Consider the following 57,671-nt stretch of genomic DNA (forward strand, 5'->3'; position numbering starts at 1 on the left):
GGGACTTCGTGCCGTCCGCGGAGGTACCGGGGCGGGACATGGCGCCCGGCGAGCCGCTGGACCACCTGCTGGACGTCTCGGCCGTGGTGGCCGACGGCCGGCTGGAGATCACCTGGCACTACAGCGACCAGGTGCACGAGGAGGACACCGTCCGCGGCCTGGCGGACGGCATGCTCGGGGCACTGGCCGCGATCGCCGGGCACTGCGCCCGACCGGACGCCGGCGGCCGCACCCCTTCGGACTTCCCCCTGGCCCGGCTGGACCAGGCCGGCGTGGACCGGTTGGCCGGCGACGGCCGGGACGTGGAGGACCTGCTGCCCCTCACCCCGCTGCAGGAGGGCATGCTCTTCCACCGCCTGGTCGGCGGGCCGGACGACGTGTACGTCGACCAGGCGGGACTGCTGCTGGAGGGCATCGCGGACCCGCACGCCTTCGCCCTGGCCTGGCAGCGGGTCGCCGACCGCACCCCCGCGCTGCGCACCTCGGTCGTCTGGGAGGACGTCCCCCTGCCCCTTCAGGTCGTGCACCGGGACGTCCGCGTCCCCGTGACGCATCTGGACTGGCGTGCCCTGGACCCCCGGGAGCGGGCCGACCGGCTGGCCGCCCTGCGGGCCGAGGACCTGGCGCGCGGCCTGGACCTCGGCACGGCGCCCCTGATGCGGCTCACCATGGTCCGGCTGCCCGAGGCCCGGCTCCACCTGCTGTGGACCTCCCACCACCTGATCCTGGACGGCTGGAGTCTGGCCCAGGTCCTCACCGAGGTGTTCGAGGAGTACGCCGCGCTCACCGCGGGAGCCGAGACCCGGCCGCCGGTGCGCCGCCCCTTCGGCGACTACGTGCGGTGGCTCGCCGACCAGGACGCCGACGCCGCGCGCATCCATTGGCGAGGCGTTCTCACCGGGTACGCCACGCCCACCCCGCTGCCCGTCGACCGCCCCCTGCGCGAGGCGCACCGGGCCCGCTCCGCCGGGGTGCACACCGCCGGGCTGTCCGACGAGACGTCCGAGCGGCTCGCGCGCACCGCCAGGGAAGCGGGCGTCACCCTCGGCACCGTGGTGCAGGGCGCCTGGGCGCTGCTGCTGTCCCGCTACAGCGGCGAGCAGGACGTCGTCTTCGGCACCACCGTCTCCGGACGTCCCGACGACCTGCCCGGCGTCGAGGACATGGTGGGCATGTTCATCAACACCCTGCCCACCCTGGTGCGCGTCGACGGACATCGGACGGCCACCGAGTGGCTGCGGGACCTTCAGACGGCCCAGGCGGAGTCGCGCCGCTTCTCCGCGGTGTCGCTGGCCGAACTCACCGGCATGAGCGACGTCCCCTCCGGCAGTGCCCTGTTCCACAGCATGGTCGCCTTCGAGAACTACCCCTTCGACGCGGCCCGTTCGGCCGGCTCCGGGATACGCCTGGTGGAAGTCACCTCCCGAGACGCCACCAACTACCCGCTGGTGCTGCGCGCCTACCGCGGCGAGCGCCTCGGCCTCGACCTCGCCTACGACCCGCGGCTGTTCGACGCCGCCACCGTGCGGACCCTCGCCGACCGGTTGTGCCTGCTGCTCGCGGAGATAGCCGCGGACCCCGGACGGCCGCTGCGCTCGCTCGCCTGGACCACCGCCGAGGAACGGCGGCGGGTCGTAGTGGACTGGAACGGCACCGCGCAGGGCCGGCCGGGCGACACCCTGGTGGACCTCTTCGAGGCCCAGGCCGCACGCACCCCCGGCGCCCTCGCCGTCACCTGCGGCGACGACCGCCTCGACTACGCCACGCTCGACGCGCGGGCCGGCCGGCTCGCTCACCTGCTGGCCGAACACGGCGCCGGGCCCGAGCGGTTCGTGGCCCTCGCCCTGCCCCGGTCCACCGACCTCGTGGTCGCGGTGCTGGCCGTCCTCAAGACGGGCGCGGCCTACCTGCCCGTCGACCCGGCACTGCCCGCCGAACGTCTCGTCCAGCTCCTGCGGGACGCCGCACCGGTGGTCCTGGTGACCACCGCGGGCGCCGCCGGGCGGGCGGAGGGCGCCGGCGTGCCCGTCCTGCCGCTCGACGACACGGCGGTGCGGGCCGGTCTCGAACGGCGTCCGGCCACCGGCCCGGAAGCGGCCCGCCGCCCGCTGCCCGACAGCCCTGCCTACGCCATCCACACCTCGGGCTCCACCGGCCGCCCCAAGGGTGTCGTGGTACCGCACGCCAACGTGGTGCGGCTGTTCACCCGCACCCGCCCGTGGTTCGGCTTCGACGAGCACGACGTGTGGACGCTGTTCCACTCCTGCGCCTTCGACTTCTCGGTGTGGGAGCTCTGGGGTCCGCTGCTGCACGGCGGCCGTCTCGTCGTCGTACCCGACGACACCGCGCGCTCCCCGGAGGACTTCCTGCGGCTGCTCGCCGACGAACAGGTCACGGTCCTCAACCAGACCCCGTCCGCCTTCTACCCGCTGGCCCGCGCGGACGCCGAACACCCCGAGCTGAGCGCACGGCTGGCACTGCGCACCGTGATCCTCGGCGGGGAGGCCCTGGACGTCGACCGGCTGGCCGGCTGGTACGCCCGCCACCCGGACACGGCCCCCCGCCTGGTGAACATGTACGGCATCACCGAGACCACCGTCCACGTCACCTACGCGCCCCTGGACCGCTCCACGGCCGGCGCCGGCACCGCCGGCCCCATCGGCACGGGCATCCCCGATCTGCGGGTGTACGTGCTGGACACCGCCCTGGCCCCCGTACCGCCCGGTGCCGTGGGCGAGATGTACGTGGCGGGGGAGGGCCTGGCCCGCGGCTACCTGAACCGGCCCGGCCTCACCGCGACCCGCTTCGTGGCCGACCCGTTCGGACGCCCCGGCAGCCGTATGTACCGCACCGGCGACCGGGCCCGGTGGCGGGCCGACGGCACGCTGGAGTACCTCGGACGCGCCGACCAGCAGGTGAAGATCCGCGGCTACCGCATCGAACCGGGCGAGATCGAGGCCGCTCTGCACACCCATCCGGGCGTGGCCGCCGCCGCGGTGGGCGTGTACGAGGACGCCTCCGGCACCCGGCGGCTGGTCGCCCACGTCGTCGGCGCGCGCTGCGCGGAGGCGACGGCAGCCCCACCGTCCGCCGCCGAACTGCGCGCCCACCTCGAACGGCTGCTGCCCGCCCACATGGTGCCGGCCGCCTATGTGCCGATGACGGCACTGCCGCTGACCGCCAACGGCAAGCTCGACCGGCGTTCGCTGCCCGCGCCCGGCCCGGACGGCTTCGCCACCGGCACGGACCGGACCGCGCCCCGCAGCCGCGCCGAACACCTCGTCGCCGCGGCCTGGGCCGATGTGCTGGACACCGATGTCGTCGGCGCCGACGACGACTTCTTCGCCCTCGGCGGTGACTCCATCCTCGCGGTACGCGTCACCTCCCGGTTGCGCACCGCCTTCGGCACCGACGTCTCCCCGCGGCTGCTGTTCACCCACCCCACGGTGTCGGCGCTCGCCGCAGCCCTGGGCGATCCGCCCGCGGGGGAGAGCACCGCCGCCGGCCTGATCCCGGCCGCCCCCGAGGACACCCCGCCGCCCCTGTCGTACGCCCAGCAACGGCTGTGGTTCCTCGACCGCTTCGAGCCGGGCAGCACCGAGTACACGACACTGTCCGTCCTGCGGATGCGCGGCCCGCTCGACGAGGCCGCCCTGCGCACCGCGCTGGACGGCCTCGTCGCACGGCACGAGGCACTGCGGACCACGTTCGCCGAGGACGACGGCGCCGCCCGGCAGGTGGTCCACCCGCCCTGCCCCGTGCACGTGCCGCTCGACGACCTCACCGGCGCCGGCGACCCGACGGCGGCGCTGGACGCGCTGCTGCAGCGCGAGGCCGCCACACCGTTCGACCTGTCGGCGGGACCGCTGCTGCGTGCGCGCCTGGCGCGTCCGGCGCCCGGCGAACACGTGCTGGTACTGGCCGTCCACCACATCGTCACCGACGGCTGGTCCGTGGCCGTCCTCGGCCACGACCTCGGCGAACTGTACGCGGCGGCCCTCGAGAACCGCCCACCGGAACTGCCCGGACTGCCCGTGCGGTACATCGACTACGCCGCCTGGCAGCGCAGCCGCACGGACCGGGCCGAGTCCGACCTCGGCCACTGGCGCCGGGTGCTCGACGGCCTGACTCCGCTGGAACTGCCCACCGACCGGCCGCGGCCGGCCGTGCGCGGCCGCGAGGGAGCGCTGGTGACGTTCACCCTGCCCGCGGCACTGACCGAACGGCTGCGCGAGATGGGCCACGAGACCGACGCCACCCTCTACATGACGCTGCTGACGGCCTGTCAAGTGCTGCTCGCCCGCTGGGCCGGCCAGGAGGACATCGCCGTCGGCACGGTGACCGCGGGCCGCGAGCGGCCCGAACTGCACGACGTGGTCGGCATGTTCGTCAACACGCTGGTGCTGCGCAGCCGGGTGCGGGCCACGATGCCGTTCCGCCGGCTGCTGGCGCAGGTGCGCACCACCGTCCTGGAGGCGCTCGGCCACCAGGAGGTGCCCTTCGAGCGGCTGGTGGACGCCCTCCAGCCGGAGCGGGACACCAGCCGGACGCCGCTGTTCCAGGTCATGGTCGCCCTGCACAACCTCGGTGCGCGGGTCCCGCGGCTGCCCGGCCTGGACGTCGAACCGGTCACCCCGCCGGTGCGCAACGCCGGCTTCGACCTCGCCTTCGACTTCGTGGAGCGCGACGGTGGCCTGACCGGCTACCTGGAGTACGACACCGGCCTGTTCGACCCGGACACGGCCCAGCGGCTCGCCACGCGGCTGCGCCTGCTGCTGGAGGCAGCCGTCACCGACCCGGACACGGCCGTCGGAGCCCTGCCCCTGCTGACCGCCGGCGAACGGCACCAGGTGCTCCGGCAAGGGCAGGGCATCCGCCTGCCCGCGGCGGACACCACCCTCACCGCCCTGTTCGAGACACAGGCCGCCCGCTCCCCGCACGCCACCGCACTGGTGGCCCGCGACACCACCTCGGACTTCGCCACGCTCAACGAGCGGGCCAACCGCCTCGCGCACCACCTGATCGCGCTCGGCGCCGGCCCGGAGCGCGTGGTGGCCGTACGGCTGCCGCGCACCTCCGAACTGCTCGTGGCGCTGTTCGCCGTGCTCAAGTCGGGCTCCGCCCTCCTCTGCCTCGACCCGGACCTGCCGGAGGAGCGCGCCGCCCTCCTCCTCGCCGACGCCGCCGCGCACACCGTCCTCACGGCCGACACGCTGCGCGAGGTGCCGTTCGGCCGGCTTCCCGCCCACGACCCCACCGACGCCGACCGGCTGCGGCCGCTGCATCCGCAGAACACCGCGTACGTCGTCTACACGTCCGGTTCCACCGGCCGGCCCAAGGGTGTCGCGGTGGAGCACCGCCACCTGGCCAACCTCTGCCACGACCACCGGGAGGCCCTCGTCGCCCCGCACACCGCGGACGGGCGAAGGCTGCGCGCCGCGCTGAGCGCCTCGTTCTCCTTCGACACCTCCTGGGAGGGACCGCTGTTGCTCGCCCTCGGCCAGGAGGTTCACCTGGTGGACGAGGACGTACGGCTGGACCCGGAGGCGTTCTGCGCCCAGGTCGCCGAGCGCCGCCTCGACCTGGTGAACGTCACCCCGTCCTTCCTGCGCGAGCTGACCGCCGCCGGACTGCTCGCCCCCGGCCGCCACCACCCGCGGCTGCTGCTGGTGGGCGGCGAGCCCGTCGGCACGACCGCCTGGCGGGAGCTGTGCCGGGCGAAGGACGACCTCGGGGTGAGCGCGTACAACATGTACGGGCCCACCGAGTGCACCGTCGACGCCGTCTACGGCCGTTGCGCCGACCACCCCGACCGGCCGGTCATCGGACGCCCGGGCGGCAACCTGCGGGCCCACGTGCTCGACGGCGCACTGCAACCGGTGCCGCCCGGGGTGCCCGGCGAGCTGTACCTCGCCGGGGCGCAGGTGGCCCGCGGCTACCTGAACCGGCCCGGCCCGACCGCCGCACGCTTCCTGGCCGACCCCTTCGGGGCGCCGGGAGAGCGGATGTACCGCACCGGTGACCGCGCCCGCTGGGACACGCACGGGCAGCTGGAGTTCCTCGGCCGGGTCGACGAACAGGTCAAGATCCGGGGGTTCCGCATCGAACCGGGCGAGGTGGAGGCCGCCCTGCTCGACCACCCGGACGTCGCCGACGCCGTCGTCACCGCCCGCGAGCACGCCGGCCGCGTCATGCTCGTCGGCTACCTGGTGCCCGCCGGGGACCGGATCCCGCCGGGCGACGAACTCCGGGTCCGGCTGCGGCGGACGCTGCCCGGCCACATGGTGCCCGCGGCGTTCGTGCCGCTGGACCGCATCCCCCGCACCACCAGCGGCAAGACCGACCGGCGGGCGCTGCCCGCCCCGCCCGCACAGCCCGACGGCACCACCGCCCACGTGGCTCCCCGGCCCGGCACCGAGGCGCGCCTGGCCGCCATCTGGGCCGAGGTGCTGGGCGTCCCGCGCGTGGGCGCGCACGACAACTTCTTCACGCTCGGCGGGGACTCCATCCTCAGCATCCAGATCGTCTCCCGCGCCCGTCAGGGCGGGCTGGCCCTCACCACCAAGGACGTCTTCCGCCACCAGACCGTCGCCGAACTCGCCCGGTGCGCCGGCGAGACGGCCGGGCCGGCCGACGGCGCGCAGGCCCCGCCCGGCGAGGCGCCGCTGACGCCGATCCAGCACTGGTACCTGGACGGCCGCCGACCCGGTGACGCCCTGCGCTTCACCATGACCCAGCGCCTCGAACTGGCCCCGGGCACCACCCCGTCGGCCCTGTCCTCGGCGGCCGGCGCGCTGGTGCGCCACCACGCGGCCCTGCGCACCCGGTATCGCGCCGCCACCGGCCAGTGGCGCCAGGAAGTGCTGCCCGAGGCACCGGACGGCGTCTTCACCCGCCACGACGTGGCGGGCCTGGACCCCGAGGCGCTGGAGCGGGAGGTGCAGCGCGCCACGGACACGGCACAGGCGCTGCTCGACCCCACAGAGGGCCGGGTCGCCCGCTTCCTCTTCTTCGACGGCGGCCCCGGCCGCCCGCCGCAGCTCGTCGTCACCGTCCACCACCTGGCCGTGGACGGAGTGTCCTGGCGCATCCTGCTGGACGACCTCGAGGCCGCCCACCGCGCGGCCGCCGCAGGCCGGCCCGTCGAACTGCCCCCGGCGGGAACGCCCTACGGCCAGTGGGCCATCCGCCTGGAACGCCACACCCGTTCCGGCGCCCTGGACGCCGACGCCGACCACTGGAGGCGTACCTGCGCGGCTCCGGCGGCGCTGCCGGCCGGACGGCCCGGACCCAACACCCACGCCACCGCCGCCACCGTCACCGTCGTGCTGGATTCCGAGGTGACCGGCGCCCTGCTCCGCCAGGTCCCCGACGTGTACCGCACCCAGGTCAACGACGTCCTCCTCAGCGCCCTGGGCCGCACCCTGGCCCGCTGGTGCGGACGCGACACCGTCCTGGTCGGCGTGGAAGGGCACGGCCGTGAGGACCTCTTCGACGACGTGGACCTGTCGCGCACCGTGGGCTGGTTCACCGCGGAGTTCCCGCTCGCGCTGAGCGTCGCCCCCGACGCCGGCTGGCACGACACCCTCCGGTCGGTCAAGGAGCAGCTGCGCGCGGTGCCGCTGCACGGCCTCGGCCACGGGGCCCTGCGTCACCTGCTGCCCCGGGGCCCCCTCGCGAAGGCACCGACGCCACGGATCGGGTTCAACTACCACGGCCAGTGGGACGCGGGAGCCGCGTCCGGCCCGCAGCAGCCCGGCCTCTACCGCGCGGCCCTGCCCCCGGCCGGCCGCGACACCGATCCGGACGAGGACCGTCCCTATCTGCTGGACGTCACGGGCGTGGTCCAGCGGGGACGGCTCGAACTCGGCTGGACCTACCCCACGGCCGTCTACGACGAGGCGACCGTGCGCAGCCTGGCCGACGGCATGTGCGCGGCCCTGCGCGAGATCGTCGCGCACTGCGCCCGTCCCGGCACGGGTGGCCGCACCCCGTCCGACTTCCCGCTGGCCCGCCTCACCCAGGACCAGCTGGACCGGCTGGTCGGCGACGGACGGCAGGTCGCCGACGTGCTCCCGCTGACCCCGCTGCAGTCCGGCATGCTCTTCCACGGGCTGGTCGACACGGAGGGCGCCTACTTCGACCGCACAGCCGTACGGCTGTCCGGGGTCGCCGACCCGAGGGCGTTCGCCGCGGCCTGGCAACAGGTCGCCGACCGCACCCCCGCGCTGCGCACCAGCGTGCACTGGCGGGGCCTGCCGTACCCGGTGCAGCTCGTCCACCACCGTGCCGAGCTTCCCCTCACCCACCTGGACTGGCGCCACCTGGCGCCGGAGCGCCGGGCCGAGCAGACCGAACGGCTGCTGGCCGCGGACCGCGCGAGCGGCATGGATCTGACCACCGCGCCACTGACCCGCCTCACCCTGGCCGCCCTGCCCGGCGACGAGGTGCTGCTGCTGTGGTCCACCCACCACCTCGCCCTGGACGGCTGGAGCACCGGCCAGTTGCTCACCGAGGTGTGCGAGCGCTACGCGGCCCTGACCGGCGGGCAGGACGCCGCCGCGCCCGTCCGGCGGCCCTTCGCCGACTTCCTGCGGTGGCTGGACGCACAGGACCAGGACGCCGCCGAGCGGCACTGGGCCGGCGTCCTGTCCGGTTTCACCGCGCGCACCCCGCTGCCGTACGACCGCACGCCCGCCGAGGCCCACCGCGCCCGCGCCGCCGCGGCCGTCCACCACGAGCTCGACGAACAGGTGTCGCAGCGGCTGCGGGAGACGGCCGCGCGCGCCGGACTGACCGTCAACACCGTGGTGCAGGGCGCCTGGGCCCTGCTGCTGGCCCGCTGCAGCGGCCGCCGGGACGTGGTGTTCGGCACCACCGTCTCCGGCCGTCCGGCCGAACTGCCCGGTGTCGACTCCATGATCGGCATGTTCATCAACACCGTGCCGACCCGGGTCCGCGTCCCCGGCGGTGGCGTGCGTGCCTGGCTGCGCGACCTTCAGGAGCAGCAGAGCGAGGCCCGGCGCTTCGACTTCCTCGCGCTGCCCCGTATCCAGGCCCACAGCGACGTCCCGGCGGGCGAGCCGCTGTTCGACAGCATGGTGGTGTTCGAGAACTACCCCGTCGACGAGTCGGCGACGGCCCGGACCGGCGTGCGGGTCGAGGAGGTGCGCGCCGACGACGCCGCCACGTTCCCGTGGTGCCTGCGCGCCCACCTGGCCGACCGGCTCGGATTCGACCTGGCCTACGACGACGCCCTGTTCGACCCGGCCACGGTGGAGCGTGCCGCGGCCCGCCTGGCCGCGCTGCTCACCGCCCTCGCCGACGGCATCGAGGGGGATGTGGACGACCTCGACCTGCTCACCACGGCCGACCGGGAGCTGCTCCGGGCGTGGAACGCCACTGCCCGGGAGGCGGTGCCGCGCAGCCCGGTGGACCTGTTCGCCGAGCAGGCCGCCCGCACGCCGGACGCGGCCGCGCTGCGCGACGGGGACCGCGTACTCACATACCGTCAGCTGGCCCGATGGGCGCACCGCCTTGCCGCCCGGCTGCTGGCGGGCGGACTGGCGCCGGAGGACCGGGTGGCGCTGCCGATGGAACGCTCCGCCGAACTCGTCGTAGCGCAGCTGGCGGTCCTCGAGGCGGGCGGCGCCTACGTGCCCGTCGACACCCGGGCCCCCGGGGAGCGGAGCCGGACCCTGCTCGCCCGGGCCGGCGTCACGGTCACTCTCACGGCCGGCGAGGTCGCCCGCGCCCGTCCCGCGGCGGGGGAGGAGGCCATGGCGCGAGGGATCGCCGAGCTGGCGGTCACCGCCGCCGTGGACGGACCGGCCGCACCCGGCGCCGGGGCGGGACCGATCGGGGGGAACGCCGCGACGTCGGCGGTCGGTGGGGCCGAGGACGGTGTGGCCGCGGCCCACGCCGGGCGGAACCGGACAGCCGGGGGCGTGGCCGCCTCGGGCCCCGCAGGTGGACCGGAGGTGTCCGCGCGTGCCTCACGGCCGCGGGGCCTGCCGGCCGTCGACCCCGACCGGCTCGCCTACGTGATGTTCACCTCCGGATCCACGGGACAGCCCAAGGCGGTGGCGGTCCGGCACCGCGACGTCGCCGCGCTGGCCACCGACAGCCGTTTCGCGGACGGCGTGTGCGCACGTGTGCTGATGCACTCGCCGGTGGCGTTCGACGCCGCCACGTTCGAGGTCTGGGCGCCGCTGCTCAACGGCGGTTGCGTGATCGTCGCCCCCGGGCAGACGGTGGACGCCGGCCTGTTGCGCCGGCTCGGGGGCGGGGACGGCCCGACCGCGCTGTGGCTGACGGCCGGCCTGTTCCGGCTGCTGGCCCAGGACGCGCCGGACTGCTTCGCGGGCCTGCGGCAGGTGTGGACCGGCGGTGACGTCGTCCCGGCCGCCGCCGTGCGCCGGGTCCTGGCCGCCTGCCCCGGGCTCACCGTGGTGGACGGCTACGGACCGACCGAGACCACCACCTTCGCCACCTCCTGCCCGCTGAGCGACGCTTCGGCGGTGCCCGGCACCGTTCCCGTCGGCCACCCCCTGGACGACATGCGGGTCCACGTCCTCGACGGCCGGTTGAGGCCCGTCCCGCCCGGCTGGGCGGGCGAGCTGTACGTGGCCGGGGAAGGCGTCGCACGCGGATACCTGGGCGCCCCCGGTGAAACCGCGGCCCGGTTCCTGGCAGATCCCCTCGGCCGGCCCGGCGCCCGGATGTACCGCACCGGCGACCTGGCCCGGCGCCGCCCGGACGGCACCGTCGAGTTCCTGGGCCGCGCGGACGACCAGGTGAAGATCCGCGGCTTCCGGGTCGAGCCGGGAGAGGTGGAGGCCGCCCTGGCCGCCCACCCCGGCGTCGCGGACGTGGCGGTGGCGGCCCGTGAGGACCGGCCCGGCGCGCGCAGGCTGGTCGCCTACGTGGTCGGCCCGGCCGGGGACGACGCCGAGGAGCTGCGGGCGTTCGCACGGCGCACACTGCCCGACCACCTCGTCCCGTCGGCGTTCGTCGCACTGGCCGCTCTCCCCCTCAGCGGCAACGGCAAGGTCGACCGGGCGGCGCTTCCTGCGCCGCAGACGGCCGCCGTCTTGGAGCGCGGCCCGCGGGCCGAGCCCCGCACCGAGGCCGAGCACCGCGCCGTCGAGGTCTTCGCCGAGGTGCTGGGCGCCGAACGGCCCGGCGTGCAGGACGACTTCTTCCAGCTGGGCGGCGACTCCATCCTCAGCATCCGTCTCGCCTCCCGCCTGGCCGAGGCGTTCGGCGCCGAGCTCACACCGCGCGCGGTGTTCACCCACCCCACCCCGGCGGCGCTCGCCCGGCTGCTGACCGGCCGGCGCGCCGAAGTGACCGGCCTGCCCGCCATCGTCCCCGTCCCCCGTGACGGGACCGTGCCGATGTCGTTCGCCCAGCAACGCCTGTGGTTCCTCGAGGAGTTCGCGCCGGGCGGCACCGAGTACGTGACCGCGCTCGCCCTGCGCCTGTGTGGCGCGCTCGACAGCCGCGCCCTCACCGCGGCGCTGCGGGCTCTCGTGGCACGGCACGAATCGCTGCGCACCACCTTCGACTCCGTGGACGGCCGCGGCGTGCAGATCGTGCATCCGCCCCAGGACGTTCCCGTGCCGCTGCACGACCTTGCGGACCTGCCGGAGGAGGAGCGCGCCGCCCGGCTGCGGCGGCTGCTGACAAAGGAGCGCACACGCCCGTTCGACCTGCGTGAAGGCCCCCTGTTCCGGGCCGGTCTGGTCCGGCTGGCGGGCGACGACCACGTGCTGGCCCTCACCCTGCACCACATCGTCACGGACGGCTGGTCGACGTCCGTACTCACCGGCGACCTGGCCCACCTCTACCGCACCGAACTGGGCACCACCACCGAGCAGTTGTCCCCTCTTCCCATCCAGTACGCGGACTACGCGCACTGGCAGCGCACCGCGGGCGCCGCGGCCGGGGACGCACAACTCGCCTACTGGAAGGAGCGCCTGGCCGGCACAGAGGCGCTCGACCTGCCCACCGACCGCCCCCGTCCACCGGTGCGCACCAGCAACGGCGCGACGGCCCGTCTCGTCCTGCCGCCGCGGACGGCCGGCCGGCTGCGCGAGGTCGGCCGCAGCCGCGGAACCACGCTGTTCACCACGCTCGTCGCCGCCGCCCAGACGTTCCTGGCGCGGCTGTCCGGGGGGCAGGACATCGCCGTCGGCACGGTCACGTCCGGCCGCGACCGGGCCGAGACACAGAACCTGGTCGGCTTCTTCGTCAACACGCTGGTGCTGCGCTCACGGGTCGAGGCGCAACAGCCCTTCACCGCATTCCTCTCCGAGGTGCGCCGGACGGTCCTGGACGCCTTCGCCCACCAGGACGTGCCCTTCGAGCGCGTGGTGGACGAGGTGCAGCCGGTGCGCGACACCAGCCGCACCCCCCTCTTCCAGGTCATGGTCGTCCTGCAGAACACGCCGGCCGCCGACCTCGACCTGCCGGGCCTGGACGTCACCGACGTCGAACCCGAACTGGAGCGGTCGGCGTTCGACCTCACCCTGGAGTTCGCCGAGACGGACTCCGGCGCCCTGCACGGCCTGATCACCTACAGCAGCGACCTGTTCGACACCGTCACCGCCGAGCGGATGGCGAGCCGGCTGGCCACCCTGCTGACCGCCGTCGCTGACCACCCCGACCGCGCCCTGGGCGCCCTGCCACTCGCCTCGGACGAGGAGCTGGAGCCGTTGCTGGAGCAGGGGCGCGGTACCTTCCCACCGGTGCCGGCCGCGACACTGGCGGAGCTGTTCGAGCGGCGGGCGGCCCGCACTCCCGACGCGGTGGCGCTGGCCGGGGGCACCCGCGAGCTGACGTACGCCGAGGTGGACCGGGCGGCCAACCGGCTGGCCCACCGGCTCATCCGCCGTGGCGTGGGCCCGGAGCGCGTGGTGGCTCTGGCACTGCCACGCGCCGCGGAGACGGTGGTCGCACAGCTCGCCGTCAGCAAGGCCGGCGGGGCCTTCCTGCCGGTCGACCCGCAGTACGCCCCGCAACGGCGAGACTTCATGGTCCGCGACGCGGACGCCCGGCTGGTGCTGGACGAGGCCACTCAGGTGTGGGCCGCCGACGGACCGGAGACCGCCCCCACCGACGCGGACCGCAACGCCCCGCTCGAGCCGGACCATCCCGCCTACGTCATCTACACCTCCGGATCCACCGGCACACCCAAGGGCGTGGTGGTGACCCACCGGGGCCTGGCCGACTTCGCCGCTGCCGCCGCCGAGCGCTACGCCGCCGGCCCCGGCGACCGGGTGCTCCAGTTCGCCTCACCCAGCTTCGACGCCTCCGTACTGGAACTGTGCCTGTCCCTGCTCAGTGGCGCGACGCTGGTTGCGGGCGAGGAGGGACCGCTGGTCGGTGAGCGGCTGGCGGAGGTGCTCGCCGACCGCCGCATCAGCCACACGCTGATCCCCCCGGCCGCCCTGGCCACCGTGCCGCCCGAGGCGGCCGACGCCCTGCCCGGCCTGCGCACCCTGATCGTCGGCGCCGAGGCGTGCCCGGCCGACCTGGTCGAGCGGTGGGCCCCCGGCCGCCGCATGATCAACTCGTACGGGCCGACCGAGGCGACCGTGGTCGCCACCTGGACGGGCCCGCTGGCACCCGGGGCGGGCGCACCGCCGATCGGCGTCCCTTCCGGCACCACCCGCGTCCACGTCCTCGACGCCGCACTGCGCCCGGTTCCGCCCGGAGTCACCGGCGAGCTGTACGTGGCGGGCCCCGGCCTCGCCCGCGGCTACCTCAACCGCCCCGGGCTGACCGCCGCACGGTTCGTCGCCGACCCCTTCGGGGCACCCGGGGAGCGGATGTACCGCACCGGCGACCTGGCGCGCTGGGACGCCGACGGCCAACTGCGGTTCGCCGGACGTGCCGACGACCAGATCAAGCTGCGCGGCTTCCGCATCGAGCCGGGCGAGATCGAGAGCGCACTGCGCCGCAGCCCCCTGGTGCGCGACGCCGCCGTCCTGGTACGGACCGACGGCACCCACGACGGGCCGCCGTCCGGCCCCGGGCGGCTCGTCGCCTATGTCGTCCTCGCCGGCGGAGCCCTTGAGACGGACGCCGGCCAGGTTCCCGTGGCGGAACTGCGCGAGCACCTGTCCGGTGTGCTGCCGCCGCACATGGTTCCTTCGGTGTTCGTGCCGATGGACCGGCTGCCGCTCACCCCGAGCGGCAAGACGGACCGGCGTGCGCTGCCCGCCCCCGCCCCCGTGCGCACGGCCACCGGGCCGCGCACCGCGCCGCGCACCGGGACCGAACGCCGTATCGCCCGGATCTGGGCCGACGTCCTGGGTGTGGCGGAGGTCGGCGCGGACGACAACTTCTTCCACCTCGGCGGCGACTCCATCCTGAGCATGCAGGTCGTCTCCCGGCTGCGGCGGGACGGCCTGCACCTGGTCACCCGCGACCTGTTCACCCACCAGACCGTGGCCGAACTGGCCACCGTCGTCCACGCCGCCCCGGACCGCCCGGGCGACGGCCCGGTGACGGGCGAGGTCCCGCTCACCCCGATCCAGGAGTGGTTCCTGTCCACCCCGCGGGCCAGCCACCGCCACTTCAACCAGTCCGCACTGCTGGAACTGGACGGCCCACCGGATCCCGAGGCCCTGCACACCGCGCTGCACGCCCTGCTGGAGCACCACGACGCCCTGCGCATGCGCTTCACCCTCGACGCCGGCGGCTGGCACCAGATCAACCCGCCGCCGGCCGCGGCCGAGGGCATCCTCGCCCGGTACGACCTCACCGGACTGCCGCCGGAGGAAGCCGGCACGGCCATGGAGAAGGCCGCCGGCGACCTGCACACCGGATTCGACCTCGCCCGCGGCCCGCTGCTGCGAGCGGCCCTGTTCACCGGTGACCCGGACCGCCCGGTCTTCCTGCTGCTGGTCGCGCACCACCTGGTTGTCGACGCGGTCTCCTGGCGGATCCTTCGCGACGACCTCGAGGCCGCCTACCGGCAGGCCGTCCAAGGGGAACCGGTCACGCTGGGGGAGCGCGGCACCTCCTACCGGGACTGGGCCCGGGGACTGGCCGGGCACGTCGCCGACGGCGGCCTGGACCACGAACTGCCTTACTGGGAGGCGGCCGTGACCGCCGAACCGATCCCGGCCGACGGCGCACCGCAACCGGAGTTCCGGCAAACCGCCGCGCACACCGTGGAGTTGGACGAGGAGGACACCGCGGCCCTGCTGCGCGCCGCACCGGCGGCCTACCGCACCCGCGTCAACGACGTCCTGCTGGCCGCGCTCGCCCTGGCGCTCGCCCGCTGGACCGGCCACGACCGGGTCCGCCTCGATCTCGAGGGACACGGCCGCGAGGACCTGCTCGACGGGGCGGACCTCTCCCGTACGGTCGGCTGGTTCACCACCGTCCACCCCGTCGCCCTGCGGGTCCCCGATCCCGGCGACCTCGGTGCCGGCCGCGACTGGCGGTCGCTGGTGAAGTCGGTCCGCCGCCAACTGCGCGCGGTTCCCGGCAACGGGCTCGGCTTCGGCGCACTGCGCACCTACGGCCCGCCCGAGGTACGCAAGCGCCTCGGTACGGCCGCGCACGGGCAGGTGGTGTTCAACTACCTCGGCCAGTGGGACGCGCGGCCGGCGACCGCCGAGGGCGGCCTGATCCGGGCCGAACACGGATCGTTCGGTCAGGACCACGACCCGCGAGACGGCGGGTCCCACCCCGTCGAGGTGGTGGGCGCGGCGCAGAACGGCCGCCTCGCCTTCACCTGGCACCACCGCACCGGCCTCCACGACACGGCGACGATACGCCGAGTCGCGGAGGAGTTCGCCCAGGCGCTGCGCCACATCGCGCGGCACGCCAGGGGAGACCGGTGACGGCGGGCCCCGGCCGCCCGGCGCCGGAACGTCTCCACCCCGGCCGGGGCCGTCCCGCGTCCCGGGCCCCGCCCGCGGTGACGCGGAGAACCCCGTTGCCCGACGGCGCCGGCCGACACCGGCCGGGAACCGTCCCCATCGACGACGAAAGAGCGTGACATGGACGAGAACACCCGCTACCAGGTGCTGCGCAACGACGAGGAGCAGTACTCGCTGTGGCCGGTCGACGTGGAGGTCCCCGCCGGCTGGGGGCCCGTGGGCAAGGAGGGCACCGAGGCCGAGTGCTCCGCCTACGTCGACGAGGTCTGGACCGACATGCGCCCGCGCAGTCTGCGTGAGCGCATGGAGAACTCCGGCGCCTGAGGCGCCACCCCGCCACCAGGGCGCCGGTACGGCGGCACCCGGCCACCCCGCCACCCCGGCGCCCTGGGCCGCGGCAACTCAGCCCGTGCGGCCCCACCCTGTGCCGCATCGCGTCGCCGCGCCGGCCCGGCAGGGCACCCACCCCCTGCTCCACCCCCTGCCCCACCACCTTGCCCCGCGTCCTGCACGAGGAGCCCGCCATGACCCCCGCCCTGCGCACCGAGCGTCTGGATTTCATCCCCTACCGCCCCGAGGACGAGGACGTCTTCGTCGCTCTGCTTCGCAACGAGGAGGTGTGCCGTTGGATGGGCCAGGACCTGGTGCCCGAGGCGGACATCCGTGTCCTGTTCCGCGCGATCCTCACCGAGGTGTATCCGCGGCGCATGTTCGACGTCTGGGGGCTGTGGCAGGAAGGCACCTACGTGGGACACGCGGAGGTGAAGAAGACCGGTAACGTCGACGGCCACGAACTCGTCACCGCGCTCGCCCCCGAGTACTGGGGGAGGGGACTGGGCACCGAGGTGGCCCGTGGCCTCCTGCGCCACGCGGCCGAAAACCTGGGCCTGAAGGAGGCCTACGGCATGGTGGGCGCCGAGAACACCGCAAGCCTGGAGGTGTGCCGCCGCCTGGGCTTCCGCCACGTCCGCGACGTCGTGGGCGACGACGGGGCGGTGACGCGGATGCTGGTGATCCCCACCACTGACGCGACCTGAGGCCCAAGCCGGGCGGCCGTCCGGTGCGGGACCGTTCGCCTTCGTGGCCCAGGAACAGCGCGGTGATCACCGTACGATGATCGCTCCATGACAACCGGGCCCGGAGGTCGACCCATGTCGGAACTGTCCCGTCGCACGGTGCTGCACGCCGCCGGGGCCGGAGCCGTAGCCGTCGCAGGAGGCCAGTGGGCGGCGGGGACCGCCATGGGCGCGGTCCCTCGCCGGCCCCGGACCGGCGACAACCCCGTGGTGCGGGAGAACCGGGCCCCCGGCTGCGACGCGTGGAGCCCCGGCCACGGCGAGAGCCGCGGGGTGGATCCGAGGCGGCCCGAGATCCAGGGGCACGCGGCGATGGCCTCTCTCGCCCCCGGCGAGACTCTCGGCCTGCACCTCGCCTCCCGCACGGCCCGCATCTGCACGGTGGAGATCTACCGTCTGGGCCATTACGACGGCGTGCGCGCCCGCCACCTGCTCACCGCCACCGACGTCCCGGCCGGCCGGCCCTGGAGGGTGACGGTGCCCCGCACCTGGGTGTCCGGCATCTTCCTCGCCGTCCTCACCAGCGCGGGCCGCCACCGGGCCTACGCCCCCTTCGTCGTCCGCGAGCCCGACCGCCCCTGCGACGTCCTGATGGTCGTGCCGCTGAGCACGGCCCACGGCCCGTTCCCCGGCCTCGGCATGCCCGAGGGCTTCGGCACGGACACGGGCGTGTCCCGGTGGCTGGAGGAGACCGGCTACGACGTCGCATACGCGACCGAACAGGACCTGCACGAAAGACGCGTCAACCCCGCCCGGTACCCCGCCGTCGTCCTTCCCGGTGCCCCCGGGGACGCCCGCTGGTCCCGGCAGACCCGCGCCGTGGTGGACCGCGCGCCCGGACGCGCGGTCCTGCCCCGGCCGTTCGCGCTGAGCGAGCCCGGCCGCGCCGACGAGGAGGTACGACGGACCGCGGCCCAGCGGCTGGACCGCATCCTGGCGACCCCGGTCAGCACACCCAGAAGCTGAAGTCCCCGCCGACCCAGCCGACCAGGTTCCGTTTGTCCCAGACGCTCACCTTGCCGTCGGGCGTGACCTCGAACCGCACGGCCATCGTGTCCGCCGTGACGGCCGCCCCGCTCACCACGCCCAGCAGGCGCTGGGTGCGGTCGGGCCGGGCCCGCAGCGGCAGTTGGAAGAGCGCCTCGCCCTGCGCCCAGGGGGCCGTGGCGTCCACCTTGGACAGCGAGAAGTGCAGATGGACCCGGTCGCCGGCGAGCCGGTACTGGGGGACGTAGTTGTCGCTGTTCGGCTTGTACAGCGCGGTGTTGTACGCGATCGGGACCCACGGGTTCGTGCCGGGGTGGGGGAAGCGCGCGAGGTTGAGGTGCCGCACTCCCGTGTCGGTCCGCGCGGCGACGCCGAAGGCCACGGTCGCGGCCGGGTCGCCCGGGCTGTTCTCGAAGGCGCATATGCCCTCGGGCTCCCGGTAGGGCAGGCCGGCGAAGGCGGTGATGTGCTGCGACTGGAGCACCGTGCCGGAGGCCCAGTCCGTGCATGTCACCGTTACGTTGTCCTGCGCCTGGTCGCCGTACAGGTGGTACACGTGGTCGCCCAGACTCGTGTACCCCTGGAGCGTCTTGCCGGACGCGCCGTACGACAGCGTCTGCAGCGCGGTGAACGTTCCGGCAGCGGCGGCCGTCAGCTCGTAGCGGTCGATGCCGCCGGTCGCCGCGGGGGAGGCGGCGTCGTTCGACTGCCAGCGGAAGATCAGCTGCCGCCGGGTCGGGTCGATCGTCGCCGACACCCGGTACACCCCCGTGCGCGGGGTGCGGACCACGGCCCGGTCGGAGGCGTCCGCGGTGCCGTTCGGCACGTACGGGATCCGGGCGACGGCGGTGGCCCAGCCTCCGTTCGGCACGGCATCGGTCCACAGATGGATGCCGGTGGCGTCGCGCTCGACCCCCAGGTTCGCCCCGTGCCCGGCCCGGCCGATGGACATCTTGTCCACCAGGGCCCCGTCGGCGGTGAGCCGCGAGACGGTGACGCGGTCCAGGTCCTCCGGCGTGCCGTCGGGCTGGCACACGTACCAGAGCTGGTCCACGGACTCCCAGTACACCGACTGCGCGACGCTGGCGGCGGAGCCGAGGACGGCACCCGCGAGGAGCGGGGGTGTGACGGCGGAGAGCTTGATCAAGTGACGACTCCTCAGAGGCAGCGGGACAGGCCGAGCCTAACGATCCGGTGCGGGGAGGGTCTCCGCGTCGCGCCGCAGGGCCGGGACACCCCGGCCGTGCGGCTCGCCGAGCCCGAGTGGCCGGGCCGGTGCCAGAGCCACGGGCCGGGTCCGGACCCGTCGCGGAGCGGTCAGCCGCCTGTCAGCTTCTCCTGCAGCCAGTCGAAGACGACCTCGCAGTGCTGCTGCGGCGCCATCGGGGAGCAGTGCAGCTGCGCTCCGGTGGCCCTGGTGAGCTTCACATAGTCCTTGGGAGCCGTCAGCCTGTCGAACATCTGGCGCGGCTGGCCGGGATAGAACTGCTCGTCGTCGTAGTCGAGAACCAGCGTGGGCATCTGGATGCGGCCCACCACGTTCGTGATGTCCAGCGACTCGATGAGTCTGGCGGGGGTGTAGAAGTCGGTGAACATCCTGCCCTTCCGGGCGTCGAGCATCGCCGGCACCGAGAAGGGCTCGATGCGCTTCTTCATCGTCGCGGCCGCGGACGGAGGCAGTTGGGGGACGACCTCCTTGTTCCAGACGGTGTTGGTCTGCTCCTTGTCCGGGGTGAGGATCTTCCGGATCTGCGGGGGAAAGCCCAGCCAGGGATCGAGCACGCCGGGCATCGCCACGAGAGCGGCGATCCTGCTCTCGAAGGCCGCGGCCCGGGGGGCCAGGTCCCCGGCCATGCTCAGCCCGGTCAGGGCGATCTTGCCCGGGTCCACGTCCGAGCGGGCGGCCAGCCAGTCCAAGAGCGGCGTGACCACGGTCTCCCACTGCGGTGTGAAGACCACCTGGTCCACGAAGAGCAGCTGCCCCTGGCCGGGTCCGTCGTACACGAGTGCGTTCCAGCCGCGCTGCAGAGCGGCCGGCACTCCGTAGGTCCACATGTCCACGTTCTGCCCGTCGCTGCCGTTCGTGAGGATCACGACGGGGCGCCGCCGGCCGGAGACGTCCGGCCGGAAGAACCACACGGGCAGCGGAGTCCTCCCGTACGGGACGTTCGCCGTCACCGGTGCCGGGTCGCACAGCTCGCAGAACTTGTCCCAGGCACCGCGCCCGGCCCTGTACAACTGCTCCTCGCTGCCGGGGTCGTCGGAGCCGAGGACGAAGAACAGCGCCTGGCCGTAGTACTGCGCGGCCCGCAGCGCACGCAGTCGTGTGGTCTCCTTCCCGGGCTTGCCGCCCTGGGGCGCCTGCATCAGCTGATCGCCGAGTTTCCTGAAGGTCTCGGTGTACGTCTGCGCGGAGAGCCCTGCATTGTTGATCGTGTTCACGGCGGTGAGCACCTCGCCCACCTCACCGGCGCCGTAACCGGACGCACCGAGCGCGAGGAGCCCGTTGAAGTTGAAGCCCGGGTCCTTGAAGAGCGTCATGACCCCGGGCGTGGGACCGCCCTCCGGGACCGGGGCCGACGCCGTGCCACGGGCAGCGGGCGCATTCCCTGCCGATGCACCCGCTGGGGTGCACCCGGCGGCCAGCATCGCCCCGGCCCCGCCGGCCATCCCGGTCAGCGCGGAGCGGCGGGTGGGGCCGGATGCGCGATCACTCGATACGTACGTCATGTCAGCCGAACGTACGAGCCGCGCCGCCGGGCCCCTGCCCGCGACACCCGCCGTTGCTCCCAACGGGGCCGCACACAGGCCCCTAGTGCCTCGGACGCCGTTCCGCCGGTGTGATCGAGGGTGCAGGGGCTGACGCCTTCAGGAGAGCGTCGACCCCACGACGGGCAGGGGCTGCCGGTGCCCCCGACGGCTGGTCGGCGTTCGAATTTTATCGCACAGGCGTCAGGAACAGGGGTGTCGCGGTGACAGTAGATGACCACCTTGAGGAGGAAGGAAATCTGCCATGGCGAGAGTAGACATCGGGTCGTGCGGGGGGTAGCGTTGTTCTCGTACTCAGGGAGTCCAAGAGGGCGTGGCAGGCATGAACTGCCACGCGAGAACGCCGAGCAGGACGTGGAACGGCAGGCCGGTGCCGGAGCCGGGAAGGATCGGGTCCCGTCGCCGCCTGCCGGGCCGCGAGCGGTACCCGCGTATCCAGTAAGTGCAACCGCGCAACGGAATGAGGTGAGGAGCAGACGCCATCAGGATCGCCCGGGCGAGGACGAATACCCGCTCGGGTACCGCAGGCCCCAGAACGGAAGGTGGTCCACGGTCACGCATTCGCGATCCCCGCAGCTTCGCCCTCCCAGGCGGACCGGCGGAACAGGAAAGCCGGCGTAAGCCAGCCGGCAGATGGTGTTGCAACCTCGGGGCCCGGGCGTGCAGTAGCGCCCGGGCCCCCCGACGCGTCCTTCGAAAGAAGAGGTTTATGCCCCCTGCCAGTCCCCGCCCCGTCAACCCGCTTGACGACGACGACTACCCCGCCTACACCATCGGCCGGGCCGCCGAGATGCTCGGCACCACCCCCGCCTTCCTTCGCGCCCTGGGGGAGAACCGCCTCATCACCCCTCTGCGCTCCGAGGGCGGCCACCGCCGCTACTCCCGCTATCAGCTGCGGATCGCCGCCCGGGCCCGTGAACTCGTCGACGCCGGCACCGCCGTCGAGGCGGCCTGCCGCATCGTGATCCTCGAAGACCAGCTCGAAGAGGCCAAGCGCATCAACGAGGAACTGCGCTCCCAGGGAGCCCGCCAACCCTGGCCCCGGCATGCCCCGGACCTGGCCCGCGAGCCGTAGCCGGGAAGCGTGGTCCCGGGGGAGATGCCAGCGATTTGGGCGTGGCTTTGGTCCACGTTCGAGAGAGACTTGTCACGGCCCTCGATCGTGGTAAGCCTGACATCAATTGGCCTGCAGGGGCACACGAAGGGCATGCATCGGCGCATTCGTACCAGCACCCTCCGCAATGCGACCAGGCGGGTCATCAGGTCGTCTTCCGCTGCCCTGCCCGACGTGTGTCTGCCGCAGATACTCCGCCGCGGGCCGGAGCCGGGTGCGCAGGCCGGCGCCGCCGCTGCAACCCACGGAGGTGCCGGATGAGTGCCCCAGGAGCAACGACCCTGATCGTCCGCGACGGTGGCGGGACGATGATGGGAGTCTTCGGCGAGCTCGATCTGTTCACCAGCGATGAGCTCGGCACAGTTGTCCAGGAGTGTCTGCAGGACCGGCCGGCACGTCTGGTCCTCGACCTTGCCGGGGTGTCGTTCTGTGATGCGGCGGGTCTGAACGCTCTCGTCAGAGGCAAGAATCGTGCCGCCCAGGTGGGGACGGATTTCGTTGTGACGGGGGTGAAGGCGCCGACGCTCGTCCGGGTGCTGGCTGTCACCGGGCTTGATGCGCTGTTCGGCCTGCGGCAGGGTCCGGCCCCGCCGGGCGATGCGCGCGGCGACCGCGGTGCGGCGTGATGAGGGGCCCGAAGAGAGGCCGGCCGCGACCCCTGCGGTTTCGCTGTTCCAGCTCCTCCATGATGCGGCCGTATCCGTATCCGTATCCGTATCCGTGTTCGTATCCGTATCCGTAGCCGGGGATCGTGTCGCCGGCCGCCTCGACGCGGGCACCGGTGTGGACCGGAGCGGCGAGGCGGTGTGCACGCCGCGTGGCGGGCCGCGGTGTTGTGCTCGATGCGCATCGCATCGCCCGGGCACCGTCTGCCGCTGCGACGAGCACAGCCCGCCCTCCCAGGACCGGGGCGGCCGGGGCGCGTTGCCCGCGCGGCGTCAACCATGCTGGTCGGCGGCGGTTTCCCGGCGGCGGCGACGACGGGCGACGGGAAACCCGTCGACGGGCGGCGGGCTCGGCGGGGAGGGTGTTGCCGTCCAGACCGAGCACTACCTGCGACGACGCAGGAGAACCACAAGGGGGAAACCCATGCGCAAGATGATCCGCGGCGCTGCCGCGTTCGCGACCGCGGCGGCCGCCGTCGTGGCGATGAGCGGCGCGGCTCACGCCAAGCCCGCCGACACCTGGGCCGGTTGCCCGGACGGGGCGGTCTGCGTCTACCCGCAGGACCAGGACCCGGCGGTGAAGCCGAGCCTGATCTTCTACAGCTACGGCCCGCACAACCTCAGCAACCAGTACGGCCGTCACTGGGTCCTCAACAACCAGTACGGCGGCGCCACCGCCAGTCTGTGCACCGGCTCGGGCGGTGTCGGCTGCGGCAGCCCCATCGCCCAGGGGGCGGGCGTCTACGCCGACCTCACCCCGATCAACTCCATCACCCTCAACCGGCCGTAACCCCACGAACGGCTGACCGAGGGGACCCCACCCGGGAGCGTCCGGAACCGCACGCCGGTTCCGGACGCTCGTTCTTTCGCGTCGTTCCCGCCGCATGGTTGCGCCGGCTGCCTCACCACGGCAGTAGCCTGGGCTCTCGCCGTCTCACGGCCTGGGCACGCTTGCCATGGGGGACGTCTTGGGAGAGCCGCAGCAGGAAGCCGGCACCGGTCAGCGGTACGAAGCGGAACGGGCAGTGCCGACCACACCGTCCTTTCCGCAGCAGTTGCGACGACGGAGACAGCAGCGTGGTCTGTCGCTGGCCGACCTGGCCCGGCAGACGCACTACAGCAAGGGATATCTGAGCAAGATCGAGACCGGCGCGAAGCGCGCGACCGTCGACGTGGCCCGGCGCTGCGACCAGATCCTGGGCGCCGAGGGCGCACTGCTGCGGCTGGTCCGGGAGCAGCCGCCGGTGGCCCATGGTGACGGCAACGATGTCACCGGTCCCGCCTGCCCCTACCGGGGACTGTCGGCATTCACCACGCAGGACGCCGACCGGTTCTTCGGGCGGGAGCGGGCCACGGCCGCGCTCGTCGAACGGATCTTCAGCAGGGTCGGCGAGGGACCGCTGATGCTGGTCGCTCCCTCCGGCGCCGGCAAGTCGTCCCTGATCAACGCCGGTCTCGTGCCGGCCCTGCGGCGCCCCGGCGGCTTCCCGATGGCCGGTTGCGACCGGTGGCCGGTCGTCACCCTCACCCCCACGGCCCACCCGCTCAAGGAGCTGGTGGAGCGTACGGCGCAGACTCTCGGCGGAAACCTGCACCTTCCCGCCGAGGGGCTGGCACAGGAGCCCGGAGCTCTTCTCAGGGCCGTTGCGACGTACGCGGACGGCTCCCCGGCCGGTCGCCGGGCACTGCCACCCGCCCGGCTCGTGCTGCTGGTCGACCAGTTCGAGGAACTGTTCACCCTCTGTTCCGAAGAGAGTGAGCGGCGTGCCTTCGCCCGTGTGCTCTGCGCGCTGGCCGCTGCGCCGCCTTCGGCCGCGTACGACCCCGCGGTGGTGGTCCTCGGCGTACGCGCCGACTTCTCCGGCCGATGTCTCGAACTGCCCGATCTGGCACCGGTCTTCACCGACGGTCTCTACGTGCTGCCCCCGATGACCACGGCGGAGCTGTGCGCATCCGTCACCCGCCCGGCCGAACTCGCCGGTGTCACCCTCGAACCGGGCCTCCTCCCGCTGCTCCTGCGGGACGCCGGGCTGACGGGCGAGCCCGAAGCGGGACGTGTCCCGGCCGGCGCGCTTCCCCTGGTCTCCCACGCGCTGCTGGCCACCTGGCGACACCGCGAGGGAACCACGCTGACCGTCGCCGGGTACGAGCGCACCGGCGGCATCCAGGGCGCCGTGGCGCGCACCGCCGAGGACGCGTTCGCCCGGCTGTATCCCGCCGAGCAGAAGACCATCCGGCGCATCCTGGCCCGGCTCGTGCACGTCTCCGACGGCACCGGTGCCACCCGGCGCCGGATGAGCCGTAGTGCCCTCATGGCGCAGCCGGCCGACGTGGAGGACGCCGGCGCCACCGCGCTCGACGTCTTCGTGCAGGCGCGTCTGGTCACCGTCGACAGCGACACCGTCGAGATCACGCATGAGGCCCTGCTGCACAGCTGGCCCCGGCTGCGCGAGTGGATCCGCGCAGACCGGGCCGCACTGCTGATCCACCAGCAACTGGCCCATGCCGCCGCCGAGTGGGAACGCGAGGGCCGCGACCCGTCCGCGCTCTACCGGGGCACGCGGCTGGACACCGTGAGTTCCTGGGCCGACGAACAAAACGGCCTCGGCCCTCTCGGCCCCGCCGAGGACGCCTTCCTGCGGGCGAGCCGCCGGGAGGAGCAGGCCCGGCAACGGCAGGCACGGCGTCAGATGCGGCTGAAGCGGGCGCTGGTGGCGACCCTCGTCGTCCTGCTCGGCTGTGCCCTGACGGCCGGGGCCCTCGCCTACCGGCAACGCGGCGAGGCACTCGCTCAGGAGCGCGTGGCACGCTCCCAGGCCCTCGCCGTACAGTCCACCTCCCTGGCGGGCGGCCGGCCCGAGGCATCGATGCTGCTCGCGGAGGAGGCCTACCGCGCCGCCCCGACCGCGGCGGCCCGCGGCGCCCTGCTGAGCACCCAGGCCCAGCCGTTCTCCGCCCGGCTCGGCGGTCACCGCGGAGCGGTCAACGCGGTCGCCTTCGCTCCGGGCGGCCGGCTGCTGGCAACCGGCAGTTCGGACGGCACGGTCCGGTTACGCCGCCTGTCCGACCGCCGTACGATCGCCACGCTCACCGTCCCCGGACGGGTCCGCGCGATCGCCTTCAGCCCGGACGGACGCACCCTTGCGGCGACGGCGTCCGACGGGGCGGTGCGGCTGTGGGGCCCGGGCACCGCCCACCCCGGCACCACCCTGCTGTCCGCGGACACCAGGGGCGCTCGCGCCGTCGTCTTCGACCCGCGCGGTCGCCTGCTCGCGGTCGCGGCCCCCCACGGAATCGATCTGTGGGACACGGCCGGACCGCCCCGGCGTGTCGCCCTGCTGACCGGCCACACCGGGCGGATCGACGCGCTCGCGTACGCCCCGGACGGCAGGACGCTCGCCTCGGGTGGCGCGGACCGCACCGTACGCCTGTGGGACACCGGCGGGAGCGGCCCGCCGGCCGTGCTGCGCGGTCACACCGACGAGGTGCTCGGCCTGGCCTTCGCACCCGACGGCCGCAGCCTGGCCAGCGGGGCGGTGGACCGGACCGTGCGGCTGTGGGACATCCCGGGCCGCCGGACGACGGCGATCCTCACCGGGCACAGTGACGACGTCAACGCCGTGGCCTACACACCCGACGGCACGATGGTGACCAGCGCGGGCGGCGACGGCACGACCAGGCTGTGGGACGTCCGCAGCGGCCGGCTCGTCGCCACACTGGCCGGACACACCGACTACGTGATGTCCGTGGCGGCCGATCCCACCGGCACGCTGCTGGCCACCGGGGGGTTCGACCGCTCCGTCGTCCTGTGGGACCTGCGCAGCCGCCTGCTGGCCGCGCGTCCGTTCACGGAAGTGTCCAAAGTCGCCTACAGCCCCGACGGCCGGATGCTGGCCACCGCGGACGCCGACCACACCGTACGGCTGTGGGACCTGGCCCGGCGCGCAGGAGCGGTGACCCTGACGGGGCACCACGACAGCGTCACCGCCGTGGCATGCGCGCCGGACGGCGCCACCCTGGCCTCGGCCGGCTCCGACGGCACCGTACGGCTGTGGGACGTCGCGACCCGTCGTCCGCTCGCCGCCCTGACCGGTCACCGCGGCGCCGCGTTCGCAGTGGCCTTCGCGCCGGACGGCCGCACCCTCGCCTCGGCGGGCGCCGATGGCACACTCCGCCTCTGGGACGTTCCCGGGCGCCGCCCACTCGCCGTTCTCACCGGCCACACCGACTACGTCAACGACGTCGCCTTCAGCCCCGACGGCCGTACGCTGGCCAGCGCCAGCGACGATCTGACCGTACGGCTGTGGGACGTGCGCACGCACCACCGGCTGGCCACGCTGACCGGCCATACCGGCGCGGTCCGGGGCGTCGTCTTCAGCCCCGACGGCCGTACGCTCGCCAGCTGCGGCAACGACGGCACCGTGCGGCTCTGGGACGCCGCACGGCACCGCCCCGAGGTTTCCCTCACGGGACACACCGGATCGGTGCGCGGCCTGGCCTTCTCACCGGACGGGCGGCTCCTGGCCAGCAGTGGCAACGACCGCACCGTGCGGCTGTGGGACGTACCGGGCCGACGGCCCTGGGCCACGCTCACCGGGCACACCAACGCGGTGTCGGGCGTGGCCTTCGCCCCCGGCGGGCGGACGGTGGCGAGCAGCAGCAACGACGGAACCGTACGCCTGTGGAACCTGGACACCGGGGCACGGCTGGTGGAGATCTGCCGGCTCAGCCGGGAAATGGACCCCGCGGCGCGCCGGGCCCTGCTGCTCGGCACGTCCCTCTCCGGCATGTCCGCGTGCGCGCCGTCGTGAACAACGGCCCTGCTCGGCAGGGGTTTCCCAACGGTTTCCCGTTGCCCGTCGCGACAGGGCCCAGCCGGAGCCTCGACCTGGCGCCGCCGGGGCCGGGACGCTGTTCGCCGCGTCACCTGTCTCCGCACACGTGCGACCACATCAGAAACGGGGGTCCCGGCATGTCCCGGTGCACCGGTGCCATCGGCACACTCATCGCCCTGCTGGCCGTCTTGTTCCTCGCCCCGTCGGCCGTCGCCGCCGACCGGGCGTCCTGGCCGGCCAGAGCGTCCGACGGCGACTGCGGCGTCCTCGCGCCGGGCGCCTCCGCCTCGGCCGAGCGGGCCATCGACGCCGCCTGCGCACAGCTCGCCGCCGGCGTCTGGTACACCTGGGGCGGCGGTCACGAGGCTCAACCCGGCGCCACCTACGGGAAGGTGGACCCCAACGACCCGGCCAGCGAACACGACCCGGAACGGCTCGGCTTCGACTGCTCGGGCCTGGTCCGCTACGCCTATGCCCAGGCGGCCGGCGCCGACATCCTCAACGGAGACGCGAGCGCCCAGTACTACACCTACCGCACCGCGGGCCGCTTCACCGCCGCCCAGGGCCTCGCCCCGCTGCTCCCCGGCGACCTGCTCGCCTACGGCACCTCCCAGGACCTGCACCACATCGCCCTCTACCTCGGAGCGGGCAGGATGGTCGAGGCCCGGCAGTCCGGCACCAAGCTGATGGTCAGTGACGTGCGCCTCGGCGGCGACTACTTCGGTGCCGTCCGCGTCAGCACCGGGACCGTCGAAGGACACGTCTTCCGTACCTGGGGCACCGGGGTCTGGACGAAGGCGCAGCCCTCCACCAAGGCCGCCCGCGTCTACGCCTTCCCCGGCCCGACGACCATCCGCGTCGAGTGCCAGAAGCACGCCGAACCCGTCACCGCCGACGGCTACACCAACGACGCCTGGTCCTACCTGCCCGACTACCGTGCCTGGGTCACCAACATCTACATCCAGGGCCCGGCCTGGCTGGACGGCGTACCCACCTGCACCACCTGATGTCCGCGTCAACGGCCGTGGCCACGTCGGCTCCGCCACCAGCGGGACGCCCTTCGGCCGCGACCGGCACATCGGGGTCCGGGCCGGTACCTCGGGGTCCAGGAGCCGGGGGAGGCGGCGCTGCGCCGGGTGTCCGCAAGATGGACGTCGATGTACCGGCGAGGACCAGTGCGTCCTGAGGGTCGTCGGCCCGGAACGTGATGCGACGGAGCAGGCCGACCCCGCTGAGCGCGGCGCCCTCGCGGGCGAGGACGAAGAGAAGGGCGAGGAAGGCGGACCGGGCGTTGCCGTCGTCGAAGGGATGGAAGAAGCAGACGTCGAGACAGGCGCGTGCGGCGCGTGCGGGCAGGGGGGAGGGGCCGCCCGCCGTCCGTTGCGCTCTCGGCCAGGCAGGCGTCGAGGCGGGCGCGGGTGTCCGGGCCGATGCCGTAGCGCTCCCGGCCCCCCTCCTGGCGAAGGCGGGCAGGTTGCGGAACGGCGGGGGCTGCGGGGTGTCCAGGACGTGCCCGCAGGCGGGTTCGTCGATCGAACCGATCGACGGTGAGGACCGCACTGGACCGCGGGCAACTGTCACTGCGGGGCGACCCCGAGCCGAGCAGTGATCTTCGCAAGAGCCTTTTCGGCAGGGTGCTGTTTGATCAGCCCTTCACGACCTGCGGCGCGCAGCTCCACCACCGCCCCGCCTCCGGGGCCCGCGGCCACCACAGCTGTCACGACGGCGGGGTTCAGCCCACCCATCCCGACACCCACGATCGCCCGCATGGCGACGCCCCCGTCGTCGCGCGCCTGTGTCCCCATCAGATCTCCTGCCCCGGACAGCGTCTCGCCGACCAGCTTGGACGCTGCCGCCACGGTTCCGGGCAGCGAGACAACAGTCGTACTGACGTCCTTCTTCGTCCACTTGAAGCCTCTCGCGGCTCCCCGCGCACCGCCCCGCGCACCAGCTCTGCTCAATCCGCCGAATCCGGTGACCCACCCTCCAGCGGCACCCCCCGCCGAGCCGCCCCTCGCACCGAGTCGCATCATCGCCGCGAGCAGGAGTTCATCCTCGCCGTCCTCGTCGAACACGTCCGCCTCCTCAGCCACACACAACGGAAAAGCCGCATCACCGGCGTCAGGACGGCGTACGGGATCACCAGTCCTATCACCGCCCAGCCCGCTCCGCCCACATCGCGGCCGGTCCCCGACACAACGCCCGCGATCAAGGCCCACCTCGCGGCGGACCGGCGTTTGCGACCGCTTGCGTTCGCGATACGACAGGACGCCCGACAGTTACATGGCGGGACGTCGGTTGCGTGGATCCATCATCTGGACGCGCAGCCTCAACCCGGGGCCGCGGTATCGGCGCCCGCCGGCAGTCCGGACGCCGATACCGCTCGGGTCAGGCCGGTGAGGTGACCGCTCGGCCGAGGTGCCGGGCGAAGAACCGGACCGCGCTGCCGGCCTCGAACCCGGGCAGCTCCTTGTGCCTGCCCGCGTTTGCGTGCCACGTCTTCTTCTTGGAGGCGAAGGCGTCGAACGACGCGAGACCGGACTGGCGCGGGATGTGCTCGCCGTCCCACTGGAGCACGAACCCGATCGGGACGGTGATCTGCTTCGCCGTCTCGGCCAGGGAGCCGGGCCAGTGGAGACCGAACACCGCGGCGGTGCTCCCGGGATCGGCCGCGCTGCCGGGATCAGGACTCCGGACAGGTCCTAGCGGGCGCTGCCGATGTTGCGGTCGGTGCCGGAGCCGTGGAGCATCAGGGTGGTCTCCTCGATACGGCTGAATCGGCCGTCAGACGCGAGGTCGCCGAACACGTAGACCTCCATGCGCACGGTCGAGCCGTCGTTCTTCGTGAGATGGACGGTGTGCCGGTCGGCGTACTTGCCGCCGTCGTACAGCTCATCGTGCACCTGGACACAGCCTTCGGCGACGATGGTGCGCAAGTGGGTGATGTGCTCGAGGAACCCGGCGTGATCGGCCCACTGCCCGTCCGTGCGCTGACGGTACTCCGGGGCGAAGTGGCGGTCGGCAGCCTCATGGACGGTGATGTCGCGGTTGAAGAGCAGGTCGGTGAGGGCGGCCTTGATGCCGGTGCGGGTGGTCATGGGCTTCCTTTCAGGGCACGAAGCAAAGTGCGTGCGCTGCGCACGCATATCTGCCCACTGTAGCGGCCGTTGCGTGCGTAGCGCACGCTATTCTTGGGCTGTGGAGAATCAGGTAGGACATGAGATCGCAGATGCGCTGGGCATCCTGCTCAGGCGCACCACTCGCACACAGCTGCACCAGCGGCTCACCGAGGGCATGGGTGAGGCGGTGGACGAACTGACATACCCGGTACTCAGCGCGCTGGCCCGGACCGGGCCCCGCAGCGCGGCCGACCTGGCCCCCGACGTCGGGCTGGACCGCTCCGGCGTCACCCGCCGCGCCTCCCGGCTGGAGGCCGCAGGCCTCGTCCGCCGCGAGGCGGACCCCACCGACCGGCGTGCACATCTGCTCGTCCTCACCGAGCAGGGCCGACTGACGGTGGCAGAGCTGCGTGCACGTCTGGCTGCCCACATCACGGCGAGCCTGTCCACTTGGCCACCAGGCGAGGCCGAGACGTTCGCCCACCATCTGCGCCGCTTCACCACCGAAGGCCCGTTCGCCTGAAGGTTGTTCCTGGCGCGGGTCAGGAGTCTGCCACCAGGAGCCGATAGCCGACGTCGATGGTGTCGAGCGTGAGCAGGCCGGCGTGACGGCTGTGCCAGCGGCCGCTCGCCAGGTCGTTGCCGAGCGTTGCCAGGCCGGGCGCGAGGGCATCCTCTCCGGACTGGGCGAACATGGAGATGCCGGCGCGCACCTGTGGGTCGAGGTAGGCGTGGGGGCGGCGCCAGTATGCCGCGCCGAACCCGTCCGTGCAGTCGTGCGGGACGTGGACGGTCTCCTGGTGCGCGCCGCCGAGCAGAGTGACCAGCCGGTCGATCGGTATGGCGCGGATGTCGTCGAAGGCGGCGGCCTGCGGAAGGTATTCGCGTACCAGCCAGAACCGCTCGCGGAAGATCTGCTGGTCCCAGGTCAGGATGACGATGCGGCGGCGGGCGACCCGGCGGAGTTCGGCGATGCCGGCCGCAAGGTCGCTCCAGTGGTGGACGGTCAGCAGTGCCATCACGGCGTCCGCGGCGTTGGCGCGCAGTGGAAGGTGTTCGGCGACCGCGCGCACGGCGGGCGCGGACCGGGGTGCGCGCTGGGCGAGCATGACCTGGCTGGGCTCGACGGCGAGGACCGTCTGCGGTGGTTCGTACGAACCGGTGCCCGCTCCTACGTTGATCACGTCCGCGGTGTCTTCGAGCGTGGCGTGAATCTGCGCGGCGATCCGCGGATCGGGCTGCCGGGTCCGGCCGTACGTCGCGCCGAGCGTGTCATAGAGGGCCATGCCTCCCAGTATGGGGAAAGGCCGAGATGCCGAAACCGCTTCGCCGAGGCCACTGGTGCCCTTGTGGACGTGGGGACTTGGGAGGTGTACCGGCCCCAGCCGGCACCGATGTCCGCGCAGGCCGGCCTCCCGTGCGGCAGGCGGTGTCGGTGGAGGTGCCGCGTTCGCGGCATGTGCCGGGAAGGGGTTTGTCAGCCGGCCTCGGTGGACGGCGGTACGGGCCCGGTGGATTGCCGTATGACGAGTTCCGTCCCGAGCATGACGTCCTCGCCGGGTTCTCCGTTGCGGATGTCCATGAACATCCGCATGCCGTAGAAGCCCAGGTCGTTGAGAGGCAGGCGCACTGTGGTGAGGGAGGGCGAGATCAAGGAGGCGATCGGCAGATCGTTGAAGCCGACCACGGAGAGGGCTTCGCCGACGGTGAGGTCGAGCGCGCCGGCTGCGTAGTAGACGCCCAGGGCGATGTTGTCGTCGTCGCAGACGAACGCCGTCGGGCGGGTGGCGGAGGCCAGTACCGCGGCCAGATGGTCCCGGACGTGGCGCGGGTCGAGGGGGCATGACACATGGCTCGCCGCTATGTCGGGATGACTGAGGACGCACTGGTCGAAGACGTGCGCCCGCTCGACGAACGTCGAGGTGGAGCGATCGGCGCGCACGTGCATGATGCGTCGATGGCCGAGCGAGGTGAGGTGGGCCAGGATGTGCGCCATGCCGCCGCCGAGGTCCATGCTGACGGTCGGCGTGTGACGGGTCGGGATGTCGTCGAGGATCACCAGCGGGAGTCCGATGCGCAGATCGGCGACGTCGTCGGCCGACATCGAGCAGGCCAGCACCCCGTCGATTGCCTGTTTCGGCACGGGAAAGGGCCCGCATCCGTCCTCCGCGCTCAGCGGGAACACCACAACGCCGATGCCGTTCGCCGCGCCCGCCCGGGCGGCGCCGGCGTGCACGGCGGAGAAGGCGGGGTTCTCCAGTGTCGGTACGACCAGAAGGACGGTTCCGGTGCTGCCCAGACGTAGGCTGCGGGCAGCCTGGTTGACCTGGTAGCCGAGTTCGCCTGCCGTCCTCATCACGCGGCGGGCGGTCTCCTCACGGATCCTGCCCTTCCACTTGCCGTTCAAGACGAGCGAAACGGTCGACTGCGAAACCTGCGCCATGCGTGCCACGTCGGTGGCGGTCACGGCACGAGGGGCTTCGGGTCCTTTCATCCGTATATCCGTCCACAGTTTTCAATTGGAATTCATTCCTGTCAATGGAATGAGTCGGTCGCAGATGATTTCGAGATCTTCCAGGCCGATCTGCCGCAACCTGGGGCGTGTTGGCGGCAATGGCGTCGATAATCCCGAGGGAGCGACTGCAAGTCAAGCGCAAACAGGCGCGCCGATGAGCCTCGGGTCGTCCGGCTCGCGCGGCTGGGTCTCTCCCGGGTTGCGCATCATGACAAAGTCGCTGAAATGGATGGGCCGTCCGGCTGCCGGGCACGGAGCGGACCCCTCTGGCGCATGGTTGGTCGAGTGCGGGGATCGCGCCGGCGCCGACGGCCGGAGGGCTCGTGCCGACGGTTGGGGGGCTCCTGCCGCCGGCGGATGGGCAGCGCTGGGGCTACGCCGGTGGCCGCAGTGTGTCCCCGAGCGGTGCTGCGTCCGGGCAGCCCCCGCGGGAGCAGCCGCAATGACGGACGGGGCCGCCTGGGGGAGTCCGTGTCACGCTCACCGAACTACGGTGTCCTGCGGCTGTGGTGCCGGGGTGGACCTGCCGGTCGCTGCGACAACAGCACATCCGGCAACCGCGAGCGCTGCCCCGGTGAGAAGACAGGTCCGTATGCCCGTCTCGGACAGCGGGTCGCCGGTGGCGAACTCACTCACGACCAGCAGGAGCGCCAGTCCGCCCGCGACGCCGAGCTGTTGGGTCGTGACGAGCAGACCGCCCGACACACCGTGCTCGTCGGGATTGAGGCGGGCCGCCGCGGCGACCGCGGTGATCACGGCGACCAGGACCAGTCCGAACCCGGTGAGGCAGGTTCCGACCAGGATGCACGCGGCCGCCGGCACGCCGCCCATGGGGGTGCCGGTGAGCGCCACCATCCCCGCGGCGATCCCGGCGAGTCCGACGCAGCAGGCCCGCACCGTGCCCAGCCGGCCGTGCAGGGGCCGTGCTGCCCGGGCACCGAGCGCGGCGGCGGCCGCGTCCGGCACGAGCATCAGGCCGGTCGTCAACTCCGGCCAGCCGAGCACGGTCTGCATGAAGGTCGCCACGAAATACACCATGGACCCGCCCGCGGCCGCCGCCCACGCACCGGCGATGTTGGCGTGCAGAACCGGCCGCCGGGTCAGGAAACCACGCGGGAGCAGCGGCATTTGCTGCCTCTTGTGGCGAACCCGCAGGGCGAGGGCCGAACCGGTGGAGAGCAGGAGACACGCTGTGAGGGTCCCCGGCCGTGAGAGGGCCTCGGGCGCCAGCGAGAGCACCATGATGCCCGCCGCGGCGCAGCCCGCCAGGAGGACCGCGCCGACGGCGTCCGGGCGGGCCGACACCTGGGGCCGGCGCTCCGGCACCCACCGGAGGGTCATCACGGCGGATGCCGCCGACAGGACGGCACACGTCCAGAAGACGGCCGGCCAGCCGGCGACATCGGTGATCACACCGCCGAGGGCCGCCCCCAGAGCGAACCCCAGCGATCCTGCCGCTCCCCACCAGCTCAACGCCACCAAACGCCGATGCCCCGAAGTGAGGGAGGTGACCAGGGCCAGCGCGGCGGGGGTGGCGAAGGCGGCAGCCGCACCCTGGAGGACCCGTAGTGCGATCAGGAGCCCGAACGCCGGTGCGGCGGCGGCCGCCATCGAGGCGACGGTGAAGGCGGCCAGTCCGCACAGCAGCAGCCGCCGGGGCCCGTAGGCGTCGGCGAAGCGGCCCCCGCACAGCAGGACGGACGCGTACGCCAGGGCGTAGCCGGACAGCACCCACTGCAGGCTCTGCGCACCGACATGGAAGTCCTGCCTGATGTCGGGCAGTGCGACATTCGCGATGGAGAACTCCAGTGCCACCAGCAGCTGCACCGAGCAGAGCGCGACGATGGCCTGCCCCAGGCGGTCTGCACGGCTCATCCGGCCGCCCCGTCCACTGGCTCGCGAGTGAGGACGGGCAGATGGACCAGCGAGGTCACCGAGGGGCGGCGCTCTCCTTCCGTGGCGACGGCCAGGGTCTGCACGACCTCTCCGCCCGCCGCGCCGACCAGCGCCTGGAGAGCGCGGAGTGTGCCGCCGCTGCTGACGACCTCGTCGACCAGGGCGACCCGCCGACCGGCGATCACGGCGGCATCGTCTTCCCCCAGCACCAGTTCCTGCTCGCCCGCGGTCCCTATGGTGCGCACGGGGACCCGGATCGGTGCCGCCATGTTGGGGCGGACCTTCTTGCGGACGACGACACAACGCCTGTTCGTCCGCCGGGCGAGCAGATGTGCCAGCAGGATGCCGCCGGACTCCGGGCCCACGATGACGTCGGCGTCGCCGGTGAGCCGATCGGCCAGGGCCGCGGTCGCCACGTCCAGCAGCTCGAGGTCGCCGTACAGCTTCAGGAACGCGATGGAGACGTCGTCACCGACCGGTACGACGGGAAGATGACGCTGCAGGTCGCCGATGCGGATCGTGTGAACAGCCATGATGCTCCTTGTCAGAGGGGGGAGGAGGCGAACCCGGCCAGCGCGCTGCGCAGCTCGGGCAGCCGGTTGAGGCGGTCGGAGCGGTGCGGGAACACCGTGCTGCCGAGGACGAGCAGGTCGGCGCCGGCCGCGGCCATGCGGGGCGCGGTCTCCGGGCCCACCGCACCGTCGACCTCGACCTCCTCGACCAGGCCGGTCGCGCGCAGCCGGGACGCCTTGCGGACCGTCTCCAGCGCTTCGGGCCGGAACGGGCGGCCGGCTCCGCCCGGGACCACACTCATGATCGTGAGGCGGCGCGGGCGGATGCTCTGGACGGCCGGTAGGGAGATCGGTTCGCCGGGGTCGACGGCCAGTGCGACCGCCGTGCCGTTGCCGCCCACGTCCCGCAGCGCGGCGCCGACCTCGGCCGTCAGTGAGCGCTGGTGCACACAGACGCTGGTCGCGCCGCGGGCCGCCGCCTCGCGTACGGCCGGTTCGGGACGGGTGAGCATGATGTGCACGTCGATCGGCAGGTCGCAGGAGCCGTGCAGATCGCTGATGGCCTCCAGAGGGAGCCCGAGGCCCCCGCCGAACGCCGGGTCCACCAGGTCGACGTGCAGGCGTGCCACACCCAGTGCGTGCAGGGTTTCGATGTGCTGTCCCAGCCGCGTCTGGTCCAGGCAGACCACGGAGACGGCGAGTTCGGGACACCGCGTGCCGGCGGCGGCGCCGGGATGGTCAGTGACGAGGGTCATGGGGCGGTCCTTCGATCCGGTCGTGCGGCCTGGCTGCTCAGCCATGGGGTCAGCGCGGGTGCCATCCAGGGGATCGCAGCGGTGAACGAGAGCCCTTCCACACAGGGCCGTTGGCCGGCCGCGTCGGTGGTGTGCACGCTGCGGATCGCCCCGCTGCCCAGGAGTCCGCCGAGCCGCCGTGCGCCCGACGGGGTCAGCCTGAGATGGGTGGCGATCACGTCGATCCGGGCGGCGGGGCTGTGTTCGCGGATCGCGGTCGTGACCGTCTCCACGGTCGCCGCACTGGTGATCAGGTCGTCGACGACCACGGCGTGCCGCACGTCACCGATGTCGTGCGGCGCGCGCAGCGCGACGTCCACCTGCTCCGGGCCGAGGCGGCGCTTGTCGGCCACCAGCAGGGGCCGGTCCAGTGCCGCGGCGAGCATGGCGACCTGGTCGGCGGCACCCCGGTCGGGAGCCACGAGTACCGTGCTGCGGCCGGTGAGGGGGCGCAGCAGGTCCAGGTGCAGCTCGTGCACGGGCAGGAAGGTCAGCCGGGTGCCGCTCCGGGCGAACAGGGACCCCAGCAGGTTCTCCGCGCCCGAGGCGATGGTCACGACGTCGTTCAGGCCGGCGGCCGTTGCCAGATCGGCCAGCAGGCCGGCCATCACCGGACGGCGCTGGCCGGGCACATGCCGGTCGTGCCGGGCGTATGCGAGGTGCGGGAGCACGGCCGCGATGCGGCCGGCGCCGTGTTCCCGGTAGGACCGGGCCGCCGCCAGAAGGCTCATCAGCGATGCGTCGGCGGGAGTGTGCGTGCCGGTGACCGACTGGCAGAGCAGGACGGTCCGGCCGGACGGATCCTCCGGCAGGTCGATGCACAACTCGCCGTCCGGGAAGCGGCCTTCGAAACCATGATGGGTCCTGACGTGCCAGCCGGCGTCGCGCAGGGCTCCTTCGACGAACGGTGCCTGGTCGGGGAAGTCGGTGGTGAAGCCCTGGCAGAACCCGACGATGATGCCGTGTGGGGTCATGGCTGGGACTCCGCCACGGCGAACAGGCCGCGCACGGCTTCGTGGATGTCGTCGCCGTCGTAGGTGCGGGCCGCCAACTCCCTGAGGTTGGCCGAGGCGTTGACGGCCACGGTTCTGCTCAGGGTGCGAAACAGCGGGACGTCGGAGTCGGAGTCCCCCAGGGCGATGATCTGTTGCTCCTTCAGCCCGAGGTCCCGCCGAAGCCGTCGTACGATCTCCGGTTTGTCCTCGGGATTGAGGATGTCGTGCGGATACGAGGACGCGAAGACGTGGTCGAAGCCCGTGAAACACTCGGCGAACGGGCGGGGCGCCATGGTGATCAGGCATGTGACGACCGAGCGCTCCCGCAGCCAGGCCAGGGCATCCTCCAGCCCGCCGATCCGTGGGCAGCCGGCGAAGGCGTGCTGATAGAGGCCGGGTCCGGCGTGTGCCCACGACTCCAGGCACCGCTCGGCGAACTGGGTGCTGTCGATGAGCTGGTCGCGGTATGCCTGCTCCAGTTGTTCGACAGTCGACACGTCTCCGGCGGCGAGCCCGATCTGGCGGCAGGCCGTGGTGTCGGGCAGCAGGGTGCCGTCCATGTCGAAGACCGCCAACCCGGCCGGGATCCGGGCCGTTTCGCCGGCCGGGCCGGAGGGGCCGTCGATGAGATGCGCCATGATCCCCCCTCACACCATCGAGAAGAGATGCGGAAGGCTTCGGTGATGTGCCAGTGAGTCCAGCAGGTCACCGGGATCGGCCCGGACGATGACATTGTCCAGGTAGCGCTGATGCACGAAGCCCTCGTCGGCCGCGTGCCGGAGGTAGCCGAGCAGGGGCTGGAAGAAGCCGTCGGTGTCGAGCAGGGCGCAGGGCTTGCCGTGCAGGCCCAGCTGAGCCCACGTCAGTACCTCGAAGAATTCGTCGACCGTGCCGAAACCGCCGGGCAGCGCGACGAAGGCGTCACCGAGCTCGATCATGCGGGCCTTGCGGGCATGCATGTCGGGTACGACCTCAAGGCGGGTGAGGCCCTGGTGCGCGACCTCGTGACCCACGAGCTTTTCCGGGATGACACCGACGACCGGGGCGCCACCCTCCAGGGCGGCGTCGGCAACGGCCCCCATGAGACCGGTGGACGCACCTCCGTAGACGATCCCCAGCCCCAACGCGGCGACGGTCCGGCCGAACTGGGCTGCAGCGTGATGATGCGATGACCGTCGTCCACGGGAGGCACCGCAATACACCGTGACATGGCGCACGAAGAAGTCCTGTCTGAGAGAAACGCGGGAGAGATGAGTGCTGCCGGAGGCGGTTCGGCCCACGGCAGCCACACCGGCAGGCACAGGCCGATAGCGCCGCTTCCGGAGCGATGGGCCCCAGGAACCGGCCACACAGGAGCGCAGGGGTGGCCTGCGGCCGCGGGAGCCGACCGCTGTAAGGCGAACGGGCAGCGAATGGACCGCGAACGGACCGCGAATGGACCGCGAATGGACCGCGCACCGGGACTGCCGCTACAGCGGCGCCGCCCGTTCTTCGCCGGTGCGGCTGGTCTTCCGCACATGAACGGCTGAAAGGTGCGGTTCATTCATTCGGCCAACGGCGTGCCGAGGCCGCATTGCCCCTCCGTCGTCGGAGATGGCGGGAAATCGGCTCCGCGCATTTCCTGATCTCGACGTCAAAAGCGCCGTGCGTGGTCGAGCACGACCAGGATTCAGCCACATGGCCGGGTGTTTGCCGCATATATCGAGCCAAGTGCGGCGTCCGTTCCGGGTGCGGCCCGTACCGGCTGTATTTGGTGAGGGGACCGGGTAGTAAGTCGTCGCCTTGGGCAGCGTGTGGGGGCATGTTCGCTCCGTCCGCGCAGGAGGGGGCCGCTGCGGTTGCCGCAAGCCGGCCTCACGAGTCCGTCATACGTATGAGCAAAAGGACTGTAGCGCACCACGAGTGGCCAACGTCCAGTAATGATCGGGTACTTGTCACGCAGTCATGCGTATGACTACCCTCGTCCCCGTTCGAAGTGCTCCCTGCTGTGAACGCGCTTCGTGGATGGGTCGGCCGGGTCTGCCGGGTCTGTCGACGGCGCACGGTCGAAGCGTTGAGCATTCAATTTCCTGGGAGTGTGTATTCCCCGCCGACTCGCACGCCGGGTCGGTTCTGCACGTGAGCGTGACACTTCGTCTTCATCGAGGGGGCGGTTCCACGTGAGTCAATCTGTCCAGCTTCTTGTCGATACCCTTCTCGTGCTCGGGTTCGGAGTTCAGCACTCCGGACTCGCCACGCTGAGGGTCAAACGCACGGTCAAAACCAAGACGGGCATAGAGCCACTGGCCTGGCGGTCCGTCGAATCACTGTCCAACGTCTTATACATCCTGGTGGCGGCCGCACTCTGGCAGCACACCAGCAACGTGGTCTGGGACCTGTCCGGGATACCGATGGTCGTCATGTACGGCCTAGCCGTCGTGTCATGGCTTTGGTACTGGCAGCTTCACCTGTTCGAGTACGACTGCGGTCTCGCCTTCGGGTCGACGACCCTCGTCGCCCAGACCGCCGGCGCTCCGGGCCCCAAACTGATCAACTGGAAGGTCGGCAGCCGCCGCTGGATCCGGTTCCCCGTCCACACGGCCTTCTTCGGCATGTTCTTCCTGCTGCCGACCATGACCACCGACCTGCTGGTCCTGGCCATCGTCCTCAACATCTACAACGTCATCGGCAGCATCCTCTACGACAAGCGCCTGATCGCCATGGCCGGTGAGCCCTACAAGCGCTACATCGACGTGACGGGGCTGATCTTCCCGCCGGTGTACCGCTGCCCCCAGGGCGCGGCCGACCTGCCGCTGGCAGCCCCCGCGCACTGGCGCAGGCCGGCGATGCACCTGCCCGGCCTCGTCGTCGGCATCGGCCTCGGCGTTCTCTACTACGCGCTGATCGGCCCGCACGCCGTCACCCCGACGGACATGCTGCAGGCGGGTGGCGCAGGGCTGCTGGGCGCCGTCCTCAGCGGCCTGGTCCTCGGCACCGTCCTCAAGCCCAGCGCGTCCGACTGGGCCCAGCAGCAGACCGACCTGTCCACCACCGTCGCCCTCAACGCGGCAACCGGTGTGGTCACCTGGGCCGTCATCGGCTGGGCGCAGACCGGCACGGCGCCTTCGTTCGCCGCCTTTCTGCCGCTGTGGTTCATCGTGCAGTACCTCGGCCATGTCTTCGCCTTCCTCGCCAACCGCGGGAAGTGGACGGCGTCGCTGGGCGAGTCCGAGCCGGCCGGGCAGTCCCGGATGCAGCCGGCCGCACCGGCCAGGCAGCAGGCGGGCGCTGCCGCGGCAACGACAACTCCCGGAGGCATTCGTTGACGGAAACGCTCGTGACCACCGGAAGCCCGGGACAGCAGCGCAGCGCCGACCTCGACATCCCCCTGCGCAGCCCCGCGTCCGAGACGCCGTACTGGCACCGGGACGAGCCGGTGCTCGCCGTCACCCGCCTCGACCCTGAATACGTCCGGCTCAGGGAGCACTTTCCCTGCGGCTGGAACCATCTCGTCCATGCCAAGTCCCTGTTCGACGGCATTGCCGCCCTCGACGTCCCGCAGATCGAGCCCTCGGCCGGGCGCCGGGAACAGACGGTGTCCCTCGTCCAGGCGGCCGCCCAGGAACTCCTGGCGTTCGCGGACAAGGAGACCGCACCCGGTGCCCAGGACGCGGTGCTGCACGCACGGACGGCCGCCCAGCGCCTGACCGTCTACGCCCGCACCGGCGAGTGGGAACCCATCACCCTGCAGGAGCCGCACCCCGACCGGCCCTGGCTCTACTGCGGACCCATCGCCACCTGGGCCATGCGCACGGCGGCACAGTCCATCGGGTTCCTGGCGGCCGTGCCCAGAGGCGACCTGCAGCAAGAGGTCGACATGGTCACCCTGCGCACGAGCTGGGTCCGTGACCGGGTGGCGGAGGTCCTGGGGGGCGAGGTCAAGTCCGTCCAGGACATGCAACCGTCCATGTACGTCCTCGACCTCCTGCTCAGTGGAGGCGAATCAGCCGTCGGACACAAGAACTTCGCGCACTTCTTCCCCCTGGAGGCCGCGCAGTCGCGGGTGAGCGGGCCGGAGTTCACCGTCGTCTTCGCCAACATCCACAAAGAGCGCATCCAGCACTGCTCGCTGAGGCTCTTCAGGGAGATCCAGGGCGAGGACGCACAGACCAGGCTCGACGCCCTGCTGCGCACCTCGCTGCGCTGGTTCCGCGGACACGACCTCGCCCACTTCTGGCGCAGGTCCACCGTGACGGAGGAGGGCAGGCCGGCGGAGAGCCTCACCGCCTTCGAACGCATGGCCCTGGAGGAGACGTACGCCGACGTCCTGGGCCTGCTCTCGGCCGGGCTGTTCTCCTCCGACCTGCACCTGGGGGAGGCCTACAGAGCCGAACTCTTCCGGTACCTGTCGCGGCGCCACCATCACTTCGCGGACACCACCGCCGCCGTCCTCACGGCCGGCTGGCTGCAGGTTCACCAGGTGTCCCTGGAGCCGGAGACGAGCAAGGACTGGCTGCCCGGCGCACGGCAGGCCCTGGAGGAACTGGCACGCACCCTGCACAGCACGCTGTGGGAGCAGGACGCCTCCCACGTCCCGGTCCTCCGCTCCGCCCTCGCGGCCGGCGCCGACTACCAGGCGAAACTCGGCAGCGTGTTCCAGTCGCTGCCCACCGATCTGTCCTACACCTTCGGCTGAGAGAAACATGAAACAACGTACTGTCGTCATCTCCGGCGCATCCTCGGGAATCGGCCTCGCCACGGCACGCCGCTTCGCCGCCGCGGGGGACCGCGTGGTGAACCTGGACCTGTCGCGACCCGACGAGGCCGACGCGGTGGGCGAATGGGTCCGGGCCGACGTCACGGACTGGAGCGGCATCCACTCCGTCCTGAACTCCGTGCACGCCGAACACGGCTCGATCGACGTCGTCGTCGCCAACGCCGGGATCAGCCTGCGCCGGACGTTCGTCGAGATGACCGAGAAGGACGTCCGCTCGCTCCTCGACGTCAACGTGCTCGGCGTGATGGCCCTGTGGCAGGCCGCCGCCAAGCACATGATCGCCGCACGGAGCGGGGTACTGCTCGCCACGGCGTCCACGAACGCCTCCGCGGGCTATCCGTACTACGCCGACTACAACGCCTCCAAGGCCGCGGTGCTGGCCCTGATGCGCACTCTCGCCCTGGAGCTCGCCCCCCACATCCGCACCGCATGCGTCAGCCCCGGCTACGTGATGACACCCATGCAGCGCGCCGAGTACACCGACGAGATGTTCGCAGAGGTCAATGCGAAGATCCCGGCCGGCCGCCACGCCGATCCCGCCGAGATCGCCGACGCCTTCTTCTACCTCGCCTCCGACTCGGCACGTTTCGTGACGGGCCAGCAGATAGTGCTGGACGGCGGGGAGCTGGCCGGCGGTACGGCATCGGCGCACGGCACCGTCTTCGGCTGAGCCATCCCGCCTCATCGTGAAAGGATCGACATGCAGCAAGGCTTCGAGATCGGCCGGCACGGCAGCGGGGCCGGGACTCTCGTCACCGCCAAGGGCGATCAGCCGCTGAACACCCTGGAGCGCGCCTGGTTGCTGGACGAGCTCGCCAAGTCCGGCTACCTGCTCTTCCGGGGTTTCGGCCCGTCCATCGAGCAGTTCTCCGAGCTGGTGCAGTCGGTGTGCACCCGTACCACCCTCGATCCGGCGCGCGAGTTCAGCGAGGGAAAGACGGTCCAGAAGGTCGATCTCGGGACCGGCGCGGTGGGCCTGCACGTGGAGCACGGCACCAACCCGCTCACTCCCGACGTCACCTGGTTCATGTGTGAGAGCGCGGCCCGTGTCGGCTCCCAGACCACGGTCTGCGACGGCTACCGCGTCTGGGAGCAGCTCACCGAGCAGACCCGGCAGCTGTTCCTGGACCAGGACATCCTCTACTCGCGCAACATCAGCGAGGACGCCTGGCGGGCGCTGACCTCCAGCCTCCTCAACGGGGCCAAGCCGGACGACGAGATCACCGTCGACGATCTCATCGAACTCGCCAAGCTCTTCGGTGAGGACAAGCTGCAGATCCGCGCCAACGACGACGGGTCGATCCACTACGTCTACAAGGTGCCGGCCGCGCACCCGACGCTCTTCGGGGAGCGGCTTTCCTTCGCCAACAGCATCCTCGGCCCCTCCTACCACTACGAGAAGCCCCGCATCGCCTTCGCGAACGACGAGGAGATCCCACAGGAGGTCATCGCGGAGATCGAGAAGGTGACGGCCGGCCTGACGGAGGACCTCGACTGGCAGGACGGCGATGTCGCCATCGTCGACAACACGCGCGTCATGCACGGACGCCGAGCCATCCAGGACGCCGATCGTCGCAAGATCTACGTCGCCCTCGGCTACGTCGACGATCAGCGCTGACGTCCACCCGGGTGCGGTGGCGACGGTCACCCGGCCCACAGACGACGCACCGGGCGGGCAGTGAGCGGCACAAGGACCTCACTGCCCGCCCGGGCCGCCCAGCCAACAGCTGTCCCGGGCCTGTCCGACCGAAAGGAGTCCGACATTTCCTCGCCGACGAATTCCATCAGCATGTTGCGCCGCGCAGCCTCCGAGCTGCCGCGGCGTCGTCTCAAGGATGACTGGTCCTACATCTACTGGAACAACACGGCTCTTTTCTCGGAAGAGTTTCAAGACATCATCTACTCCCTTCTCGTGGAGATCTCCACCAAGGCGTTCGGCGCGGACATGACACCGTACTGGCGCGACCGCAGAAAGGGTCGCTTCTTCGAGAAGGTCTCCAAGTTCTGCCTGCTGGTGGACCCGTTGGGCAACATCAGTGGATGGACCGGGTACCACCGGCGCATCTTCGGCAACGCGCACTGCCTCTACCTGGACTCCAGCGGCGTGCTTCCGGAATCACAGGGCGGCGGTCTCATGGGGCACATCCACGCGAAGATGATCGCCCTGGAATGCCTCAACTACGCCCCTCGGCCGGTGTATCTGGTGGCGCGGACGGAAAGCCCCGTGGTGTACCGCCTCCTGCGCAACGGGTGCGGCGCGGGAAACATCTGGCCGGCCCCGGACACCGTCGTCGACAGGAACACTTCACTGATCGCCACCGACGTGGCGGAATGGCTGGGCCAGAGCGACAAGTTCGACCCCGGCAGCCTGCGCATCCTCGGTGCCTACGACAATCTCGACGCCCTCTACGGCGACCTGCCCAGCTGCGGTGATCGCAGCATCGACGACTTCTTCCGCAAGACACTGCGCCCGGAGGACGCCTACATCGTGATCGCCAAGGCCGGCTTGCCCAGGATCGCCCAGCAGTGGGCCAAGAGGGAGATCAAGGCGGCGCGTGCCGCGCAGTCGCAGCGTTCACCGCGGCTCGCTTCGAATCCGGCAGGAAGGTGACACAACCCATGGCTGCCGACACACCGGGCGAGTCCCGAATCGCCGAGCGCGCCAAGGACGTTCTGGCGCCCCTGCACGCCGGTTTCCTGGACAAGGCGGAAAGCCTCTATCTGGACCTGCACCGCCATCCCGAGCTGTCGCACCAGGAGGAGCGCACGGCCGCCCTGGCCGCCGAACACCTGGAGAAGGGCGGGTTCGACGTCGTCACCGGCATCGGTGGCCACGGCGTGGCAGGCGTACTGCGCAACGGCGAGGGCCCCACCGTGATGCTGCGCGCGGACATGGACGCCCTGCCGGTGCGGGAGAACACCGGACTGCCGTACGCGAGCGAGCGGCGCGCCCTGAACAGCGAGGGCGAGGAGGTGCCGGTCTCCCACGCCTGCGGCCACGACGCACATATGAGCAGCATGCTCACGGCGGCCGTCCTCCTGGCCCGGGCCCGGCACACCTGGCGAGGCACCGTGCTGGCCGTCGCGCAACCGGCGGAGGAGACCGGCGACGGGGCGCAGGCGATGCTGCAGGACGGGCTCTACAGCCGGATCCTCAAACCCGACGTGGTGCTCGCCCAACACGTGGTACCGCTGCCGATCGGGATCATCGGACACCGGTCAGGGCCCATGATGGCTGCCGCCGCGGTCGTGAAGGTCAAGATCTTCGGCCGCGGCGGACACAGCTCCGCACCGCAGGCCGCGATCGACCCCGTCGTGATCGCCGCACACGTGATCACCCGCCTGCAGACTATCGTCGCCCGTGAGACGGACCCGGCCAGCTGCGCCGTGGTGAGCGTCGGCACTCTGCACGCCGGCACGAAGGCCAACATCATCCCGGAGACCGCGGAGCTCGGAATCAGCGTGCGGTGCTACGACGACGCTCTCCAGGACCATCTGATCGATGCCATCAAGCGCATCGTCGAGGCGGAAGCCGCGGCCTCCAATGCGCCCCGCCCCCCTGAGGTCGAGGTGATCGAGGGAGTCCCGGTCAACGCCAACTCGCCGGCCCACACCAGCACCGTCCGTGCCGCCCACGAGTCCTGTTTCGGTGAGGACCGGGTCATCGAGATGCCGCTGCTGGCAGCCAGCGAGGACTTCTCCTACTTCGGCACCGCGGGCGCGGGCGTGCACTACGACGGCACGGCGGTTCCCACCGTGTACTGGGTCGTCGGAAGCACCTCGATCGAGGCGTGGCAGGCGGCTCCCGGCGCCACCGCGCAGGAGAAAGTCAGGCACCTGCCCACCAACCACTCACCGCAGTTCGCCCCGGACCCGCGGCCCACGCTCCTCACCGCGTCGGAAGCCATGGTGACGGCCGCGCTCTCCTACCTGGCCGACTCAGCAAGTTGAAGGAACCACAGGTGTCGACGAAACCCAACCACAAGATCGGATACCGGGAAGCCACCGCGCTCGGTGTCGGCGGCATCATCGGCGCCGGCATCTTCGTCCTGAGCGGTACCGCCAGCGGTATCGCCGGACCTGCAGTGGTCGTCTCATTCGGTATCGCGTTCGGGGCGTCACTCATCCTCAGCCTGTGCTACGCGGAGCTGAGTTCCATGCACGACGACTCGGGAGGACCGTACGCCTACGCCAAGCGCCACCTGCCGCCGGCCGTGGCGACCGTCGTGGGCTGGGCCAACTGGGGTGCGTGGATGTGCGCCAGTTCCTACGTCGGCATCGGTGTCGGAAGCTATCTCCACCTGCTGGTGCCCGCCCTGAGTCAGCAGGTCGCCTCTGCCGTGGTGATCACCGTCTTCACCTTCCTGAACCTTCTGGGAATCCGCTTCTCGGGCAAGGTGCAGTTCATCGCGCTCATCCTGACCGTGATCGTCCTGCTCGGCTTCATCGCCGTCGGTGCCGCCCACGTGGACACGGCCAGGTACACGCCGTTCATGCCACACGGTGTGAGCGGTGTCATGCAGGCGGCACTCATCGGCTTCCTCGCCCTGACCGGCTGGGACGCGATCGTGGTGTCGGCCGAGGAGATCGAGCATCCCCGCCGGACCATCCCCCTGTCGATCCTGACGAGCCTCGGCATCTCCTTCATCCTCTACGCCGGGCTCCTGCTGATCGAGAACGGGATCATTCCGTGGGACAAGCTGGGCGCGTCGAAGACCCCCGTGGTGGACGTCAGCCGGGTCTTCTTCGGCTCGCACGGGCCGTTCATCGTCAACTGCATCGTACTGATCGCCCTGTTGGCCGCGGTCAACGCGAACCTGATCGTCATCTCGCGCGCCTCGATGGTCCTGGCCCGCGACCGGCTGGCTCCCCGCGTGCTGAACCGGACCATCACCGGCAAGCACGTGCCCGCCGTCGCGATCGTGTGTGCCGGGATCGCGCAGACACTGATGTCGGTCGCGGGAAACCTGCGATTCGCGGTCTCCGCGACGGGGTTCCTCTACACGCTCACCTTCATCACATCGATCCTGGCGCTGTTCAGGGCGCGTCGGCACGGCATCGTCGCCTCTTTCAAGGTGCCGCTCTATCCCTTGATCCCGGCCCTCGCGCTGCTGCTGTGCTTCGTCTTCATCACCTCGGCCGGCGTCGCGGGCATTCTCACCGGCGTCGGATGGATCACCCTCGGCCTGTGCTACGGGCAGTGGAGGAAGCGCAGTGAGCTGAACGAGCAGGTTCGTCTGCTGTCCGAGGAAACCGGCACCGGCACCGCATCGGCGACCGATGTCCTGAGCCGGCCGATGGGCGACCAGAAGGGAGTCTGATCAGAGGTGATGCGGCCCCCGGCGCACTGCTCCCAGGCCACAGGAGCAGCATGCGCGCTGTCCTGATCCAGGCCGACGTGGATCACAGCCGACCCCTCGAACAGCGCGTGGCCGCACTGTGCGACACGGTCGTCGCGCAGCGCCGCGCCGATCTCGTCATCCTTCCGGAGCTGTGGGCGACCGGCTACTTCGCCTTCGACGACTACGACCGCACGGCCGAGCCGCTCGACGGGCCGACCGCACGGGCCCTGAGCCGAGCGGCGGCCGACGCCGGCGTCCATCTGCATGCCGGGAGCGTCGTCGAACGCGGGCCGGGCGGCAGGCTCTCCAACACGAGTCTGCTCTTCGGCCCCGACGGCACCCTGCTGCACGCCTACCGCAAGGTCCATCTCTTCGGCCACCGCTCGAAGGAGTCGGCCCTCCTGGAGCCGGGCGACACCGTGCAGGCCCTGAACACGGGAATCGGCCGGGTCGGACTCGCGGCCTGCTACGACCTGCGCTTCCCGGAGCTGTTCCGGGTGCTGGCCGACGACGGCGCCGAGATCCTGCTGGTCGCCGCCGCCTGGCCGGCCGCGCGCATCGGGCACTGGCGGCTGCTGGTGCAGGCCCGGGCACTGGAGAACCAGGCGTGGATGCTGGCATGCAACGCGGCCGGACGCCAGGGCGACGTCGAGCTGGGCGGAACCAGCCTGATCGCCGACCCGTGGGGCCGGATCGTCGCCGAGGCGGACAACGGCGCCGCCGTGCTGTCCGCGGTTGTCGATCCGGCGGACGTCGCTCGGGCCCGCGCAGGTTTCCCCGCCTTCTCCGACCGCCGCATACCCACCGCCCGCGCAGCGGCCGCGGGCGCTGTCGTACATGACCCGGCTGCCTCCGCGTGGCCCACTCGCACGGCGCACGCGCCGAACTGCAGCCACTGAAGAAGTTGCTGACCAAACCCGAGGAACTCCCCATGATCCAGTCCGAGACCGCGGCCCCGGCGGCTCCCGCCACGCGCCGGCTCACCGTCGGCATGTCGCCGCAGATCGCCGCCCGCTATCCGCAGTGCCGCACCGTCTTCCTGCTGGTCCAAGGCATCAGGAACCGCGAGGTCTGGCCCGAGACCGAAGAGGCACTGGCCGCCTTGGAAACCGAGGTCGGGCAGGGCCGGCGGCACATCCCGGACGAGGACGAGTCCGCCGTCTCCGTCTGGCACGAACTGCTGCGCAGCTTCGGCACCAATCCCCGCCGAGCACGCCCGAGCATCGACGCCCTGGGCCGGCGCCTGCGCAAGTCGGGCCGGCTGCCCCGCGTCTCCCCGCTCGTGGACACCTGCAACCTGGTGTCGCTGACCCACATGCTCCCCACGGGCGGATTCGACCTGTCCGCGTTCCACACCGGCATCGAACTGCGCTTCGCGAAGCCCGACGACATGTACGTTCCGCTGGGCGAGCCGGACAAGACCGAGACGCCGCTGGAGGGCGAGGTCGTCTACGCCGACGGGCGGCAGGTGATGACCAGGCACTGGAATCACCGGGACTCCGACGTCACCAAGGTCACGGCCCACACGCGCGACGCCGTACTCCTGCTCGAGGGCATCGCCCCGGCCGTCCCGGCCCGGACGCTGCTGCAGGCACGCCAGGAACTCGCCGACCGCGTGGCCGCCCACGCCGAGTCCGTCAGCCTCCATGAGATCGACCCGGCGGCGCCCTCGGAGATCGTCTGGGAACCGACGCCCTGAAGGGCACACGGCCACAGTCGGGCGGGCCGCGCCCGCCACCGACACCGCCGGGAGGGCCGCCGCGATCCGCACGGACCGACGCGGCGCTGCCGGCGGCCCGACGGGTGCGCGGTCACCCGGCACAGCCCCTCCTCCGCGTGCCGTTCGCCAGGAAGCCGCGCCGAGCCGGCAGCCGGGCGACGCACCGGGCAGGCTCGTCGTTCGAGAAACGGAAATGGCATGAAGCTGTCACGACCCGGCCGTCGAGCGGTCCCGCCGGCCCCGGTCGCAGTACTTCAAGCGTGCTCTCGACCGGATCGGCGCGACGGCCCACGACCAAGGAGACCGCCTCGCACCCCCGGCGGCCCGTACGGACTTGAGCGCCGGGGGAGCCCTCCCCGAGGACCAGGATCACCGGGAGGGGCCGTGCGCGGGCTCGTCCTCCAACTCGTAGAAGCCACGGCCGTCGAGGAAACGGACGGTGCCCAGGTCGCGCAGCAGCACCTCGTCCACGTCGTGGGCCATCGACAGCGCCATCGGGTACGTGGAGTCGTCCACCGTGCGGAAGATCGGGTCCCCGGGGCAGACCATCGTCCGTATGCTCTGCACGCTCTCCAGGGCCTGCAGCTCCTCGAGCCCGTGGTAGGCGCGCAGTCGCCCACGGACCGGCGAGACCATGCCGGCCCAGGCGACACTGCGGCGCACGGTGTAGTCCTCCTCGTGGCGGGCGAGGAAGCGCTCGGGATCGGTGCAGGCGTCTATCGTCCAGCTGATCTGCGACTCGCCCGTGGCCTGTTGCGTGTGCCCCGGCAGGTCCAGTCCGGAGATCCGGGCACCGACCTCCACCAGGCAGGGGCCGTCCGGCGTCAGCTTGACCTCGATGTGCGCGGGACCGTGCCGGATGCCCAGGGCGTCCAGGACCCGCAGGCCGTAGTCCACGACCTGCTCCTGCACCTCGCCGCGACGCGGCAGCAGATGGCAGGCCACCGCCAGATCGGTCACGCCGTTGGCGCTGATGCGGTGGGTCTTCCACACGTCGCTGACATGGTGGTGGCCGTCCCGGCTGACCGTGTTGACCAGGTATTCGGCGCCCACCAGGTACTCCTGCGCGACGACACCGTCCCCGGCCTCGGAGAAGATGTTGCGCCGGCCGGAGAGCCGGCGGAAGGCGCGCACCGAGTCCTCCGGGGTGTCACACCACTGGACACCGTCGTTGGCGGCACTGCGCAAGGGCTTGAGGATGACCCGGCGGCCCAGCTGCCGGTGCCACGCGAGGAGTTGCTCCTCGTCGTGCACCCGGATCTGCTCCGCGCCGCGCAGTCCGCAGGACTTGATGCGCTCGATCATCTCGAACTTGTTCCGGCGCGCCCGGCTCAGTGCGGTGCCGTTGGTGGGGATGCCCAGCGCGTCAGAGAGCTGCTCGCTGAGTGCGTCCGCCAGTTCCACCCCGAGTTCACCACCGGCCAGGACGGCGAGCGGCTTGAATTGAGTCAACTTTTCGGCCGTTTCGCGGATGTCTCCGTGATGCACGAAGTCGGCCACATAGGGGTGCGGATCCGGCTTGCCCCGGTAAAGCTCCGGTATTTCCGGCGTGCTCTGCACTCTGATGGGTGTGATGCCGGCGGCGGAAAAACCGGCGGCCAACCGCTGAGAAAGGGCATAGGTGTCGACCAGGGCTACATGACGACAGTTCACCTGCACGGAAACCTTTCGATTCGGAACGGCAAAGCCACATGGAGGGCTGACCGAGGCCGCTACGATTCCAATCGATGCCGGAGATACTGTCAACCGGTCCTGGCAGAAAATGACCTGACATGACGTCGTGAAGTGCGTGACGAGGATTACATGCAAAGGTAAGGGACCGAACTCCGTACGATTGCAACCGTGTGGTTGCATGGGATCGCGATCACGGCGCGCCTCAAATAGACCGCTCGTTTACCATGGGGGAATTCTTGACGCTCGGCCCGAATGTAGCACGCGCCTTCGGAGCGGTTCGTCTGGGCGGATTACCGAGAAGCTTCTGGGTCGTCTTCTCAGGCCAGTTCATCAACCGCATCGGCAACATGGCCGTACCCTTCCTGGTGCTCTATCTGGCGGATCAGGGTCTGACGGCCGAGGACGCGGGACTGGTCCTCGGCGCAGTGGGTGTGGGCGGTCTCGCCTCCCAGCCGCTGGGCGGTGTGCTAGCCGACCGGCTGGGCCCTCGCTTCGCGCTCGTGGCAGGGCTCTCCGCCAGTTCCGCCACCATCACCCTGCTCGGCACGGCCAGAGGTCTGACGGCGGTCCTCGCCGCCGCGCTGCTGTTCGGCGTCGTGGCCGACATCTACCGTCCGGCCGCCGCCGCGGTGGTCGCCGCGGCCGTGCCGGCCTCCGACCGCCCACGCGCCTACAGCCTCATCTACTGGGCCGTCAATCTCGGTGTGGCGCTGGGCGGTCTGCTCGCCGGTCTGCTCGCCGGGCACGGCTACGGCACCCTGTTCGCCGTGCAGGCGCTGACCACCGGGGCGTTCGCCCTGGTGACCGTCGCCCTGCTGCCGGCGGACCGTCCGGAGCGCGGACGGGCGCCCGCCGCGGACAGGTCGGCCGCCCCCGGTGTGCTGCGCGATCGGCTGCTGCTCGCCCTGACCGCGCTCAACCTGGTCAACGGGGTGGTAGCCGCCCAGATCACGGTCGGTCTGCCGCTGGCCATCAAGGACGACGGCCTGGGCGGCTCCGTCTACGGATCGGTCTTCCTGGCCAGCGGCATCGTCATCGGCGTCACCCAGCCCCTGCTCTCCGCCTGGCTGGAACGGTACGACCGGCTGGTGGTGCTGGGGGTGTCCTGGCTGGTCTTCGGCCTGGGCATCGCCGCCACCGGACTGGCTCACACCGTACTCGCCTACCTCGTGACGGTGTGCGTCTGGACCCTGGGTGAGATCGGGGCGGCCAGCTTCGTCGGATCCCTGGTCGCCGATCTGGCCCCGGAGCGTGCCCAGGGCCGCTACCAGGCCACGTTCGGCTGGTCGTACGCGGCCGCGCAGCTGATCGGTCCGCCGATGGGAGCCCACCTGTACGCCGCCGCGGGGCCCGCCGTCCTGTGGTGGACGTGTGCCGTCCTGGGCGGCGCCGGGCTGGCCGGGGGGCTGGCCCTGGCCGCTCCCGTACGGCGCCGGCTGCGACAAACCTCCAAACCCATCACTCTGCAGAAGGTTGTGTGAACTGTGACGCTTACGGCAACGGACCACCCTCACATATCCTCACCGGCCGTCGGGCTCCTGGAGCTGTACCGGCGCATGAGCCTGGCCAGGCGGCTGGACGAGAAACTGCCCGACCTGGTGGCGCGGGGACTCGTCAGCGGGCCGATGCATCTCGGCATCGGTCAGGAGGCCGTCGGCATCGGCGCCACCGCGGCGCTGGAGGACGGCGACATCGTGACCGCCACGCACCGCCCGCACTCGCTGTACGTGGGATGCGGGCTGCCGCTGGACCGCACCCTCGCGGAGATGATGGGACGCGCCGACGGCCAGTGCGGTGGCCGCGGCGGCCACATGCTCGTCGGCGACCGCAGGCACGGCCTGCTCGGGCCGTCCGGCATCGTGGGCCACTCCCTGCTGCTCGCCGTGGGACACGGGGTGGCGCAGCAGCGCGCCGGCAGGCGGCGGACCACGCTGTGCGTCACCGGCGACGGCTCGGTCAACTCAGGTGCCTTCAACGAGGCGTTGAACATGATGGCGCTGTGGCGGCTGCCCGTGGTGGTGCTCGTCGAGAACAACGGCTACGGACTGAGCGTGCGGCTTGACCGCCATGTCCACGAGACCGAGCTGTATCGGCGGGGCGCCGCCTACGGGGTGCCCGCCGTGCGGGTGGACGGGGGCGACCCCGAGGCCGTGCGGGACGCCGTCGCGCACGCTGTCGGCCGTGCCCGTGCGGGCGGCGGCCCCACGCTCGTGGAGGCCGTGGCTTTCCGGGACTGCGCGTTCTCCGGCTCGGACCGCGGCGGCTACCGGGCCGTGGACGAATGGGACGGCTACGTCGATCCGCTGGACCGCGCCGCCGCGCGGCTGCGGGAGCGCGGCACACCCGAGCACGACCTTGCGCGCATCGCCCGCGAGACGGAGCAGGAGATCGAGGACGCGGTCGCTTTCGCCGCCGCCAGCCCCTGGCCCGACCCGGCCGATCTGCTGGTGTACGCCGCGAAGTGGGACGGCGGGCAGGGCCGATGAGGCAGATGACGTACAGCGAGGCACTCAACTGCGCGTTGCGTGAGGAGATGCGGCGGGACGATCGGGTGGTGCTGCTCGGTCAGGACATCGGCGTGTACGGCGGTGTCTTCTCCGTGACCCGGGGACTGCTCGACGAGTTCGGAGCGGGCCGGGTCATGGACACCCCCATCTCGGAGAACGGCATCGTCGGGGCGGCGATCGGTATGGCCATGAACGGTCTGCGGCCGGTTGTGGAGATGATGTACACCGACTTCATGACCCTCGCCCTGGACAGCATCGCCAACGGTGCGGCCGTCTTCCCCTTCGCATACGGCGGCCAGGTGCAGGTGCCGGTCGTCATCCGCTCCCAGGGCGGCGCCGGCATCAGCGCGGGCCCCCAGCACTCCAAGTCTCTGGAGGCGTGGACGGCCCACCTGCCCGGGATCCACACGGTGATGCCGAGCGGCCCGGCCGACGCCAAGGGGCTGCTGACGGCCGCGCTGCGCAGTGATGATCCGGTGGTGTTCGTCGAGCACAAGCTGCTCTACGCGGCCAGCGGGCCTGTGCCGGAGGGCGAGCACATCGTGCCCCTCGGGACGGCCCAGGTCGTGCGGCCCGGCACCGACGTGACGATCCTCGCCCTGTCCCGCATGGTCGGGGAGGCGTCGACCGCCGCCGTACAGCTCGCCGCGCAAGGCATCGAGGCCGAGGTGGTCGATGTCCGCTCGCTGCGTCCGCTGGACGTCGGCACACTGGCACGCTCGGCGCGCAAGACGGGGCGGGTGGTGGTCGCGGCCGAGTCCTGGGTCCGTTACGGCCCCTCGGCGGAGATTGCTGCCGCGGTGACCGAGGCGGCCTTTGCCGACCTGCGTGCCGCGGTGGTGCGGCTGGGCTCGCTCGGAGTGCCGTATCCGGCCAGTCCGGCTCTGGAGCCGGCCGTGATGGTGGATGCCGCGGCCATTCAGCAGGCCGTCGAAACTCTGGTCAAGGAGTAGAACATGTCAGGCAAGCGCTTCGAGGACCGGGTGGTACTGGTCACCGGGGGCGGTACCGGTATCGGCCGGTCGATCGCTCTCGCGTTCGCACGGGAAGGCGCGCGCGTCGTGGTGGCCGGGCGGCGGATGCAGGAGCTGAAGCAGACCGTTGTTCTGGCCCAGGAGGAGGGCGGCAGGGCGGATGCCCGCCCGGTGGACGTCACCGACGAGGAACAGGTCGCCGGCCTGGTGGGCACGGTCCTTGACCGGTACGGCGCGCTGCACGTCGCCTGCAACAACGCCGGGGTGCCCGGATCGGGCCGCAGACTCCACGAGTTCGGGGCCGAGGACTGGCGTCGTATCACCGACACCAACCTGCAGGGGGTGTGGCTGTCGATGCGCCACCAGATTCCCGTGATGCTCGAACAGGGCTGTGGGGCCGTGGTCAACGTGGCCTCCGTCGCCGGCGTCGTCGGCTATCTCAACGCCGCCCCCTATACCGCTGCGAAGCATGGTGTGGTGGGGCTGACCAGGACCGCAGCGATCGACTACGGGCCGGCCGGGATCAGGGTGAACGCGGTGTGCCCGGGCCCGGTGCTGACGCCGATGCTGGAGCAGGCGCGCAGGAACCGAGGGCCGTCGGCCGACGAGTTCTATCTGCGCAACATCCCCCTGGGCCGCCTCGGGCGGCCGCAGGAGGTCGCTTCTGCGGTGTTGTGGCTGTCCTCCGACGAAGCCTCGTTTGTGACGGGCCAGGCACTGGCCGTGGACGGGGGCTGGACGGCGCAGTGACTTCCCGCTCGCGGATACGCTCCCTGGACCTGCAGTTGGAACTGGATCTGGAACAGCGGCGGGGGCGCAGCCAGCAGTTGGTGGCGGGACTGCGACGGGCCATCGAGAGCGGCAGGCTCCTGCCGGGCTCGCGACTGCCCTCCACTCGTGGTGTCGCCGCCGATCTCGGGCTCGCCCGGGGCACGGTCACCAGTGCCTATCACCGTCTGATCGCCGAGGGGTACCTGGAGAGTGTGCAGGGTTCGGGGACCAGGGTCGCGGCTGCCCCGCACGGTGGGGCCCGCAACTGCCGGTCGCCGGTGGGTGCGCGCAGCCCGTGGCAGTGGAATCTCAGGCCCGGTCCGCCGGACGTGACGATGTTCCCGCGCACCGCCTGGGTCAGATCCACCCAGCGGGTCCTGCGGCTGGCGCCTGCCGAGGCGCTGGACTACGGGGATCCACGAGGGCGCCCGGAACTGCGCCAGGCCCTGGCCGACTACCTGGGCCGCAGCCGCGGGGTGGTCACCGAGCCCGACAGGATCATCGTCTGCCACGGCTTCACCCAGGCTCTTGGCCTGATCGCGACTGTCCTTGCCGAACAGGGGATGGGCACGGTGTCGGTCGAGGATCCCTGCTATCCCCTGTTCCGCAGTGTCATCGAGACGGCCGGGCTGAGTGTCCACCCTGTCGGGGTGGACGAGCGGGGGCTGCGCCCTGAGGGGCTGCGTGGCCGGGCTGCGGTCGTCACTCCGATCCACCAGTACCCGTTGGGCGTGACGCTGGCGCCGGGCCGGCGCAAGGACCTGGTCGCCTGGGCGGAGGAGGCCGACGCGGTCATCGTGGAGGACGACTACGACGGGGAATTCCAGTTCGGCAGGCAGCGGGTGGGGGCGTTGCAGGCCCTGGCCCCGCACCGGGTGATCTATGCGGGGACCACCAGCAAGACTCTTGCTCCCGGACTGCGGCTGGCATGGCTTGCGGTGCCGGGGGAGTGGGTGGAGCGGATCGCGGCGGCCAAGCGGGTCGCGGACCACCACTCGGCGGCGCTGACCCAGATGGTGCTGACGGATCTGTTGCGGTCGGGTGGATACGACCGGCACGTGCGCCGGTGCCGTGAGCGTTACCGGGTCCGGCGTGAACAGCTCAGGGCGGCGGTGGGGCGGGAGGTTCCCGGGGCATGGCTGGTGGGCGCGGAGGCGGGACTGCATACGCTGGTCCGCTGGTCGCCGGACGGACCGGGCGAGCGGGAGGTAGTACAGGCCGCCCGCCGGGAGTCCCTTGCCGTGGCCACACTGGGCGGCTACTGGGGGACGCCCGGCCCCCACCCGCCCGGTCTGGTCATCGGGTACGCCACCCCGCCGCAGCACGGTTATGCGGGTGCGCTGGGTGCCCTGGTGCGTGTCCTGGGACGCTGCTTCGCCGCCTGAGCCCGAGTTCCGACCGGTCCGCCCGGGGCGGGGTGCGGTGTGGGACCGCGGCTCGAACTCGATCGCCCATGGTGGGAATCGCCGGACGTGAGAGCGGCCTTCGTATGACCCTGTGCTCCCTCACAGGGAGGGATCGGCAACAGCCACTGATCTCCCGGGCTCGGGCGGCAGAGCGGGCCGCCGGCTGGGTGGTTGGTGGGGTGGGGCCTGTTCCAATGCCCGGTCCACAAGTGCCGCGGCCGCGCCGGTGTATCGCGAGGGATCACAGGCTGCTGCCAGTTCTTCCGGGGTGAAGGTGCCGGATGTCTGCGGCAGCCGGGCCAGCACCCGCGCCAGTGGGATGCCGAGCCGGGCGGCTTCCGTGGAGGCCGCGGTCAGCAGCTTCTTGGCCCGGTCCTTGCCCAGGCGGGGTGCGAGGAGGGCGGTGATGCGTTCGGAGACGATCCGACTGCCGGTCAGGTCGAGGTTGTGGAGCATCCGCTGTGGGTGGACGGTGAGGCCCTCGGCCAGTTCGACGGCGGTGTGCGTGGCGCCGCCGGTCAGCCGCAGAGCCTCCCGCAGCAGCTGCCACTCGGCGTGCCAGGCCCCGCCCGAGCGTTCGTCCTCCGAGGCCAGGCTCTGTGTCAGGCCGGTGGCGATGACCGGTACTTGCAGTGCGGCGCTGCGGATCATGGTTGCCAGGACCGGGTTCCTCTTGTGGGGCATGGCCGAGGAGGCCCCCCTGCCCTGACGGGAGGGTTCGGCGACTTCTGCGATTTCGGTGCGGCTGAGGGTCTGGATGTCCAGGGCCATCTTGCCGACCGCTCCCGCGGTGAAGGCCAGGGCTGCTGCGAGGTCGGCGAGGGGTGTGCGCAGGGCGTGCCAGGGCAGCGGCGGGCGGTGCAGCCCGGTCTGCTCGGCGAAGGCGTCCAGCAGCTGTTCGAGGTATTGGCCTGATGCGACGGAGTCGGCGGCGCCGTCGATCCGTGCGTATTCGAGGTAGCCGGCGAGGGTGCCGGCGGCTCCGCCGAGGGAGAAGCACAGCCCTTGCTCGAGGATCCGGGCCAGGCGTGTGTCGGCGTCGAGGAGGAGCTGGCGCCAGCCGGCTGCTTTGAGTCCGAAGGTGGTGGGTACGGCCTGCAGGGCCAGGGTGCGTCCGGCCATGGGTGTGTCGCGGTGTTCGTGGGCCAGTGCGGCCAGGGCGCCGGCCGCCCGCGCCAGGTCGGCCCGGATGAGGCGCAGGGCGCGGGCCGTGATGAGCATGGTGGCGGTGTCGAGGATGTCCTGGCTGGTCGAGCCGCGGTGCACGTATTCGGCCGCTGCCGGATCGACTGCCGCGACCTGCTGTGTCAGTGCACGGACGAGGCCGACGACGGGGTTGGCT

At 71.9% G+C, this 57,671-nt stretch carries 40 protein-coding genes (2 of these 40 cut by a window edge); 24 read left to right on the forward strand and 16 right to left on the reverse strand.

The features are described from left to right. The 4 genes from ACH4UM_RS25915 to ACH4UM_RS25930 all read left to right on the forward strand — a co-directional run. A protein-coding gene (locus tag ACH4UM_RS25915; RefSeq protein ID WP_398183810.1) for a non-ribosomal peptide synthase/polyketide synthase crosses the window boundary here: on the forward strand, positions 1 to 15,863 show its 3' portion. Its footprint begins 5,053 nt before the window's first position; the window shows 15,863 of its 20,916 coding nt (coding positions 5,054-20,916); its start codon lies off the left edge, out of view; it ends in the stop codon at positions 15,861 to 15,863. 159 nt (positions 15,864 to 16,022) lie between these two features. Beyond that, positions 16,023 to 16,226: an MbtH family protein gene (locus ACH4UM_RS25920; RefSeq protein ID WP_398183813.1), complete on the forward strand. Its 204-nt coding sequence runs from the start codon at positions 16,023 to 16,025 to the stop codon at positions 16,224 to 16,226. Positions 16,227 to 16,426: 200 nt separating this feature from the next. After that, complete coding sequence (locus tag ACH4UM_RS25925) at positions 16,427 to 16,939, forward strand: GNAT family N-acetyltransferase (protein ID WP_398183816.1); 513 nt, start codon at positions 16,427 to 16,429, stop codon at positions 16,937 to 16,939. A gap of 114 nt (positions 16,940 to 17,053) precedes the next feature. Next, positions 17,054 to 17,944: a N,N-dimethylformamidase beta subunit family domain-containing protein gene (locus ACH4UM_RS25930; protein ID WP_398183819.1), complete on the forward strand. Its 891-nt coding sequence runs from the start codon at positions 17,054 to 17,056 to the stop codon at positions 17,942 to 17,944. Here ACH4UM_RS25930 and ACH4UM_RS25935 read toward each other — a convergent pair. Beyond that, positions 17,925 to 19,112: a hypothetical protein gene (locus ACH4UM_RS25935; RefSeq protein WP_398183822.1), complete on the reverse strand. Its 1,188-nt coding sequence runs from the start codon at positions 19,110 to 19,112 to the stop codon at positions 17,925 to 17,927. The two genes, ACH4UM_RS25930 and ACH4UM_RS25935, sit on opposite strands and share 20 nt — an antisense overlap. A gap of 170 nt (positions 19,113 to 19,282) precedes the next feature. After that, positions 19,283 to 20,506 carry an alpha/beta hydrolase family protein gene (locus tag ACH4UM_RS25940; protein WP_398183825.1) on the reverse strand — a complete coding sequence of 408 codons (1,224 nt, stop codon included), beginning with the start codon at positions 20,504 to 20,506 and terminating at the stop codon, positions 19,283 to 19,285. Between the two features lie 937 nt (positions 20,507 to 21,443). On the opposite strand from ACH4UM_RS25940, the gene ACH4UM_RS25945 reads away from it, so the two are divergent. From ACH4UM_RS25945 to ACH4UM_RS25965, 5 genes are all read left to right on the forward strand, one after another. Further along, positions 21,444 to 21,809, forward strand: a complete 366-nt coding sequence (locus ACH4UM_RS25945; protein WP_398183828.1) for a MerR family transcriptional regulator — start codon at positions 21,444 to 21,446, stop codon at positions 21,807 to 21,809. 296 nt (positions 21,810 to 22,105) lie between these two features. Next, the gene (locus ACH4UM_RS25950) at positions 22,106 to 22,474 is read left to right on the forward strand and encodes an STAS domain-containing protein (RefSeq protein ID WP_398183831.1); all 369 of its coding nucleotides are present in this window, start codon (positions 22,106 to 22,108) and stop codon (positions 22,472 to 22,474) included. Between the two features lie 463 nt (positions 22,475 to 22,937). Further along, positions 22,938 to 23,303 carry a hypothetical protein gene (locus ACH4UM_RS25955; protein WP_398183833.1) on the forward strand — a complete coding sequence of 122 codons (366 nt, stop codon included), beginning with the start codon at positions 22,938 to 22,940 and terminating at the stop codon, positions 23,301 to 23,303. A gap of 166 nt (positions 23,304 to 23,469) precedes the next feature. Continuing rightward, positions 23,470 to 27,324 (forward strand): helix-turn-helix domain-containing protein, encoded by a 3,855-nt coding sequence (locus tag ACH4UM_RS25960; protein WP_398183836.1) that lies wholly within the window; start codon positions 23,470 to 23,472, stop codon positions 27,322 to 27,324. 161 nt (positions 27,325 to 27,485) lie between these two features. Continuing rightward, entirely contained in the window at positions 27,486 to 28,355 is an 870-nt protein-coding gene (locus ACH4UM_RS25965; RefSeq protein ID WP_398183838.1) for a C40 family peptidase, read from the forward strand. Here the strand turns inward: ACH4UM_RS25965 and ACH4UM_RS25970 are convergent. From ACH4UM_RS25970 to ACH4UM_RS25985, 4 genes are all read right to left on the reverse strand, one after another. Next, complete coding sequence (locus ACH4UM_RS25970; RefSeq protein ID WP_398183841.1) at positions 28,294 to 28,929, reverse strand: Fic family protein; 636 nt, start codon at positions 28,927 to 28,929, stop codon at positions 28,294 to 28,296. The genes ACH4UM_RS25965 and ACH4UM_RS25970 overlap by 62 nt on opposite strands. Continuing rightward, positions 28,926 to 29,423: a hypothetical protein gene (locus ACH4UM_RS25975; protein WP_398183844.1), complete on the reverse strand. Its 498-nt coding sequence runs from the start codon at positions 29,421 to 29,423 to the stop codon at positions 28,926 to 28,928. Before ACH4UM_RS25975 ends, ACH4UM_RS25970 begins: the two co-directional genes overlap by 4 nt. Before the next feature lie 313 nt (positions 29,424 to 29,736). Continuing rightward, positions 29,737 to 29,994 (reverse strand): hypothetical protein, encoded by a 258-nt coding sequence (locus ACH4UM_RS25980; protein ID WP_398183847.1) that lies wholly within the window; start codon positions 29,992 to 29,994, stop codon positions 29,737 to 29,739. Between the two features lie 56 nt (positions 29,995 to 30,050). After that, entirely contained in the window at positions 30,051 to 30,446 is a 396-nt protein-coding gene (locus tag ACH4UM_RS25985; protein WP_398183850.1) for a nuclear transport factor 2 family protein, read from the reverse strand. Positions 30,447 to 30,546: 100 nt separating this feature from the next. Between ACH4UM_RS25985 and ACH4UM_RS25990 the strand changes: the two genes are divergently transcribed. Beyond that, positions 30,547 to 30,990 (forward strand): MarR family winged helix-turn-helix transcriptional regulator, encoded by a 444-nt coding sequence (locus tag ACH4UM_RS25990; protein WP_398183853.1) that lies wholly within the window; start codon positions 30,547 to 30,549, stop codon positions 30,988 to 30,990. Between the two features lie 19 nt (positions 30,991 to 31,009). Here ACH4UM_RS25990 and ACH4UM_RS25995 read toward each other — a convergent pair whose 3' ends face one another. From ACH4UM_RS25995 to ACH4UM_RS26030, 8 genes are all read right to left on the reverse strand, one after another. After that, positions 31,010 to 31,753 carry a class I SAM-dependent methyltransferase gene (locus ACH4UM_RS25995; protein WP_398183856.1) on the reverse strand — a complete coding sequence of 248 codons (744 nt, stop codon included), beginning with the start codon at positions 31,751 to 31,753 and terminating at the stop codon, positions 31,010 to 31,012. A 191-nt stretch (positions 31,754 to 31,944) separates the two neighbouring features. Then, positions 31,945 to 32,934: a LacI family DNA-binding transcriptional regulator gene (locus ACH4UM_RS26000; protein WP_398183859.1), complete on the reverse strand. Its 990-nt coding sequence runs from the start codon at positions 32,932 to 32,934 to the stop codon at positions 31,945 to 31,947. Between the two features lie 528 nt (positions 32,935 to 33,462). Then, positions 33,463 to 34,857 carry an MFS transporter gene (locus ACH4UM_RS26005; protein WP_398183862.1) on the reverse strand — a complete coding sequence of 465 codons (1,395 nt, stop codon included), beginning with the start codon at positions 34,855 to 34,857 and terminating at the stop codon, positions 33,463 to 33,465. Then, a complete protein-coding gene (locus tag ACH4UM_RS26010; RefSeq protein WP_398183865.1) occupies positions 34,854 to 35,411 on the reverse strand; it encodes a phosphoribosyltransferase family protein in 558 nt (185 codons plus the stop codon). Before ACH4UM_RS26010 ends, ACH4UM_RS26005 begins: the two co-directional genes overlap by 4 nt. A gap of 11 nt (positions 35,412 to 35,422) precedes the next feature. Further along, positions 35,423 to 36,145, reverse strand: coding sequence for a ribulose-phosphate 3-epimerase (locus ACH4UM_RS26015; RefSeq protein WP_398183868.1), 723 nt, complete (start codon positions 36,143 to 36,145; stop codon positions 35,423 to 35,425). After that, a complete protein-coding gene (locus ACH4UM_RS26020) occupies positions 36,142 to 37,158 on the reverse strand; it encodes a ribose-phosphate pyrophosphokinase-like domain-containing protein (protein WP_398183871.1) in 1,017 nt (338 codons plus the stop codon). The genes ACH4UM_RS26015 and ACH4UM_RS26020 overlap by 4 nt, the downstream gene beginning before the upstream one ends. Further along, positions 37,155 to 37,817 (reverse strand): HAD family hydrolase, encoded by a 663-nt coding sequence (locus tag ACH4UM_RS26025; RefSeq protein WP_398183874.1) that lies wholly within the window; start codon positions 37,815 to 37,817, stop codon positions 37,155 to 37,157. The genes ACH4UM_RS26020 and ACH4UM_RS26025 overlap by 4 nt, the downstream gene beginning before the upstream one ends. 9 nt (positions 37,818 to 37,826) lie before the next feature. Further along, complete coding sequence (locus tag ACH4UM_RS26030; RefSeq protein WP_398183877.1) at positions 37,827 to 38,396, reverse strand: TIGR00730 family Rossman fold protein; 570 nt, start codon at positions 38,394 to 38,396, stop codon at positions 37,827 to 37,829. A gap of 981 nt (positions 38,397 to 39,377) precedes the next feature. Between ACH4UM_RS26030 and ACH4UM_RS26035 the strand changes: the two genes are divergently transcribed. From ACH4UM_RS26035 to ACH4UM_RS26075, 9 genes are all read left to right on the forward strand, one after another. Further along, positions 39,378 to 40,484: a hypothetical protein gene (locus ACH4UM_RS26035; RefSeq protein WP_398183880.1), complete on the forward strand. Its 1,107-nt coding sequence runs from the start codon at positions 39,378 to 39,380 to the stop codon at positions 40,482 to 40,484. An 11-nt stretch (positions 40,485 to 40,495) separates the two neighbouring features. After that, entirely contained in the window at positions 40,496 to 41,854 is a 1,359-nt protein-coding gene (locus ACH4UM_RS26040; RefSeq protein WP_398183883.1) for a hypothetical protein, read from the forward strand. 7 nt (positions 41,855 to 41,861) lie between these two features. Continuing rightward, positions 41,862 to 42,605 (forward strand): SDR family NAD(P)-dependent oxidoreductase, encoded by a 744-nt coding sequence (locus ACH4UM_RS26045; protein ID WP_398183886.1) that lies wholly within the window; start codon positions 41,862 to 41,864, stop codon positions 42,603 to 42,605. Positions 42,606 to 42,635: 30 nt separating this feature from the next. Next, entirely contained in the window at positions 42,636 to 43,553 is a 918-nt protein-coding gene (locus ACH4UM_RS26050; RefSeq protein WP_398183889.1) for a TauD/TfdA family dioxygenase, read from the forward strand. 171 nt (positions 43,554 to 43,724) lie between these two features. Further along, positions 43,725 to 44,546 (forward strand): hypothetical protein, encoded by an 822-nt coding sequence (locus tag ACH4UM_RS26055; protein WP_398183892.1) that lies wholly within the window; start codon positions 43,725 to 43,727, stop codon positions 44,544 to 44,546. A gap of 8 nt (positions 44,547 to 44,554) precedes the next feature. After that, a complete protein-coding gene (locus ACH4UM_RS26060; protein WP_398183895.1) occupies positions 44,555 to 45,886 on the forward strand; it encodes an amidohydrolase in 1,332 nt (443 codons plus the stop codon). 11 nt (positions 45,887 to 45,897) lie between these two features. Further along, the gene (locus ACH4UM_RS26065; protein WP_398183898.1) at positions 45,898 to 47,256 is read left to right on the forward strand and encodes an APC family permease; all 1,359 of its coding nucleotides are present in this window, start codon (positions 45,898 to 45,900) and stop codon (positions 47,254 to 47,256) included. A gap of 50 nt (positions 47,257 to 47,306) precedes the next feature. Further along, entirely contained in the window at positions 47,307 to 48,176 is an 870-nt protein-coding gene (locus tag ACH4UM_RS26070; protein ID WP_398183900.1) for a carbon-nitrogen family hydrolase, read from the forward strand. Positions 48,177 to 48,208: 32 nt separating this feature from the next. Continuing rightward, entirely contained in the window at positions 48,209 to 48,976 is a 768-nt protein-coding gene (locus tag ACH4UM_RS26075) for a B3/4 domain-containing protein (RefSeq protein ID WP_398183903.1), read from the forward strand. Between the two features lie 390 nt (positions 48,977 to 49,366). Here the strand turns inward: ACH4UM_RS26075 and ACH4UM_RS26080 are convergent, their stop codons facing one another. Beyond that, positions 49,367 to 50,656 carry an ATP-grasp domain-containing protein gene (locus ACH4UM_RS26080; protein ID WP_398183906.1) on the reverse strand — a complete coding sequence of 430 codons (1,290 nt, stop codon included), beginning with the start codon at positions 50,654 to 50,656 and terminating at the stop codon, positions 49,367 to 49,369. Between the two features lie 239 nt (positions 50,657 to 50,895). Here ACH4UM_RS26080 and ACH4UM_RS26085 point away from each other — a divergent pair, with 239 nt between their 5' ends. The 5 genes from ACH4UM_RS26085 (at position 50,896) to ACH4UM_RS26105 (ending at position 56,308) form a co-directional block, all read left to right on the forward strand. Beyond that, complete coding sequence (locus tag ACH4UM_RS26085; protein WP_398183909.1) at positions 50,896 to 52,152, forward strand: MFS transporter; 1,257 nt, start codon at positions 50,896 to 50,898, stop codon at positions 52,150 to 52,152. Between the two features lie 75 nt (positions 52,153 to 52,227). Beyond that, positions 52,228 to 53,157: a thiamine pyrophosphate-dependent dehydrogenase E1 component subunit alpha gene (locus ACH4UM_RS26090; protein WP_398183912.1), complete on the forward strand. Its 930-nt coding sequence runs from the start codon at positions 52,228 to 52,230 to the stop codon at positions 53,155 to 53,157. A 5-nt stretch (positions 53,158 to 53,162) separates the two neighbouring features. Continuing rightward, on the forward strand, positions 53,163 to 54,131 hold the full coding sequence (locus ACH4UM_RS26095; protein WP_398183915.1) for an alpha-ketoacid dehydrogenase subunit beta: 969 nt from the start codon (positions 53,163 to 53,165) through the stop codon (positions 54,129 to 54,131). Positions 54,132 to 54,134: 3 nt separating this feature from the next. Next, positions 54,135 to 54,902: an SDR family NAD(P)-dependent oxidoreductase gene (locus ACH4UM_RS26100; protein WP_398183917.1), complete on the forward strand. Its 768-nt coding sequence runs from the start codon at positions 54,135 to 54,137 to the stop codon at positions 54,900 to 54,902. After that, positions 54,899 to 56,308: a PLP-dependent aminotransferase family protein gene (locus ACH4UM_RS26105; protein WP_398183921.1), complete on the forward strand. Its 1,410-nt coding sequence runs from the start codon at positions 54,899 to 54,901 to the stop codon at positions 56,306 to 56,308. The genes ACH4UM_RS26100 and ACH4UM_RS26105 overlap by 4 nt, the downstream gene beginning before the upstream one ends. 120 nt (positions 56,309 to 56,428) lie before the next feature. On the opposite strand, the gene pcaB is transcribed toward ACH4UM_RS26105, so the two are convergent. Continuing rightward, positions 56,429 to 57,671, reverse strand: the 3' portion of a protein-coding gene (pcaB, locus tag ACH4UM_RS26110; RefSeq protein ID WP_398183924.1) for a 3-carboxy-cis,cis-muconate cycloisomerase. It continues 245 nt past the right edge of the window; 1,243 of the gene's 1,488 nt are visible here — the last part of the coding sequence; the start codon falls outside the window, past its right edge — the gene reads right to left on this strand; the stop codon is at positions 56,429 to 56,431.

This window comes from Streptomyces sp. NPDC020801, assembly GCF_044334385.1.
Lineage (GTDB): Bacteria > Actinomycetota > Actinomycetes > Streptomycetales > Streptomycetaceae > Streptomyces.

What these genes read in the sequence shown, in the direction of transcription:
- ACH4UM_RS25985 (WP_398183850.1), bottom strand. Translation starts at nt 30,446, where the DNA reads ATGACCACCCGCACCGGCATCAAGGCCGCCCTCACCGACCTGCTCTTC.
- ACH4UM_RS26070 (WP_398183900.1), top strand. Translation starts at nt 47,307, where the DNA reads ATGCGCGCTGTCCTGATCCAGGCCGACGTGGATCACAGCCGACCCCTC.
- ACH4UM_RS25940 (WP_398183825.1), bottom strand. Translation starts at nt 20,506, where the DNA reads ATGACGCTCTTCAAGGACCCGGGCTTCAACTTCAACGGGCTCCTCGCG.
- ACH4UM_RS25995 (WP_398183856.1), bottom strand. Translation starts at nt 31,753, where the DNA reads ATGGCCCTCTATGACACGCTCGGCGCGACGTACGGCCGGACCCGGCAG.
- ACH4UM_RS25925 (WP_398183816.1), top strand. Translation starts at nt 16,427, where the DNA reads ATGACCCCCGCCCTGCGCACCGAGCGTCTGGATTTCATCCCCTACCGC.
- ACH4UM_RS25960 (WP_398183836.1), top strand. Translation starts at nt 23,470, where the DNA reads ATGGGGGACGTCTTGGGAGAGCCGCAGCAGGAAGCCGGCACCGGTCAG.
- ACH4UM_RS26100 (WP_398183917.1), top strand. Translation starts at nt 54,135, where the DNA reads ATGTCAGGCAAGCGCTTCGAGGACCGGGTGGTACTGGTCACCGGGGGC.
- ACH4UM_RS26090 (WP_398183912.1), top strand. Translation starts at nt 52,228, where the DNA reads ATGAGCCTGGCCAGGCGGCTGGACGAGAAACTGCCCGACCTGGTGGCG.
- ACH4UM_RS26095 (WP_398183915.1), top strand. Translation starts at nt 53,163, where the DNA reads ATGACGTACAGCGAGGCACTCAACTGCGCGTTGCGTGAGGAGATGCGG.
- ACH4UM_RS26020 (WP_398183871.1), bottom strand. Translation starts at nt 37,158, where the DNA reads ATGACCCCACACGGCATCATCGTCGGGTTCTGCCAGGGCTTCACCACC.
- ACH4UM_RS26060 (WP_398183895.1), top strand. Translation starts at nt 44,555, where the DNA reads ATGGCTGCCGACACACCGGGCGAGTCCCGAATCGCCGAGCGCGCCAAG.
- ACH4UM_RS25965 (WP_398183838.1), top strand. Translation starts at nt 27,486, where the DNA reads ATGTCCCGGTGCACCGGTGCCATCGGCACACTCATCGCCCTGCTGGCC.
- ACH4UM_RS26015 (WP_398183868.1), bottom strand. Translation starts at nt 36,145, where the DNA reads ATGACCCTCGTCACTGACCATCCCGGCGCCGCCGCCGGCACGCGGTGT.
- ACH4UM_RS25955 (WP_398183833.1), top strand. Translation starts at nt 22,938, where the DNA reads ATGCGCAAGATGATCCGCGGCGCTGCCGCGTTCGCGACCGCGGCGGCC.
- ACH4UM_RS26050 (WP_398183889.1), top strand. Translation starts at nt 42,636, where the DNA reads ATGCAGCAAGGCTTCGAGATCGGCCGGCACGGCAGCGGGGCCGGGACT.
- ACH4UM_RS25950 (WP_398183831.1), top strand. Translation starts at nt 22,106, where the DNA reads ATGAGTGCCCCAGGAGCAACGACCCTGATCGTCCGCGACGGTGGCGGG.
- ACH4UM_RS26075 (WP_398183903.1), top strand. Translation starts at nt 48,209, where the DNA reads ATGATCCAGTCCGAGACCGCGGCCCCGGCGGCTCCCGCCACGCGCCGG.
- ACH4UM_RS26055 (WP_398183892.1), top strand. Translation starts at nt 43,725, where the DNA reads ATGTTGCGCCGCGCAGCCTCCGAGCTGCCGCGGCGTCGTCTCAAGGAT.
- ACH4UM_RS26045 (WP_398183886.1), top strand. Translation starts at nt 41,862, where the DNA reads ATGAAACAACGTACTGTCGTCATCTCCGGCGCATCCTCGGGAATCGGC.
- ACH4UM_RS26085 (WP_398183909.1), top strand. Translation starts at nt 50,896, where the DNA reads ATGGGGGAATTCTTGACGCTCGGCCCGAATGTAGCACGCGCCTTCGGA.
- ACH4UM_RS25930 (WP_398183819.1), top strand. Translation starts at nt 17,054, where the DNA reads ATGTCGGAACTGTCCCGTCGCACGGTGCTGCACGCCGCCGGGGCCGGA.
- ACH4UM_RS26010 (WP_398183865.1), bottom strand. Translation starts at nt 35,411, where the DNA reads ATGGCTGTTCACACGATCCGCATCGGCGACCTGCAGCGTCATCTTCCC.
- ACH4UM_RS26025 (WP_398183874.1), bottom strand. Translation starts at nt 37,817, where the DNA reads ATGGCGCATCTCATCGACGGCCCCTCCGGCCCGGCCGGCGAAACGGCC.
- ACH4UM_RS25945 (WP_398183828.1), top strand. Translation starts at nt 21,444, where the DNA reads ATGCCCCCTGCCAGTCCCCGCCCCGTCAACCCGCTTGACGACGACGAC.
- ACH4UM_RS25920 (WP_398183813.1), top strand. Translation starts at nt 16,023, where the DNA reads ATGGACGAGAACACCCGCTACCAGGTGCTGCGCAACGACGAGGAGCAG.
- ACH4UM_RS26005 (WP_398183862.1), bottom strand. Translation starts at nt 34,857, where the DNA reads ATGAGCCGTGCAGACCGCCTGGGGCAGGCCATCGTCGCGCTCTGCTCG.